The sequence below is a fragment of the Acinetobacter sp. AG3 genome, assembly GCF_022343575.1.
In the GTDB taxonomy this organism is placed as follows: Bacteria; Pseudomonadota; Gammaproteobacteria; order Pseudomonadales; family Moraxellaceae; genus Acinetobacter; species Acinetobacter guillouiae.
The window spans coordinates 1-57,671 of the sequence record NZ_JAKQZD010000002.1 but is presented as its reverse complement, the minus strand read 5'-3'; the positions used below and the strand labels follow the sequence as shown (position 1 = coordinate 57,671).

Below are 57,671 nucleotides of genomic sequence, written 5' to 3'. Positions count from 1 at the left end.
AGCAATGTTTTGGATGCGAAGAAGCAATTAAACGCATATTTTGAATTTTATAATTTGAAACGACCTCATTCGAGTCTGGACAAAATGACTCCAGATGAGTTTTACTATGACCAGCTACCACAACAAAATAAGGTAGCTTAACTAGAGCAGAGTATCACTTATAAATAAGCTTTTAGTTGTTCAAACATGTGGGACCACCTCTTTTGTGCGACCATTTTTGATGATGAGAATAAAATTGAGGGTATTAAAAGGTTGGATTTAACCCTAATTCCTCGAATCTCAAATGAAGATGAGTTTCTGTTATGGTTAGCAGGTTTCATACAACATATTACTATTGATGAGAGTAAGAAAGACCAGATTCCTCTATCCATTGTTATGAAACAAAGGGCTTTGTTGCACAAAGATTAGAGCTCCTTAATTGATTCAAATTTAGGATAAAATTTTAATAATTCATTGTTTTTATAGAACCTCTTTGCTTGTTGATCTGAAATCACTTATCGGCAGTAATTTTGTATTATAAGCCTCATTAGGATAAACAGAGTTAATCAACTCATCCAATGGAACTTGATTAATCAAGTCTCTCAAGAACTTGAAGGTAACTAATATTGTTCGTCGTGAGCTGAACGGCTCGTATTCGAAAAGTTCTAGCATCCATACCAATATGGAGTTTTCATCGTTATCGATGATATTCAGGTAGATGTATCTTACGTTTCCATTAACCCTCACCTAAAAACTTTAAACCGTTAGAATCTACAAGGTGATGTAAGCTACGAAGAATTTTTTTGGTAGCTAATCACAATATCAATATGCTTTTACCTTCTACAAATTATTGAGTAATCTGTTCATCCATGCTTACCTTGTGACTAAGCATAGCATTGAGTCTTAGGATCAAACCAAATTGAAATATTTCCTCGCTTGGTTATACGGGGACCAATTTATTTCTTTTTTGCTGATTTTATAGCCTGACTGATGATTTAACTAATCCATTAATAACATGCGGTTTACAATTGACTAAAGTTGAACCCAAATAGGTTATTTTATAGAATTTTATTTAGATGAATTAATAGATATTGAGTTGATGGCAATTGATGCTAATAACTTAGATATTTTAGATAGATATGATAACTGAGGTTGCGTAGGCCACAGTCTTGGATATTCTATTTAACTTATGTTTACCTAAAATCTAGTTTATAAATTATTTTTAAAATATATTTATTAATTTCAATATTTTGAATAAAAGTAATAGGAATTTATTAAAAATGAGTTCATGAACTCGTAGAATTTTTAAGTACATTTATATAAAAGGCTAAGTTCTCCCAGCAAAGAAATAGATGCCGTTTAGATAAAATTTTCAATCAAATAATCTTATTGTTGATATTTCTAGTCACATAGTCTATTTTCATTATATGAATTATTCTTCTTTACCCAAAAGACCACGTGGTCGACCAACCAAACACGGTTGTAACTATGCAGACACCAAAGAAGTGTTAATCCGCCGAGGTATCGAGTTACTGACCGAACGTGGAATGAATGCTATGAGCTTGGACGATCTCATGAAATCAGTTCAAGTTCCTAAAGGGTCTTTCTACCATTATTTTGCAAATAAAGAGGCTTTTATTTTAGAAGTCTTAGATGCTTATGAACTTTATTTTGTGAAGCGATTGAATAAGTTTTTAAATCAAACTGATCTTTCCTCACTAGAAAAGCTGCAAAATTTTGTAAAAGATGCGGGTGAAAAAATGCAAAAATATGATTTTAAACGAGGTTGTATTTTAGGTAACTTAGGACAAGAAGTGTCGTATTTGCCTCAAGAAATCATTGCCCGAATCGAAAGTATCTTTAAGGTATGGGAGAAATTAGTTTCTGATTGCCTACATCAGTCAAATTCACAATATAGCCTAGCTGATTGCGATGAAGCTGCTTATCAGTTTTGGATTGGGTGGGAAGGTGCAGTTCTAAGAGCACGTTTGGTCAAATCAACAAGTCCCTTACATGCATTTTATCGCTTGTTTACTTTAGCTGTAAAACAACAAAATCACGTAAAAAGTTAATTAAAAAAATAAATGCAGACGTCTGTATTTATTTTTTTAATTAATTCTAGACAAGCAGTCTAATTAAATAGAGAGGAAGTTCTATGTACAAAGGTATTGTAATTACTAAAGATGAAGCAGGTTACACATCACAAATTACTGAGATTGCATCAAAGCCTTTACAAGAAGGAGAGGTTAGAGTCGAAGTCAAATATTCAACACTCAATTATAAAGATGCTTTAGCCATTACTGGGCGTTCACCAGTGGTGCGTAGTTTTCCTTTGACCCCAGGCATCGATTTTTCGGGTGTTGTGATTGAATCAAAACATCCAGCATGGAAAGAAAGAGATGAAGTTCTACTGAATGGTTGGGGAGTGGGTGAAAAGTATTTTGGAGGGCTAGCCGAGCAAGTCACTGTTTCTGGTGATTGGCTCATACAAAAACCTTCTGCTTTTTCTTTTAAAGATACGATGGTTATTGGTACAGCAGGTTATACCGCAATGTTGTGTGTCATGGCTTTACAAAAGCATGGTATTAAACCAAGTGATGGAAAAATTTTAGTGACAGGTGCAAATGGTGGAGTAGGTAGTATTGCCATTATTATTTTGAATCATCTTGGTTATGAGATTACAGCTTCAACTGGTCGACCTCAAGAGTCAGAATATTTAACCTATCTAGGAGCGAGTGAAATTATTGATCGTATTGAATTATCTTCCCCAGGAAAGCCATTAAACAAAGAAGTTTGGGCTGGCGTAATTGATACTGTTGGAAGCCATACTTTAGCCAATGCATGTGCTAGTACAAAATATCGTGGTGCAGTTGCTGCGTGTGGTTTGGCAGGCGGAATGGATTTTCCAGCAACAGTTGCTCCATTTATTCTAAGAGGGATTACCTTATATGGAATTGATAGCGTGATGGCACCAATCGAATTAAGAAAAGAAGCATGGGAACGTTTGGCTACAGAATTAGATCAAACAAAATTAGAAACAGTAACGACTGAAATTCAGTTAACAGATGCTTTAAATATTTCAAATGAAATTTTAGATGGAAAAATTCGAGGTAGAGTTGTTGTACAGATATAGTTCAACAAAATGAGTTGTGGGACTGTTCTAAATTTTGTGTAAGTACTTAATTTTCATTTATCCTACTGAGGATAATAAAAAGAGGTACTTCACATGGATGAAGCTACAATCAAAAGTATGGCAGCTGAATTAGCTAAAGGTTTAAAAACTCCTGAAGATTTAAACCAAATGACAGCCATATTTAAAGGTATTAGTTTAGCAATGAATTGTTTTACGATTCAGTTCGATGATCGATTAAAAGATCATTTATAAAAAATGGGACTTACACAAAATAATTTACAGGCTCGTAGAAACATGAAAATACATTCTTTTGGTGAACACAATAACATTACTTTATCTAATAATTGTATTGAAGTTCGAGGTGCACGTGAGCATAACCTTAAGGATGTAGATGTTTCTATCCCAAGAAATGCACTTGTTGTTTTCTCAGGTGTATCGGGTTCAGGAAAATCATCACTTGCTTTTGGAACTATTTTTGCTGAAGCACAAAGAAGATATTTCGAATCTGTTGCACCTTATGCAAGACGCTTAATAGATCAGGCCGGAGTACCAGATGTTGATGCTATTGATGGTCTACCACCAGCAGTAGCATTGCAACAACAACGTGGTGCAAGTAATACCCGTTCTTCTGTTGGAAGTGTAACAACTTTATCAAGTCTCGTGCGAATGATTTATTCGCGTGCTGGTGCATATCCTGCCGATCAGCCAATGTTATATGCCGAGGACTTTTCACCGAACACTCCTCAAGGTGCTTGTCCTACCTGTCATGGTTTAGGTCACATTTATGAAGTTACAGAATCGACAATGGTTCCTGACCCAACACTCAGTATTCGTGAGAGAGCTATCGCATCATGGCCACCTGCTTGGCACGGGCAAAACTTACGCGATATCCTAGTAACCCTAGGGTATGATGTTGATCGACCATGGAAAGATTTACCGCAATCGGATAGAGACTGGATTTTATTTACTGAAGAAACCCCAACAGTTCCTGTCTATGCTGGTTTAAGCCCCGCTGAGACTCAATCTGCACTTAAACGTAAACTAGAACCCAGCTATATGGGCACTTTCACTGGTGCTCGTCGCTATGTCCTTCATACTTTTGCTAATACCCAAAGTACGTTGATGAAAAAACGTGTTTCACGTTTTATGGAAGGAAAAATATGCCCTTCCTGTCATGGTAAACGCCTTAAACCAGAAGCCTTATCTATTACCTTTGCTGGAGTAGATATTGGTGAGTTTATGCAACTTTCTTTGGATAAGTTAACTTGCCTGCTTGAGCCCATTGTTCTTGGCAATTTCGACGCTCATGATGCTGGAGAAAAGACTAATAATAAAGTAACCCAACTTGACAGATCTGAACGAGCAACAACAGGTAGAGCTGTGCATTCTGTATCTCCAGATGTAAGACGTACGTCAGCACTTTCAGATGAAAAGAAAATTGCTGCCCAGCGTTTAGCAAATGGTGTGGTGGGGCGTTTAAATCAATTACGCCAGTTAGGTCTTGGTTATCTAACATTAGATAGAGCCACACCGACTCTTTCAGCGGGAGAGTTACAACGTTTGCGTTTAGCAACACAATTAAGTTCTATGCTATTTGGTGTAGTTTATGTACTGGATGAACCGTCTGCTGGATTACATCCTTCAGATAGTCAGTCATTATATGATTCTCTCGATAAATTAAGAGACGCTGGAAACTCCGTATTTGTTGTAGAGCATGATTTAGAGCTCATGCGTCGTGCTCAATGGTTAGTGGATGTTGGACCAGATGCAGGAGAGCAAGGTGGTAATATTTTATATAGTGGAGTACCTCAGGGTTTAAGTGAGATTTCAGCTTCACGTACTGCAAGTTATTTATTTAATAAAATCCCAGTTACTCAAAGTTATGGACGTACACCCTCTGGTTGGCTTGAACTTAACAATATTTACCGACATAACCTGCATAATATTGATGCTCGTATACCTCTTGGTGTACTTACAGCAGTTACAGGTATTTCAGGTTCAGGTAAATCTAGTCTCGTTTCTCAAGCTTTACCCGAGTTAGTACTTTCATATTTAGGCAATGAATCTGAAACTGAAAACAATAATGAAAATAATCCTTTAAATGAAGGAATGTTGGTTACCGAGGTTACACAGGGTTCTCTGGCTGGTGATGTGGAGGCTATACAGCGTCTGGTACAGGTTGATCAAAAACCAATTGGCCGTACTCCACGTTCTAATCTGGCAACTTATACGGGTTTATTTGATCATGTTAGAAAGTTATTTGCTGGGACTCCTGAAGCTCGCCAAGCTCATTATGATGCTGGACGTTTTTCGTTTAATGTGGCTAAAGGGCGATGTGAAACTTGTGAAGGTGAAGGCTTTGTCAGTGTAGAATTATTGTTTATGCCAAGTGTATATGCCCCTTGTCCGACATGTCATGGTGCTCGATATAATGATGACACTCTGAAAATTCGCTGGAATGGACGTAATATTGCTGAAGTATTAGGAATGACCGTCAATGAAGCACGTGATTTTTTTGATGGAGAGGTCTCGATTGCTCGTTCACTACAATTATTAAAGGAAATTGGCCTTGGTTATTTACGTTTAGGGCAACCAGCGACTGAACTATCTGGTGGAGAAGCGCAACGTATTAAATTGGCGACCGAGCTGCAACGCAATCAGCGTGGAAATACACTGTATATACTTGATGAGCCAACTACAGGTTTGCATCCATCAGATGTAGATCGATTGTTAGTTCAATTGCAGCGATTAGTCGATGCGGGTAATACCGTTATTATGATTGAGCATGATATGCGTGCCGTTGCACAAGCAGATTGGGTGATTGATGTGGGACCAGGTGCTGGAAATGCTGGTGGGAATATTGTTGTGGCAGGAACACCAAAACAAATAACAGAAAATCAAGATAGCCGTACTGCTCCATATTTAGTTAATGAGTTAGTGAGTCGTGATACTAAACGTTGATATTGCGAGTGGGTAGAATAAAACCTTAAATTAAAAGCCTGTAAAATCAATCAGATATTTTTTTGTTTTAGGTGGTGTGTCAGCATGAAATCTAAAAGTTTTTTTTCAACTAAGGGCTTTGTTGCACAAAGCTATCTGTAACGGCTTTTTCAGCGATATAATTTTCAAATGAAGAAGCCTACACACAAAATCTACCGCACAACCAATTGGCCCGCATATAATCGAGCTCTCATTAATCGTGGGAATATTGCCATTTAGTTCGATTCAAAGACACAATGGTATGCAGAACTTCAAGGCTACTTTGAAATCTAAGGAACTTCATGGTGTAGTTAGGTGTATCGGATTTAACATAATTAAGATTATACGAAGTATATATGGTAAGACGGAGAAATTTGTGGAATAGACGTTGAACGACACATCAGTTGGGCTTTGTTGCACAAATCTATCGATAAAGTCTTATTCGGCAATATAATTTGCAAATGAATAAGCCTACACCCAAAATTTATCGTACAACCAATTGGTCTTCTTATAACAGTGCATTAATAAATCGAGGAAATCTCTCAATTTGGTTTGATACTAAGACTCAATGGTATGCGCAACCAGAAGGCAAGCATGGTCGAAATCAAACTTATTCTGACGCAGCCATCCAATGCTGCTTAATGATTAAATCTCTATTTCGATTGTCTTTACGCATGGTCACAGGCTTTGTTCAAAGTATCATTAAACTTTACGGATTAGATTGGACAGCACCGGATTATTCAACCATTTGTAGAAGACAAAAGCATATTGATATTCAAATTAGCTATGAAAAGAGTTGCAATAGACTGCATCTACTCGTCGATTCCACTGGCTTGAAGTTCTTAGGTGAAGGTGAATGGAAACGTAAGAAACATCAACCTGAATATCGTCGCCAATGGCGTAAACTACATATTGGGATAGATTCTAAAACCCTACAAATACGAGCAGTTCAGCTTACAACCAATAACGTGAGTGATTCGCAAGTCCTTGTTGATTTACTAGATCAAATTCCGTTGAATGAACAAATTGATTCAGTCTATACAGATGGGGCTTATGATACAAAATAATGCCGTCAGGTCATTGCAGATCGGCAAGCACATGCAGTGATTCCTCCTAGACAAAATGCGAAGCCTTGGAAAGATACAAAGACCAGTTCGCTAGAGCAAAATGAATTACTACGAACAGTTAAACGTTTCGGCAGGACACTATGGAAAAAATGGGCAGGCTATCATCGCCGAAGTTAGGTCGAAACCAAGATGCATTGCATCAAATTATTGGGCGATAAACTCAGTGCAAGGAGTTTTGATAGCCAAGTGAATGAAATCCATGCACGTGTAGCAGTCCTTAACAGATTTACGGAATTAGGTCGACCACTTACCCAAGTTACGCCTTAAATTTAGCTCAATTAGGGGCGCTTTGCATTTCCAATCTTTGTGCAACAAAGCCTAGACCAACCATAACCAACTCTATCAGTCTCGATAATTGAGATATGGCTTCTAACTAATAATATATTCATCATTTTTAATACAAGTATTTGTTTTGGCTAGGGTGTGTCCTCATTTGGCTTTGCACCAAATAAATATACAGGCTATACGAATCATAGATTTATAATTGCGTGCCAGTTTATCAAATCGAGTTGCAATAGCACGGAAATGTTTTAATCTCGCAAAAGCATTTTCAACTAAATGTCTTAATTTATATAGATATTTATCAAATTCCTTATTCGATCTCTTACTGTTTGATCTCAATGGAATAATGGGAATCATATTCTTGTTCTTGGCATATATTCTAATGTGCTCAGCATCATACCCCTTATCAGCAATGAGATAAGTTGCCTCGTCTACCGTATCAATCAGTTGTTTTGCAACTTGACTGTCGTGGACGTCACCCCCAGTGATTTTAAAATCAATCGGTAATCCATTCGCGTCGGTTGCAAGATGTATTTTTGTTGTTCGTCCACCACGTGATTGTCCAATTGCTCTTTCGAAACCATGCCGAGCTCCACTTGCATGTTGATGCACGCGTATGTAACTTCCGTCAATGAATACCCATTCTTGATCCAAGACGCCTCGTAATCTAAAAAAAATTTATCCCACAATCCCTTGCTTGCCCAACGATTAAAGCGATTGTAAGCAGTTTGCCAAGGACAAAATTCTTGGGGAATATCACGCCATGTGGCGCCTGTACGCAGTTTCCATAAGATCGCTTCCATGATATTTCTACTATTCTTTGAACAGTAACAACCGTGTAATCGCATAGTATCTTGAATTTGCTGCCAGATATCATCGGTGAGAAGAGTACGTGCCATTGAAAAAATATAGAAATCAAAAGAGCTTAAAGGAGGATTTTAAGTATTTAAAACCAATTTTTCAAATGAGGACACGCCCTAGTATCTTATAAATCAAGAATTTTATTTTTTCTAGCTTTTAAGGCGGGCATTTCATAAAGATTAGGACGTCAATCTCATGTGATTAAGTGTGATCGTCTGTTATAATTCAGCAACTTATGAGGGGTAAGTCATGTTTAAAAAATTATTATTAGGGTTAATCATTGCTGTTCCTGTTATAGCTCAAGCTGATTGGATGGAATGGAGTAAAGATGATGAATTTGTTACTTATATAGACCCAGACCGTACGGTAAAGACTTATGAAACACTGGAACAAGCGGAAGTTTGGCTAAAGATGGTTGTTCATACAGACTTATCTAAAGATGGTTTGAGTATTGGTGATCACAGATTATTAAAATATGGAGTTAAATGTAAGACGAATGAACTAGGACTTCTCGCTTACTATTCTTATAAAAAGACTAAGTTAATAGATTCTCAAATCTTCCGTTCACCTCAATACGAACCTGTAATACCTGACTCAAAAGGCGAGAATATTTTGTATGCTGTGTGCTCTGCTTTGTATGGCCAAGGTAATTCATAACACCAAAAAGCCCTTACATTGTTGAGTAAGGGCTTAATTGCTCAGTAGTGAAACCGACACTGAACGATGCTAATCCGTTCATCCGTAACTTCATAAACCAACCTATGCTTTTCATCTATCCTTCGACTCCAAAAGCCTGAAAGGTTCGCCTTAAGTGGTTCGGGCTTTCCTGTTCCTTCAAATGGTGTTCGTAGGCACTCTTTGATTAAAGCATTTATACGCTTGAGTACCTTTTTATCCTGCGTTTGCCAGTAGATATAATCATCCCAAGCGTTATCTGTAAACTCAATTGTCCGATTCATCTTCGATGAGATCCCTTTCAGTAGTACGGGATGCACGTAATTGGGCAATTGACTCATTTAAACGAGCAGCATTATTAGGAGATGAAAGAAGATATAAAGTTTCCATTAAGCTGTCATAGTGTTCTTGCCCCATAACAACGGCATGACTACCTTCTTTCCTAGTAATTACTGCTACATCTGCATCATCAATAACCTTATCTAAAACGGATTTTAGATTGTTACGTGCATCTGTATATGTAAATACTTGCATGTTTTGCACTTCCTAATTAAATATTTAGCCTTAAACAATATATATATGGTCACTTCACTGATCTAGCATTAGTTGGTTGGCACATTGGCTCATAAATTCGCTATAGATACTTTATATGGACACTTAAATTAAAAATTGGCTGTTTGAGTTCATGTTTGCAAAAACATAGTTTTGTACAATATTCTGTACAATTAAAATGTACAATATTCTGTACAAGATGTAAAGCTGGAAGAATAAGAAAATCGCAATTTTTACGCGCTATACAATAAGTGTTCTTTTAGTTTTCTAAGGCATAAATGCTATGAAAAAAATGAACGATACTTCCGTTAATCAGCAGTTTTGTGAAATGGAAATTCTATTTTTATCAGATGTAAATACAACTTTGAACGGCAAAATTAGGCCTATTTCGAAGATTAACGATTTAGATGCCAATCAATGGTTTGATATTGCAAACCTGTTGCTTAGGTACAATATTGTCTTATCGCACTATGCTAAACAGATCGGTATTGAGATGGCACAAAAACAATGCCACTAGCAGCATATATGTGCTAAGTGCTGTTGTTTTACTTAGGATACTTGTTAGTGTGGAGCATCTTTAAATCACCGCCCCATTAAATCGGTATTTTGATTTCTGTAGCTGCTTGTTTCATATTTTGCGATGACTAGGAATGTTTCCAATCCCATGAAACTGTACCTTTACCATCTACAATGACCCATGCAGCTAGGTCTACAGCATTGCCAGTTAAGTGACGGCTATGTAGAGTTAAGAGTTATTGTCTTTTTTTCTTTTAATAGTTGAGCTTGACGTTCTTTAGTCCTTAATCGGTGTCAACGGCATTCTAAAATTGACCCCTTTTACCTTACAAATGGCAAAGTAAAATTGACCCCTTTGATCTCGTATTAAGTTTCAACCTGAGGCTGAATCCCAATTCTTTTTTTATCCTTCAAACGATAACTCTCACCCGATATCTGTACCACATGACAGTGATGTAATAGCCGATCTAACATCGCAGCGGTCAACGTAACATCATCCGCAAATGACTTAGACCATTGGCTAAAGGGTAAGTTACTCGTCAATATCGTACTGCCTTTTTCATAACGCTTGGCAATCACGTTAAAGAACAGATTCGCTTCTTCACGTCCAAACGGTAAATAACCAATTTCATCGATAATCAGTAACTTTGGTCCCAGTACCGCACGTTGCATATAGGTTTTCAGTTTACCTTGCTGGTAGGCTGTACTTAGTTGCAGCATGAGATCGGCGGCGGTAATGAACTTGATCTTAATGTTGTTCATGATGGCCTTATAGCCTAATGCCATAGATAAGTGCGTTTTTCCTACTCCGCTAGCCCCGAGAAACACCACATTTTCTGCTCTAGCAATAAAGCTCAGATTGAACAGTTCAATCACCTGTGATTTAGGGGCCCCTAGGGCATAATTAAAATCATAGTCTTCCAGGGTTTTGACTTGAGGCAGGCCTGAGAGTTTCATCAGTACCTGCTGGCTGCGCTGTTGCCTGGCAGCATATTCATGCGTCAAGATCGCTTCAACAAAGTCGGCATAACTTCCATCCTGACCTAATGTTTGTTGTGCATGATGTGACCATTGTGATGCGATGGCAGGCAGATTGAGCTTTTGGCAAAGCTGCTCTATACGGTCGTATTGCAGATTCATCAGGAAACTCCCAGCAACTGGTCATATACCGATAAGGGATGCTGCAAACTCTCGTAGGGCATGACATGCTCTGCTGCTGCAACAGGTACAGTGCTGGAACCTGTATCTGATTGCGGTAATGGCGTAAATTTTTGCTGCTCCTGTTGCAGTCGAACAGCCGGTTTTTCTTGCGTGGTGGCATGAATCCGCTGATTGGCGGTTTCATGCAGCCACCGGCCAATGTGGGCATTGGCGACATCAACATCTAACAGTAAACCCGAAGTCTTCAGGCTTGCTTTCAATGGCACAATAAAGCTTGATTTGAGGTATCCATTAAAGCGTTCAACTTTGCCTTTGGTCTGTGCACGGTAGGGCTTACATACGCGGGGACGAAAGCTGTACTTCTTGGCGCAATCGAGCAGTTTGGGGTTCCATTTATGCCGCCCCTCCTGATAGGCATCCCGTTCAATCATGATCGTTTTAGCGTTATCAAACAGGATTTCCTGAGGTACTCCTGCAAAGAACTGAAATGCATTTTCTAGACCATCGATCCATGCATCGGTACGTTCATGATCATAAAATTTCACGAAAGTCGCTCTGGAATACCCTAATGTTGCGACAAAGGCTTTTAAAGTCGTGTTGTTGCGTCGAATCGTGGTGAAATCCACCTGCATTTGTTGGCCAGGTTGGGTTTCAAAACGAATGATCGGTTCTGGTTGAGCAACTGGTTTTAATGTTGCAAGATATTCCCTCAAGATTCTGATCTTTCCTGGATATCCCAACCCTAAAATTTCCTGGTAAAGCACAACAGCAGGAATCCATTCAGGATGAGCTGCATTTACACGTTGGAGTAAATAGGGTTTATATGGGTCAAGGATACTTATTCTAGGCTGTATACGCTGATACTGAGGTGTGGTGTTTTGCCGTAAATATTTACGTACGGTATTTCTGGACACCCCCAGTTCACGAGTAATGGCTTTAATAGATTTACCTTGCTGATGAAGTATTTGGATTGTCACTGCTTGCTCCAAAGTTAACATGTTGAGCAGTCCAAAATGACCGCTATATTAACCAAGGGGGTCATTTTTACACTGCCGCTAACATCGGTCGATTACTGTGAAATCTATTTGAGTTAATTCAATTGCCCTATTGACCACTTTAACAAGATCAGGATGGACACCTTCTAAACTAGACAAGCTCCTTTTAGGGGTATTTCCATAAGCAGATAGAGCTGAAGATGCAGTATTCAATATCCACGTTACTCTAGCTTCTTCAGCCCATTCTTTAAAAGCGGTGATGAGAAGATATGCTGTTCTACTCTACATTCAGGTCTAACAAATAAGCAATAATCAAAAGCCATCTCATTTCAGGTGCCTTAAAACGTACAGCAGCATCTGATACGATTTCCATTTTTAAAAGATTAAAACAAATTACTTTAACAGTAATCTTTACAACTACACGAAACTTTTCCATCCAAAAGAACCTTTCTATCTCTGCTTAAAAGGCAACTCTCAATGACCCAACTACAAAATTCTGTACGTTTGGGACTCATTACTGTTAACTCTCACTCGTGCAGCCAAAATTCAACTCTTATTGGAGTTTATAAAAATGGCAAAGCGCCGAAAGAATCGAAAGCCAAATAACAGTAATGTCAAAAATTTGAAAAAATCGATAGTAGCTCCTCCTAGCTCAGTTGAACGAGACATTGAAAAATTTAAATTTTATTCAGTTTTTGTTCATACCCTAGGGACCCTGATTATTAACTTCAAAGATCAAATTCTGAAGTTGATCAATTAAGTTGCTATAACATTCTGTTTTAGAACCATTGAACGCAATGGATGGGGTATAAGAATACTGCTCCATCTGTTGCTTATATTTTACTTCCATGTCATAAACGGCTTCTGCTGCTCCAGGTAGGTCTAGTAGGATCTCCCATTCGTATAGCATGGCTTTAACTGTGCCATATAGAGTACACATATGATTCATAGTTATCCCAAGTTTATAAAAGGTTTCTTCTTTGTCTCAACATCTAATTAAGTAGAAGATAGCTTGAGAAAGGAAAGATTTTCGTTTGCATCCTTTAATTTTCATTTTGTTATGATCTATTTAAAGACCAGTAAATAGGTCTTGTAATTGGTTTTTTAATTGTTTAGTATGAATGAAAGTTATGTAGCATTTGATTAATTGTAAATAAGAGGAGCCGATCTGTTAGCTACAAATAGGTCTAATATATTAATTATGGTGAGAAAAAACTCATGAATAACATTATCCTTAGTCGATTTGTTTCTAGTGTTTCTGAATTAAAAAAGAATCCAATGGAAGTCGTACAAAATGGTTTCGGTGAAGCTGTAGCTATCTTGAATAGGAATAACCCTGCGTTTTACTGTGTCCCTGCTGATATGTACGAAAGAATGATGGATTTAATTGAGGATCAGGAACTTTTAAAGCTAGTTGAACAAGTCGATACTGACAAAACTGTGAAGGTATCTATAGATGAGTTACGAACTAGAGTTCGAGGAAAAAGCGCTTAAAAAGTTTGATAAATTAAATCGTCAAATAGCTGAACAATTTATTAATAAGTTGGAAGCAATACTGGAAAATCCAAAGATACCGAGTAAAAAACTTAGAGGATCTAGTGATCTATACAAAATTAAGCTTAGGTCCGCAGGATATAGATTGGTGTATCATGTTATTGATGAAAGAGTAGTAATCATCGTCATTGATGTAGATAAGCGAGATACTATCTATAAAAACATGTAAGATAAATTAGCCCTCAGTCTTTGTTGTTGGGCTTCTTTAGTACATAGTTTAGATAATTTATTAACTGCTAAATTGCACTGAAGTCATTAGTAATTAATTATATTGTAATTTTCACTTCGCAGAACTTACCTCTAATTGCTGTACAATGTAGAGGTAAATACATACTCCATTTTCTTTTAAAAAAGTCTCATTCTTCAAATTAATTCAATATAAAGAATATGATGAATAGATATTTTTGGGGTTATTTAATCGAAACTAGATTAAATCTTAGTGAGGACCTTTTTAAACTCATTACAGAGGTGGTCCCACATGTTTGAACAACTAAAAGCTTATTTATAAGTGATACTCTGCTCTAGTTAAGCTACCTTATTTTGTTGTGGTAGCTGGTCATAGTAAAACTCATCTGGAGTCATTTTGTCCAGACTCGAATGAGGTCGTTTCAAATTATAAAATTCAAAATATGCGTTTAATTGCTTCTTCGCATCCAAAACATTGCTGTAGGCTTTGAGATACACCTCTTCATATTTAACGCTCCGCCATAATCGTTCAACCATCACATTATCAACCCATCGACCTTTACCATCCATACTGATTTGAATGCCATTTGATTTCAATACATCAATAAATGCATCACTGGTAAACTGACTGCCTTGGTCTGTATTAAATATTTCAGGTCGACCATATTTTTCAATAGCTTCATTTAATGTTTCTATGCAAAATGTAACCTCCATACTAATCGATACTCTATGCGCAAGTACCTTGCGGCTATGCCAATCAATCACAGCACATAAATAAACAAAGCCTTTTGCCATAGGGATATACGTTATATCCGTAGACCACACTTGATTACTGCGCTGAATAGCCAATCCTTTGAGCAGATATGGATATTTGCGGTGAGCTTGATTAGCCTGGCTTAAATTTGGTTTGCAATATAACGCATTAATGCCCATTTTCTTCATTAAAGTACGTGTATGACGTCGTCCTATATGATGTCCTTGACGATTCAACAAATCACGCATCATACGGCTACCTGCAAAAGGGTATTGCATATGTAACTCATCCATACACCGCATCAGCTTCAGATCTGATGCACTCACAGGTTTTGGGCGATAGTAATAACAACCACGGGAGACTTTCAGCAGCTGAGCTTGCTTAGATACTGAAATCTGAAGTGAGTCATCGATTAACTTTTGTGGTTGAAGCGGCCCAGTTTCTTCAACACACCTTCTAAAAAATCAATTTCTAATGCCTGCTCACCGATTTTTGCATGTAGTTTTTTTAGATCGATGGGTGGTTCTGTTGGAGCTTTTGATTGATCGAAAGCTTGCGAGGAAGCTGAAATCAGTTGATTTTTCCAGTCGATAATTTGGTTTTGATGAACATCAAATTCAGCACTCAATTCAGCAAGTGTTTTTTCTGCTTTAATCGCAGCAAGTGCTACCTTAGCTTTAAAATCATTTGAATGATTTCTTCTTGGTCTACGTGCCATAAAATACTCCATATATTGATGTTTATAACATCATTTGGGGAGCAAAATATCACTTATAAGTGTTGTTCAAATTTCCTGATCCACCTCTAAAATATAAGCTTGGCAAAACAAATATTGAGCTCTTAAACTATCGGATATTGATATGATCATCATGACCTATATATTTACTCAATATAATCATCAAATAGTGCAATCAAGTTAACCTAATATAAAAGCTTATTTTCAATAAAAAACACATCATAATACCCCCTTGCCTTTTAACCACAAAAATATTGAAGTTATTATTTAGAAGCAATTAATAGAAAAATAAACAAATCTTTTTTAAACAAGCTACTAATAAAAATATCTCCATCGAAAATAAAGTATAAAAATTCAAAAACCATTTAATAAAGTATCAATAGAGTTAAAATACATATAGCTTACTTTTAATTTTAAAGAGGAATACAAGAAATAATTTCTTGTATTCCTGTTATAAGATTGGGAGAACCAAGTTGATAATTTCACCCATTTCTTTGGATCTATTAATTTAAGTTTCGACTTTACTTATTTGAGCTTAGCCATTTGGTCGAGTCACAATCGGGAAAATTGAATCTGGACGTTTAAACATTGCAAAGAATTTTCCAATTTTCAGTGGATTACCTTTGACTTTACTGTCTTTAGAAAGCAGGACTTTTACCCCTTCTATTTGACCTGTAATCATTTTTAGATATAAGGGCTTGGTTAAGGTTAATGTAGGGCAATCCAATGCCAAATCTTTACTTTCATCATAACGCTTAAACTGCATGACTGAGTTTTCAACCCATAATGAAAAATGCTCTTTGGTATCCGACAAAACCAGATTGATACACTGGTTTTCATTTTTTAAATTTTCCACATCTAAATTTGTCGCCATAGCTTCAAGAAATCTTTCAGTTGGTGTATGAATCAATAAATCACTCGGATCAGAAGTATTTTGTAGGGGTACATTATTTTGTAGCTCTTGAGCGCCCACCAAAAAGAAATTACGCCAAGTTGAAGCCTCAGCAGCATAGCCCAATTGACGATAAGTATTCGCCAATAAGTCTTTTGCTTGTTGGTTTTGAGGGTTATTCAACACAATATGTTTTAAAATCTCGGCAGCCCATCTATAGTCAGCTTGAGCGTAGGCATCCCGCGCATTTTTCAATGCATTGTTCTCCCCACCTGCTAACTCAATATATTTTTTTGCAACAGCTTTAGGGGGTAATGGATCTAAATTGGAAGGATGGGCATCGAACCATCCCATATAATATTGGTATACTGCTTTTACATTATGTTTTAGGGTTCCATAATAGCCATGAGCATATAGTTTTTGATCAAGTGCCGCTGGAAGCTTAATTTTTTCGGCAATTTCAGCGCCATTAAAACCAGAGTTCATATATCTCACCGTCTGATCATGCGTGAACTTATAAACATCTCGCTGGGTTTTAATAAAATCTTGAATATTGTCATTGCCCCAGACAGGCCAATGATGCTGTGCAATCAATACATCGGATGCTTTGGCATGCTGCATTGCTTGGTCTAGATAGCCCACCCATTTTAAGGCATCACGGACTTTAGCACCCCGAAGGGTATAAAGATTATGCATGGTATGAGATAGAATTTCTGCGCCGTTATAAAGTTTCAATGATGGGATAGAGAACGTTAATTCTGCTGGTGCTTCTGAACCCGGCACGTTATAAAACACAAAATCCAAGCCATCAACCGTCATTTTCTGTTCTGGTTGAGTGATCAGTTGTGTAGGCTCAAGGATGCCCATTTTTCCCACAGCAACAGCCTTACCTAAACCTGTATCCACCAATCCTTCCGCATTTTTAGGTAGAAAAGTTCCATACATATAAGTCGCACGACGTATCATGGCTGAACCTGCCATCACATTTTCACTGGTCGCTTCTTCCATAAAGCCTTTTGGCGCAATAATTGGAGTTTTTCTAGCGTTAATTTCTTCGCTAGAAAGAACGCCTAATGCACCACCAAAATGATCGATATGGCTATGGGTAAAGATAATGGCTGAAATTTTTTGCTCACCTAAATGCTGTCTAGCAAATTTAAGTGCTGCTTCAGCCGTTTCTTTAGAGGTTAATGTATCCACAATAATCCAGCCAGTATCACCCTGAATGATGGTCATATTTGCCAAATCAAAACCACGAATTTGCCAAACTCGATCTGTTACTTTAAATAGCCCAACATTGTTGTTTAATTTTGCTTGTCGCCATAGAGTGGGATTAACGGTATTTGGTGCTTGATCTTGTAAAAAACTAAATGCATCAAAATCCCAGATAACATTGCCTTTCTCACTTTTAATTTGACCTGTTGGCTTGGCAATAAAGCCCTTTTGAGCCTGATTAAACTCAGTCATATCCTCTAAGTTATACTTCGCCTTATATGTATTATTTGATTCAATGACCGCTTTTTCTACTACAGTATTTGCTGCAAAAACAGAAAATGGCAGAATAAGCATCAATGAAACTGTTAAAAACTTAATTTTCATCTTCTTTCCTTTTTTTAAATAAGAAGTGGTCCCACATGTTTGAACAACTAAAAGCTTATTTATAAGTGATACTCTGCTCTAGTTAAGCTACCTTATTTTGTTGTGGTAGCTGGTCATAGTAAAACTCATCTGGAGTCATTTTGTCCAGACTCGAATGAGGTCGTTTCAAATTATAAAATTCAAAATATGCGTTTAATTGCTTCTTCGCATCCAAAACATTGCTGTAGGCTTTGAGATACACCTCTTCATATTTAACGCTCCGCCATAATCGTTCAACCATCACATTATCAACCCATCGACCTTTACCATCCATGCTGATTTGGATGTCATTTGATTTCAATACATCAATAAATGCATCACTGGTAAACTGACTGCCTTGGTCTGTATTAAATATTTCAGGTCGACCATATTTTTCAATAGCTTCATTTAATGTTTCTATGCAAAATGTAACCTCCATACTAATCGATACTCTATGCGCAAGTACCTTGCGGCTATGCCAATCAATCACAGCACATAAATAAACAAAGCCTTTTGCCATAGGGATATACGTTATATCCGTAGACCACACTTGATTACTGCGCTGAATAGCCAATCCTTTGAGCAGATATGGATATTTGCGGTGAGCTTGATTAGCCTGGCTTAAATTTGGTTTGCAATATAACGCATTAATGCCCATTTTCTTCATTAAAGTACGTGTATGACGTCGTCCTATATGATGTCCTTGACGATTCAACAAATCACGCATCATACGGCTACCTGCAAAAGGGTATTGCATATGTAACTCATCCATACACCGCATCAGCTTCAGATCTGATGCACTCACAGGTTTTGGGCGATAGTAATAACAACCACGGGAGACTTTCAGCAGCTGAGCTTGCTTAGATACTGAAATCTGAAGTGAGTCATCGATTAACTTTTGTGGTTGAAGCGGCCCAGTTTCTTCAACACACCTTCTAAAAAATCAATTTCTAATGCCTGCTCACCGATTTTTGCATGTAGTTTTTTTAGATCGATGGGTGGTTCTGTTGGAGCTTTTGATTGATCGAAAGCTTGCGAGGAAGCTGAAATCAGTTGATTTTTCCAGTCGATAATTTGGTTTTGATGAACATCAAATTCAGCACTCAATTCAGCAAGTGTTTTTTCTGCTTTAATCGCAGCAAGTGCTACCTTAGCTTTAAAATCATTTGAATGATTTCTTCTTGGTCTACGTGCCATAAAATACTCCATATATTGATGTTTATAACATCATTTGGGGAGCAAAATATCACTTATAAGTGTTGTTCAAATTTCCTGATCCACCTCTTTACAATTAATCTTTGTCTTCTATATATTCAAACAACTCATTCATCGTGCAGTTAAAGTATTTACATAATTTATCTGCAACAGGTAACTCAATGCGTACAGCACGGTCATAATACATATTTGTGAGTGTATTACGATTAATACCTGTTGCATGCACAACATCACTTAATTTTAAAATTTTTCGATCGCCCATTAGGCTAGACAACTTACAAGTAATCATATATCAATTTAGTTACAAAAAATAACCTGCTGTAAGTTATTATTCTATTGTTGAATGGAGGATACTTTGCTAAATTAACCTACAGCAGGTTAAAATGACTTTTAGAAAGTATCATTCATCTATTTTCAATTAAATTATAACTTTTTACATATGATGTTTGAACCTGCAGCTAATTATTTTGTGGAGACTTCATATCGTGATGCCAAATGAGTTATTGATCAGCCAACAAGCACGAGACTTAGGAAATCAATTAATTAAAGAAATGAATATCAACAAAGGTTATGGAATGGCTAATTTTCTAGGTGTCAATTTCTGCTATGATAACCATCAGGCAGTTCTTATTTGGACATTTCAACAGATTGAAAAGCAACCTGCTTTAAATGATTTTGGAGAAATAAAAAAATATTTTCTTTTATTCTTTCCGGATAGTGTTTATGAAATAGCCTAAGCATTATAGAATAAGAAAAGTAGATCTCTAATAGAGGTCTATTTCAAATTTCATTATTAAAAGTTAATTTTATTTAGTAAAATCATTATTTTTCAATTACTAAAGTAGAGTCAATATTTTTTTGATGTTAGTGCTCAACCTAATATTTATACACCTCTCACATAATTCAAACTAGAACTAAGTGCGTTAATTATTTAGTAGCACTTAAGTAATTACCCCACCATTGCATCATTTCAGTTCGTTGGGCTAAATATTCAGCATGATTATAGCTTGCACGTGTACGATTCTTATCAATATGCGAAAGTTGTGACTCAATCCAATTATCTTGGAACAAACCAGAGTCATTCAAAATAGTGCTGAAAGTAGAGCGTAATCCATGAGAAGATAATTGGTGTTTATCATAGCCCATCTTACGTATGGCCATATTTAATGTATTGAAATGTATTGGTTGATTGTGTTTTCGTGGACTAGCAAAAATGTATTTTTCCCCTAATGACCATTGCATTACATCTTTTAAAATTTCTAAAGCCTGATCTGAAAGTGGAACTAAAAAATCTGGAATTTCATGGCCTAATATAACTTTACGTCGGAACTGCTTAATATGTAAAGCTGGAATTCTCCAAATTTTATCTTTTAAATCAAAATGATGAGGTTCAGCTAATAACAATTCAGCCCCTCGCACGCCCGTATGCAATTTGAACATCAGTGCTTTTTTAATGATAGGATGGGTGTCTAACTTTTGAACTTTATGCATAAAATCAGATATATCTTCAGCTCTTAAATAAGGGTAATTCTTCTTGATTTTGTTATTGACGGCAATTTTATTTAAACTATGGGCTATATTGTATTCGCAATAACCCATTGCTACAGCGTAGTCATAAATTTGGTTCAAATAACTACAAGCTTTCTTGACAGGTTCTTTTACTTGGCGTGTCTCAATCTTTCTAATTATCGCGACGAGGTCATAACGTTTAACTTTTTGAAAAGGTATCTCTTGAAGTTCTGGGTAAATATCATTTTGTAGACATTTTTCTGCTAGCTCTAGAACACCACAGCGAGGTAAGTCATTGAATGCATTCTTAAGTTTGAACTGAAGCCACTCATCTCCAACCTTACGAAAGGTAATTATTTCTGAAATAGCATCTTCTTCAAAACAAAAATTATTGTCTCTAAAATCATCTCTTATCTGACGTGCTTTTTTTAAAGTTATATCTGGATATGACCCCAATTGAATACGCCGACGTTTTTTTGCTTTTGGGTCTGTATAGCGATAGCACCAGTATTTTCTTCCATTTGGTTCAACCTTTAAACTGAGCCCATCTTCATCAGATAAAAAATAGATTTTATCTTTGTAGTTAGCTTGGCGAAATTTGATTTCAGTAAGACTCATGAATTTTAATGAAACCTATCAGAGGGTTGGTTTGCTAAATTATATCAAAATTTAAGAACTTTTATATGATGCGTATGTTACGCATCATATAAAATTGTAAAATATTGTTTTATATGCTTATTATTAAAAATCCTATGGTTTTAGTAACCATCTCAAGTACCACCTCAAGTTTAAGTTCCCAACGGCTTTGTTGCACAAAGATTTAAAAGATAACACTCTGCTCATTTGAACAGAATTCAAGTGACAACTTGGGTATGAGGACGACCTAATTCTGTAAATTTGTTCAATACGGCTATGCGTGCATGAATCTCATTCACCTGACTAGAAAAACTCCTTGCTGTTAATTTATCACCTAATAGTTTGATGCAATGCATCTTGGTTTCAACTAAACTTCGACGATGATAACCAGATCATTTTTTCCAAAGCGTTCTTCCTAAACGTTTAACTGTTTTCAGTAACTCATTCCGCTCTAAAGATCTCAATTTCTGATCTTTCCATGGTTTTGCATTTTTTCTTGGCGGAATGAGCGCATGTGCATCTCGATCTAGAATGACTTGTCTGCAGTGCTTCGTGTCATAAGCACCATCGGTATAGACCGAATCAATTCGTTCATCTAAGGGAATTTGAGCAAGTAAATCACCGAGTACTTGCGAATCGCTCACATTATTTGTAGCAAGCTGTACTGCACGTATTTGCAAGGTTTCAGCATCGATGCCAATATGAAGCTTACGCCATTGGCGACGATATTCAGGTCCATGTTTCTTACGTTTCCACTCACCGTCACCTAGAAACTTTAAGCCAGTTGAGTCGACGAGTAGATGTAGCCCATCACTACTTTTTTGATAGCTAATCGCAATATCAATATGTTTTTGTCTTCGACAAAGCGTACTGTAATCTGGTGCGGTCCAATTTAATCCACAAAGTTTAATCAGACTTTGAACAAAACCTGTGACCATGCGTAAAGAGAGTCTAAATAAAGATTTGATCATTAAACAGCATTGAATAGCCGTATCGGAGTAAGTTTGATTTCGACCTTGCTTGTTTTGTGGTTGTGCATACCACTGAGTGTTTGGATCAAACCAAATGGAAATGTTGCCCCGATTAATGAGAGCGCGATTATAGGAAGACCAATTGGTTGTACGATAAGTTTTAGGAGTAGGTTTATTCATTTTGAAATTATAGGACTGAATAAACCTTATAGGCTAGGTTTGTGCAACAAAGCCACCATCTTCTTCAATTTGTACTGCGGCTTGCCAGCTAGGTAGTTGGCTTAAACCTGCTACATAACGTTGGATATGGGGATAATTTTCACCTTGTCCCATATGATAAACTAAAGCATGTAGTCCAAAGCCCATCATAAAGTCAGCACCGGTTAAACGGTCTGCCACTAGAAATTCTTTATCTTTTAAATATTCATTTAAATAGCTAAATACTTTATCAAACTCAACTTGAGTATAATTTTCTAGAAATACCAACTTCGTACCCTGCTTGGTTTCTATCGCATTAAACGTTTTTAACAAAAATGGCAGCATGGCAGAGCTTTCTGAGAAATGAATCCACTGTAGATAATCGACATAGGTAGGTTCATCCATATCTGGTGCTAAATGCGGCGCAAGTTTCTGAATTAATAATTCAACGATTGCGCCTGACTCTGCAATAATTTTGCCATCCCATTCCAATACTGGAGATTTCCCTAAAGGATGGATGGTTTTTAAAGAGTCAGGGGCCAAATGCGTGTTTGAGTCACGATAATAGCGTTTCAGCTCATAAGGCTGCTTGATTTCTTCAAGTAACCACAAAATGCGAAAAGAACGTGATTGATCTAAATGATGTAGTGTAATCATGATAATTCCTATTTTTTTAAATTTTTACAACCACTTTGCCAAAGTTTTCGCCTTTCAACATACCATTGAAAGCATTGATCGTGTTATCTAAACCTTGCACCATATGCTCTTTATATTTGATTTTTCCGTCTTTCAACCATTCAGACATTTGCTGATAGAATTTCGGATACTGACTGCCATAATCATCAAAAATAATAAAGCCTTGCATGCGAATACGCTTTTTTAAAAGGGTGGAAATAAAGTCCGGTAAACGGTCTGGCCCTTGTGCTTGCTCGGTAGCGTTATACTGGGAAACCACACCACACACCGGTACACGTGCCGTAGAGTTAAGCAATGGCCATACCGCATCAAACACTTTACCCCCGACATTCTCATAATAAATATCAATACCGTTGGGAGCTGCTTGTTGTAATTGTTCTGCAAAATTTTCATCATGATGATTGATACAAGCATCGAAGCCGAGTTCTTCTACTGCATAACGGCATTTTTCAGGCCCACCTGCGACGCCAACCACGCGACAACCTTTAAGTTTGCCAATTTGTCCAACCGTAGCACCAACAGGTCCCGTTGCAGCTGCAACGACTAATGTTTCACCGGCTTTAGGCTGACCAATGTCCAACAACCCCATATAAGCAGTAAATCCTGGCATTCCCAAAATACCCAATGCCCAAGATGGATGTTCAGGTTGCATACCTAAGCTTTGACAGGCAGACCCATTAGAAATTGCGTAGCCCTGCCAGCCATTTCCGGAAAGAACCCACTCGCCTTCTTTGAATTTTGGGTTTTTAGAGGCCACCACTTGACTGACTGTTCCACCGACCATCACTTCGCCAATTTCAACCGGTGCTGCATATGAAGGAGCATCGCTCATGCGACCACGCATATAAGGATCGAGTGACAAGTAAATGGTTTTTAACAATATCTCGCCTTGTTTAAGTTCATTGAGCTCAACTTGTTCAATACGAAAATCGCTGTGTTTTGGCTCACCCACTGGCCGTTTAGCTAAAACGATGCGTTGATTAATAACTGTTTTCACACATATAACTCCATGTTTTATTTAAAAGTATTTTTCTTCACAATCAAAAACTGTGATTAAAATTTCTTTACATCCATTGTAGATGAGTTATAATAAAAAACAATACGACTGGTCTATTTTTTACAATAGAGTAAATAATTAATATGAAGCCTACTCCTATTAAAAAGTCTGAAGCGAAGCGCTTACACATTCTTAACACCAGTTCAGACCTGATTTTGCATAAAGGTTTTACTGGCGTAGGATTACAGGAAATTTTACAGAGCTGTGAAATCCCTAAAGGCTCGTTTTATCATTATTTCCAATCTAAGGAAGCTTTCGGATGTGAATTGGTACAGCATTATGTAGACAATTACCAAGTCCGTTTAAATGATGTATGGCGTTGTGATAAATCCCCTTATCAAAAGCTGATTGAGTATTTTAATTTATGGATAGAAGATCCTGAAACACAGTGTGGTTGGGCGGATAGCTGTTTAATTGTGAAACTTGCCGCAGAAGTTGCCGATCTATCTGAAGATATGCGCTCGATTATGTCCGCTGGCGTTGATGATGTAATCCAACGTATTGCTGGTTTAATTGATTTGGGAAAACAGGATCAGTCTATCCAAGCAGATACCGAGGCCTCTACTTTGGCACAAGTACTTTACCAAATGTGGTTAGGTGCAGCATTACTGAGTAAGTTGCAAAAAGATAAAACACCATTACATCAAGCTCTGAGAGCAACTAAATTTCTATTAAAAAGTGAAGATTCATAAAAATTAAATATCAACTACATAATTAATAATTCATGATAGCAGTCCAATGATTACCTATTATTGTGTTGCTATTAGATCAATTTACAATCCATGAGTATAGCGCACAATGAATTCTCCTTCTAAAGCCCTCATGACTCGTATTTTAGTTGGTTATTTAGGCTTATATCCCACCTTATTACTGGTTCTCACTTTATTAAAGCCAATTACTCAGCATCAAAGTTTCCCGATGATGGTGTTGATTGAAGTCATAGTATTAGTGCCAGTAACGCAACTGATTTCTTTTCCACTGGCTGGTTGGCTCATTACACAGCTAAAAAATTTTAAGAATTTGTTTTAACAAGAAATTGTGCTGGCAACAGCAATCCTAAGCCCTTATTTTGCCAACCACAAAGGTTGGCAAAATAACTTACTTAGTCGATATTAATCTGCGTAAGCTGGATAATCAATATAGCCTTTTTCCGTCCCACCATACAAAGTGCTTGCATCTACTGCATTCAATGGCCAGCCATTAGCGATGCGATCGGGTAAATCTGGATTCGCAATAAATGGGCGTCCAAATGCAATTAAATCGGCCAGCCCTGCCTCTAAAATTCGAGTCCCTCTTTCTGCCGTATATCGACCTGCGTAAATAATCCGACCACTGAAAGTGTCTCTGACATCTCTACGAAAATCATGAGGAAGTTCTGGTGCATTATCCCAATCAGCTTCTGCAATCGATAAATAGGCAATCCCAACTTCTTCAAGTATCTTTATGGCCTCAATATAAGTCACATGTGGATCATCTTCAACTAAACCCATGTAGACACGATCTTCCTCTGTACTTTCAAATAAGGGGGCAAAACGCACTCCTAAACGATCTGCACCAACTACCTCAGCAACTGCCTCTACTACTTCACGTAAAAAACGCAAACGATTGTTTAGTGATCCACCATATTCATCTTCACGGTGGTTACTATGTGCAGAGATAAATTGGTTCACCAAATAACCATTTGCACAATGAATTTCAACTCCATCAAAACCAGCAGCCAAGGCATTACGCGCTGCTTGAGCATAGAGTTGCACTAATTCTTTAACTTCTGCATTGCTTAAAGCACGTGGCATTGAAGGATCAGCCAAGGCCCCCGCATTGGGCCCGGTCTCAATAAAGACTTTAACATTACTATCAGCCCTAATAGCCGAGGGCGCGACCGGTGATGCATGATCGGGTTGCAAAGATGTATGTGAAACACGCCCAACATGCCAAAGTTGTGCAAAAATAATGCCTCCTTTAGCATGCACTGCTTCCGTCACTTTACGCCATCCAGCAATCTGTTCAGGGCTGTAAATACCGGGAGTCCAAGCATAGCCTTGACCACGTGGCTCGATTTGCGTACCTTCGGTGACCATAAATCCTGCCCCGGCACGCTGTTGATAATAGGTTGCCATCAGTTCATTTGGAATATTCCCTGGCTGAGTACTGCGCGACCGCGTTAATGGTGGCAATACAATACGGTTTTGCAAAACATAAGGGCCTAAGCTTAAGTTTTGAAAAAGTTTGCTGTCTTTCATTTCACTGTATCCAAGTCGTCATGACTTAATTGATCTAAATTAAATACCCATCCTTCCTGTATATAGAAAAATAAAGGAAGGAAAGCTATTCACTCAGGCCCTTCACCATTAAATGAGGGTTATTTTGCTTATTGCGCCAGTTGCTCAGAGTCAGAAGTTTTATTCACTGCTAAGCACCACAACAGACACTAGCTACTCTTTATTTCAACAATTGAAGTAATGCTGAGGCAGTTGCAGCAGAAGAGGCTGGATTTTGTCCAGTAACCAGCAAGCCATCTACTTGAACATATACTTGCCAATCATCTACTTTAGAATAATGACCACCGTTTTCTTTAAGCATGTCTTCAACTAAAAATGGTACAATTTCAGTCAAACCTACAGCGGCCTCCTCAGTATTAGTGAAACCAGTCACTAATTTACCGCTAACTAAAGGCGCTCCATTACTCGCTTTCACATGACGAAGAACACCTGGGGCATGACACACTGCTGCAACAGGTTTGCCAGACTGAATCGCCTGTTCAATCAGAGAAATTGAAATCGGATCTTCTGCTAAATCCCACAATGGGCCATGCCCGCCTGGATAAAACACTGCATCATAATCAGCTACAGAAATTTCGCTAAGTTTATGCGTCTGTGCCAATGCTTGCATTGCAGTTGGATCTGCTTCAAAACGATGAGTGGTTTCAGTTTGAGCATCGGCTAAATTACTTTTCGGATCTAGTGGTGGCTGCCCACCTTGAGGCGACGCCAGCGTAACTTCAGCACCAGAGTCAATAAAGGTGTAATACGGTGCAGCAAGTTCTTCTAGCCAGAAACCTGTTTTCTTACCAGTATTGCCAAGTTGATCATGTGAGGTTAAAACGAATAAAATTTTCATGTTATTTCTTCGATAATTTTCATGATTGAGGAGCATTGTTACAGGGTCAGAGCATGCCAGATACGCGCATTTAGCTTAGATGCTCATCTCGAGAATTTGGCGACTGATCTCTAATGAAACATTTTTATGTTCGCCTAGCTGTGTAAGATTATGTGATTTAAGTTGCGTAATGATGATCTCAATATCTGTCTCCCCCAGTCCATAATCGCTAAGACGAGTCGGCAATCCAAGTTGCTCAAAGAAGGCTCGAGTACGAGCAATAGCAGTATCAATACGTTGTTCTTCATCACCTTCGATAATCTGCCAGACACGAGCTGCATACTGTAGTAATTTTTCTCGCTTCTCTTGACGACGCACTTGTAGATTGGACGGCAACACAATGGCCAAGGTACGAGCATGATCAATACCATATAAAGCCGTGAGCTCATGTCCAATCAAATGGGTTGACCAATCTTGTGGTACACCAGCTCCAATTAGCCCATTCAGTGCCATGCTAGCAGCCCACATCAAATTCGCACGCGTGTCATAATCTGCTGAATCTTCCAAGATTTTCGGTCCAATCTCAATCAGAGTTTGCAATAGACCTTCGGCAAAACGATCTTGTACTTGTGCATTGACAGGGTAAGTTAAGTACTGTTCCATGACATGAACAAATGCATCGACCACGCCATTTGCTAATTGGCGCGTCGGCAAGCTAAAAGTTTTATTCGGATCCAGTACGGAAAATTGCGGAAAAACATAGGGGCTGCTAAATGACAATTTGGCTTGGGTCGATTTTCTGGTGACTACCCCACCGCTATTCATTTCTGAACCAGTTGCCGGAAGGGTGAGTACACTCGCAAAAGGCAAAGCTTGAGTAATTTTAGTACCATGGGTTTCTAAAATCTCCCATGTATCCCCTGTATAATTGACTGCTGCTGCAATAAATTTAGTACCATCAATTACCGATCCACCACCGACAGCCATCAAGAAATCAATCTTTTGTTCACGAATCAGCTCTACAGCTTTCATGAGGGTTTCATAACTCGGATTCGGCTCAATTCCGCCAAATTCATGAATTTCTCTTGCACCTAATGCTTCACGCACCTCAGCTAAAGTACCATTCTTACGTGCACTTTCACCACCAAACAACATTAATACTTTTGCTTCTGTAGGCACATAGTCATTGATTTTAGCTATTGTATCGCCACCAAAAATAATGCGGGTCGGATTATAAAAGTTAAAATTCAGCATATTTTTATCCTAGGATGATCAGCTAATTGATTTGAAAAACCACCGTTATTCATCAAATAAACTTTAAAAAATTGGACAACACTGCGGCTTTTGACTGCACCATGTGCTAACTATACATAAAAATAGACCAGTCGTCTATTTTTATAAAAAAATTATTTCATCTTGTGACTTGAGTGATGGTTAAACACATTCAGGCTTGTTCTATACCACTTTTATTATTGATGTATTTTCACGAGCGATTGTTGGATGGAAAGTATAAACATGTATGACTATTGACATGGTCGTGAACGCATTGGCTAAAACAGTGAATGGCTCATACAAAATAGCAATGATTGAATATTTTAAAAGCAGATTGGCAGGGTTTAGCAGATGTACAAATGCGACAGTAAATTAGATAGATTGGTTCAATATAAAGCATGTAAATAGTTGCATTCGTATATTTACCCTGCCCTGTTTTGGATATTGACCCATTTAAATGATGGGATTAAGCCAATAAATAAAGTAGCCCAACTTGAATAAAAAGCCTCTGACAAACCTCAAAGCGTTAAAGTGCTGCCTTTCATTCAAAATTTCAGGCAGCACCCTCATACATTTAAGCGTCGGTTTAAGCTGGTAGTTTACTCGCCAAAACATCTACTTTTTCAATAGACGGTGGCTCTGAAAATAGCTCTTCGGCCTGAGCCATCAACGCAGCTGCAACCTTGCCAGATAAATGCGCTTGGCGACCCGCCTCATCAGGAAATGCATCAAAAATACCAAATGTTGTAGGTCCAAGACGTAAGCCAAACCACGCAACTGTCGCAGGTTCTTCCATTACAATAGGTAAACCGGCTTTAAGGAAAGCTTCCACTTCGTCTTCTTTACCCGGTTTAGCTTCAAGACGGACATATAAAGCTGTTTTAAGCATGACTAAAACTCCACAATTGATTAAAATTCAAACTGATTCTGTCATTGCTAATGTATGCATGTCAGAAAGTTTTGTTGTATAAAAGTTAAAAAACATCCCATAGCTGAGCCAAAATTTAGGTTTTTATTTCGACATAATGCTATGAATTTATTCAAGTTAATATCAATAACATTTGAATCAAAAAATTAAGATATGAGATGATTAAATTCAATCTTAGTTATATAAGGATCAATTGACTCTACCTTAGATTTATAACCTGACCTCTTCATCTGGAAATTATATTGCTCAAGAAGCACTCAAGAACAACATTGTACATCCTCATATCTATGAAAGTTATTTAGCTAGGAATTTGCTGTGGAACTCTATATGTTTCTCTATAAAGCTCGCAATGAAGTAATAGCTATGGTCATACCCTTCTCTTAGGTTAAGTGTAAGAGGATATTCTTGTTCCAAACAAATATCACTAAGAAGCTTAGGCCTTAACTGTTCTTCAAGAAAATCATCAGCTGTTCCCTGATCGACTAAAATAGGTAAATGAACTTCAGCGTTTTTGATTAATTCAATCGCATCATAGCTTTTCCATAAAGTTTCGGTTTCACCTAGATAGTGTGTAAAAGCCTTTTTCCCCCAAGGTACTTGGCTAGGTGCAACAATTGGTGCAAAAGCAGAAATACTTTTATACAGCTCAGGATTTTTTAACCCAATTACTAATGCACCATGACCACCCATGCTATGCCCCATAATGCTTTGGACTTGATTGGTCGGAAAATTTAGGTCAATCAGATTTCTGAGCTCTTCCACAATATAATCATACATTTTGAAATGCTGCGACCAGGGTGCTTGTGTTGCATTCACATAGAATCCTGCGCCTTGGCCTAAATCATAATCTGCATGATCTGGTACATCCTCTCCACGTGGGCTGGTATCTGTTGCAACAATAATGACTTTATGTTCAGCCGCATACTTTTGTGCTCCGGCTTTAGTAATAAAGTTCTGTTCGTTGCAAGTCAGCCCTGATAACCAATATAAAACTGGCAACCGCTCATCTTTGTCATGAGGTGGCAGATATATTGAGAATTTCATTGAACAGTTTAATGCTGTTGACTGATGGCGATACACTTCTTGCGATCCACCAAAAGAAGCATGTTTCTCAATTATTTCCATAATCAATTACCTATGTTGAGCAAGACTTCATGAGAAATCGAGTAAACAAAGAGTCTGACATTCTCCACAGAGAATAGTGATTAAGATTTAAAATGTAGGCAGGTTTGTTGAACCTATACACGATGCCTACACAGATAGATCGGTTTTACAGATAATGTGCCGTTTTAGAGGATTCCATGAATGTCATTCATGATTCACATGCATGGAAAACTATAAGGTCTGACGGAATTATTCGTAATGAATTACAGTACGAATTGACTTACCTTCATGCATTAGATCAAAGGCTTCATTGATCTGATCCAAGCCCATCGTATGTGTCACAAATGGTTCTAATTGAATTTTACCTTTCATGGCATCTTCAACCATTCCTGGAAGTTGCGTACGACCTTTTACGCCACCAAAGGCAGAACCTAGCCATTTACGACCAGTAACCAGTTGGAATGGACGGGTAGAGATTTCCTGACCTGCGCCAGCTACACCAATAATTACGGATTGTCCCCAGCCACGGTGTGCACTTTCAAGAGCTGCACGCATCACATTCACGTTACCAATACATTCAAATGAATGATCTACACCCCAGCCAGTCATTTCGACAATGACTTGCTGGATTGGTTTATCGTAATCTTTAGGGTTCAAGAAGTCCGTTGCACCAAACTCTTTTGCCAGCGCAAATTTATCTGGATTCATGTCAACCACAATAATACGCCCTGCTTTAGCTTGACGTGCGGCTTGTACGACTGCCAGACCAATACCACCTAAACCAAAGACCGCAACACTATCACCTTCTTGTACTTTAGCCGTGTTATGTACTGCACCGATACCCGTTGTTACCCCACAACCCAGTAAGCAGACATGTTCGTGATTGGCTTCAGGATTGATTTTAGCCAATGATACCTCTGCCACTACAGTGTATTCACTGAACGTTGAGCAGCCCATATAGTGGTAAATCGGTTGACCATTGTAGGAAAAACGAGTGGTACCATCTGGCATTACGCCTCTACCTTGAGTTTCGCGAACGGAAATACACAAGTTCGATTTTCCAGATTTACAGAATACGCACTCGCCACATTCAGCAGTGTAAAGTGGAATAACATGATCACCTGGTTTGACGCTAGTCACGCCTTCACCAACCTCAACTACAACACCAGCACCTTCATGCCCGAGAATAGCCGGAAAAACACCTTCAGGATCATCGCCAGACAAAGTAAATGCATCTGTATGACACACACCGGTATGGGAGATCTTAATTAATACTTCACCTTTCTTTGGTGGTGCAACATCAACTTCAACAATTTGAAGAGGTTGACCAGGACCAAACGCAACAGCAGCACGTGACTTCATGGAATAATTCCTTATACAGATCTATTTTAAATATGATTTTAGAATCTTGGCGATTTCAGCCAATTCTTCTTTTCGTTGTTGTTCTGTGGTTTCACCTGATACTAAAGTGTCCTTTAAATGAACCTCCAACATTTCATTCATCAAACCATTAATAGCACCACGCACAGAGCATATTTGTTGCAGAATTGCACCACATTCCACATTGTCTTCTAACGCTTTTTCAATCGCTTGCGTCTGACCTTTGATCTTTCTGACGCGTAGAAGAATCTTTTTTTTGTCTTCAACCTGATTAGGCATCAGACCTCCTTATTTGCTAGCATTAATACTATAGTACCCCATAGTATAAAAAAAGCAATAATTTTTATAAATCGAAAATTAAAAAGATCTTTAGCGAAAATTTTCTATCCCTGTTTTTAGTTTTTTTAAATTAACATCATAGAGCTTATGCGAAAGTCACAAAAAAAATGGGACTTTTAGCTCCCATTTTTTATTTTGTCTCATGTTCTTTGTAATGCTGTGACCTTTTAGAATTATGTTTCAAATTTTAGCCACTTTGTAGATATTTTGAACGTTTCAAGCCTTGAAAATACTACCGACAGTTTAGATTAAACTGCCTTTACAGACTGTACTAGAATATTTTTAGTGAGCGGATGATGTTTACTATTCATTATTTAGGAATTATTAAATCCTATAAATATCATTTATTGGATTAATTTATTTTGGTACTGTGCATATCATCCCCTAGTTAAGAATAAGGAACAACTATGAATAAGATGATGAATGCTCTTATCCTAGAAAATTTTGGTGATCATGAATTTACACGTGTAGAACTCCCTATACCTCAACCAGAGGCTGGGCAAGTTCTAGTCCGTATTCATGCTAGTGGTGTAAACCCTATTGATTATAAAATTCGTCTTGGTGAAGCACCATATGCTATGCCAGAGCTTCCTGCCGTGTTGGGAACGGATATGGCTGGGGTTGTCACTGCTGTTGGTGAAGGTGTCACCCACTTCAACGTCGGAGATGAAGTTTACGGTCTGATAGGTGGCGTTCGTGGTCTTCAAGGATCTTTAGCAGAATATGTTGTAGCAGATGCTGATCTGATCGCATTAAAGCCACGCAATATCTCTATGCGCGAGGCAGCAGTACTACCATTGACGTTTCTCACGGCTTGGGAAGGTTTAGTGGATAATGCGAAGGTCCAACCAGGGCAAACTGTACTGGTTCAGGGTGGTGCTGGTGGCGTTGGCTATATGGTTGTTCAGCTTGCAAAAGCACTTGATGCAAATGTTTGGGCGACTGGTCGTACAGCTGATCAATCACTGATTTCAGAACTCGGTGCAACACCTCTCGATTACACAACAGCATCTTCCGATGACATTATTGCTGCAAGCCCTGAGGGTCAAGGTTTTAACATTGTTTACGACACTGTGGGTGGTCCAGTACTCGAAGCTTCACTTTCCATGACAACTCACTATGGCCACATTACCAGCTGTGCTGCATTTGGTAATCATAATTTAGCGAGTTCATCTCTACGGTGTGCCACAGTGTCTGGCGTATTCGTCCTAATGCCGATGTTAACAGGCAATCGCCGTGCTCATCATGGTGATGTCCTTAAGATCGCGACTCGTCTCGTTGAGGAAGGTAAACTGCGTCCTATTGTTGATCCTCGTCATTTTACTCTAGACCAAGCGATTGAGGCTCATGATGCTGTTCAAGATCGCTCTGCCAATATTAAGGTCGTGATTGATGTCATTTAACGCACTTCAGGCCAAGACTTGGCGCTTCAATTGTATTGGAGATACAGATGTTCTGACATTAGAAACACTTCCTGTTGCTTTACCAGCAGCAGGAGAAGTTCTAATCCAGATGAAAACGATCGGACTCAACCGGGCTGATGTAATGTTTCGGCGTGGTACTTATATTCAAAAGGCAGTATTCCCTTCTCGTCTGGGATATGAGGGAGCAGGCATAGTTCTTGCGATAGGTGAAGGTGTACGCCAATTTTCTCCAGGAGATGCAGTATCGATTCTTCCGACTGACAATCTAGCCAAATATGGGACATATGCGGACAAGCTTCTGATTCCAGAAACTTTTTTAGTTCACAAACCCGATAGTTTAAGCTGGGAAGAAGCTTCTTCAATCTGGATGCAGTATTTAACGGCTTGGGGTGGTGTAATCCATGCTGGTGGAGTTTCGAAAGGAAAAACGATCTTGATCACAGCAGCTTCAAGTAGCGTAGGACTAGCTGCGATACAGATAGCTGAAGCAGCGGGAGCTAAGGTCATTGCAAGTACACAGACGATAGAGAAAAAGCAACGTTTACTGGATCTCGGTGTTAAAAATGTTATAGCCACTGAAGATGAACCAGATTTGTATGAGGCGCTTGTATTACGTTTAGGTGGAGAACATCTTGATGTCGCCTTCGATGCTGTAGGAGGGCCTCATATTGAACAGATTGCAAAAGCGATGTCTGTAGGAGGAACGATGGTTATGCATGGTGCACTTAGCCCTGAGATCACACCATTTCCGCTTAAAGTTGCATTACGCAAGAGCTTAACCATGCGAGGTTTTTTGTTCCTTGAGGTTCTGCATGACCCTGTTCTAAGGGAGCAAGCCAGACGATTTATTCTTAGCAGTATAGGTGCAGGATATCTTCGTCCAGTGATCGACTGTTGCTTTAACTTTGAGGACATGCATGATGCTCAGCGCTATCTTGAATCAAATCAGCAAATAGGAAAAATTGTAGTTACTCTGAATACATGATGGTCTTATCTGATTTCTACTTTCTAGAAAAAAGGTTAGTTCCATCTGATTCAGGTTTCTATATGGCCCAGCACTTCCGCTAAGTAATCAAACAATGCTCGGATTCGCAAAGGTGTCGGGCCCCGCTGTGGACGATATAAATACAAGCGCCAAACGGGAGAGGTTTCCTCATGAAGTATCTGAATGAGCTTACCACTCCTAAGCCACGGCAAAACTAGAAATCCAGGCATGTGTCCGAATCCAACTCCAGCGAGAATCGCTTGAAATTCAGCTTCTAGATCATCTGTAATAAAACGGGGCTTTGATGGCGTAAAGCTTCGACTTTCGGTGAATGTCCATGGCCAGTAACGCCCTGTTTTATGATCGACTAGTGCTGTTAAAGGGTATTTATCAAGGTCAATAATTTTTTTAGGCATTCCAACCTTATCAATTAACTCTGGCGTACCCACAGAATAAAAGTTCACTTTCGCCAATTCCCTTGCTACATATCGATTGTCCGGCAAAAATCCAAATCTGATCCCGATATCTATTCGCTCATCGATCACATCCGAGTGTGAATCTGTTAGCACACAATCCACGACAATATCTGGATAACGTGTGGCAAATTCCGCTAGTGCAGGTACTACCAATTTACGCCCTAACACAGACGACACAGTAAGACGGACGGTCCCATGCATTTCATCTCGTTTTTCCTTGGTGTCTTTTACAAGCAAAGCATCGATCGATCCCACCGCAAAACGTGCTTGCTTTGCCAAACGCTCACCATCAGCAGTAATTTTAATTTGTCGAGTACTCCTGTAGAACAGAATTTCTCCGCGCTGCTCTTCTAGCTCTTTTATTGCCCGTGTCACTACCTGTGGGGAAATACCCAGTTGAGTTGCTGCCTCTTTAAAATTTCGAGACTCTGCTGCGACACAAAAGATACGCATCATTTCCAATTTGTTCTGCATGTCCAATCCTGTGTTATGGTAATTATTCCGTAAATAGGAATTCTGAAAGATAATATTATTCATTTATTATAACTAACAAGGCTGTAATACTTAACCCATCAAATATGATTGACAGATAGGTTGAAGGTTACTTGTATGAATAATATAGAAAATAAAGTTATTGTTATCACTGGTGCAAGTAGTGGTTTAGGTGAAGCTACTGCTCGCTTACTTGCTAAAAAAGGTGCAAAGGTTGTACTTGGTGCTAGACGTACTGAAAAATTAGAGGCTATTGTTCACGACATTCGTGCTGAAGGTGGTCAAGCTGAATTTATTGGTATGGATATAACCAAACCACATGAAGTACAAGCACTTATTGAAAAGGCATTAAGCGCATTTGGTCAAATCGATGTATTGGTAAACAATGCTGGATTAATGTCTATTGCACCATTAAGTGAGCTAAAAGTTGATGAATGGGATCGTATGATCGACATTAATATTAAAGGTGTTCTTTATGGTATAGCAGCGACACTGCCTGTTTTCCAAAAACAAAACTTTGGACACTTTATTAATCTCGCATCTGTTGCAGGGTTAAAAGTATTTAGTCCAGGAGGTACTGTTTATAGCGGTACTAAGTTTGCTGTAAGAGCCATCTCTGAAGGCCTTCGTCATGAAGTTGGGGGAACAATTAGAACGACGACTATTGAGCCTGGTGCAATTGAGTCAGAACTAAAATTCGGTTCTTCTCATAAAGAAAGTTCAGAGTTTGTTACTGATTTCTACAAACAAGCTATACCAGCTGACTCAGTCGCTCGAGCAATTGCTTATGCAATTGAACAGCCTGCGGATGTAGATATTAATGAAATTGTTTTGCGCCCAACGAGCCAAGAGTTTTAATGATTGAATAACATAAAATGGGAGCACTTCGCTCCCATTTTTACTATATTTTTTTAAAGTTGAGGACAAATCTATGAAAGCCGTATCGTATGTTATCAATAACCATGATGATTTTAAAAATTCATTGGTAGATATTGAAAAAGCGAAGCCTATGCTTAAGGAGCGTGATGTACTGGTAAAAGTTCAGGCAATCTCTGTGAATCCAGTTGATACCAAAGTGAGAAAAAATTCGTCTGAAGCAAATAATCGTATTTTAGGTTGGGATGCCGTTGGTGAAATTATTGAAATTGGCTCAAAAGTTACCTCGTTTAAAGTAGGAGATTCTGTTTGGTATGCTGGCGATTTAACCCGAGATGGTAGTAATGCTGAGTTTCAAGCAGTCGATGAACGAATTATCAGTCTTAAACCAATTACAGTATCTAATGCAGAAGCAGCAGCATTGCCATTAACTGCAATAACGGCATGGGAAATGCTGTTTGATCGGTTTCAAATTTCAGAAACAGAAGTTGGCAGTATTCTAATTATTGGTGGTGCAGGCGGTGTAGGATCAATTGCTATCCAACTCCTAAAAGCAAAAACAAATCTGACCGTTATAGCAACAGCTTCACGGAAAGAAACGAAATCTTGGGTGGAATCACTTGGTGCCGACCATGTCATTGATCATAGCAAAGATTTAAACGAACAAATCGAGACACTAGGCATTGAAAAACCAAAATATGTATTCTCTACAAATCATACAGAAACCTATATCAAGCAAATAGTTTCTCTGATTGCACCACAAGGTAAGCTTGGATTGATCGATGATCCACAAACCTTTGATATTATGCCGTTTAAGACTAAATCTATTTCTATCCATTGGGAGTTGATGTTCACCCGTTCAATGTATGAAACCGATGATATTGAAAAGCAAGGTGATTTATTGCAACAGGTTGCCCAATTAGTTGACCAGCAAAAAATTAGAAGTACCCTCAACCAAAATCTAGGCAAAATTAACGCTGCAAACTTGGAGAAGGCGCATAAGTTGCTTGAATCAGGCAAGTCAAAAGGCAAAATTGTACTAGAAAACTTCTAAAACAAATTAAAGGTGAAATAATGACTATTTCAGTAATTGCGAACTTTAAGGCAAAGTCAGATCAAAAAGAGACGTTAGAAGCGCTTTTAAAAAGTGTAATAGAGCCTACGCTTCACGAAGAAGGATGCTTGAAATATGAGCTTTATATTAGCGAAAATGACTCGAGTAGATATTTCTTCTTAGAAGAATGGCGTAGCAGAGAGGATTTAGATATCCATATAGCCTCTGATTATATTCAAAGTTTATTTGGTAATATCCAATCGCTAATTGAATCAAGTGATATTGTAGAAATCAAAAAAATATAGCTGTATTCGGACGTTATGATGAAGTATTCTTCAAATTAACATAGGGACTTAGAAAGCTAACAAAAAATGGGAGCTCTAAGCCACTGCTGTCCCATAAATTGTGTGATTCATAGACATCATTTCAATATAATTGGTGTCTATGAACAGAGAAATTCAACAAAGACTCGTATGGGTTAAATTATTTGAAGAGACCAATGATGCTGGCCTAGTCTGTCGGAGATGTGGCATTTCTAGACCAACATTACGCAAGTGGTGGAAACGATATTCTGAGCAAGGTATTGATGGATTAAGTAGTCAGAGTAAACGCCCATTAAAATCTCCAAATACTAAAATCAATGCTGAGCTAGAGGCCTTAATATTGGAAATGCGCTCGGCTAGAAATCTGGGTGCTCGACGTTTGCAAACAGAATTGATGAGGCTGCACGGAGTCTCGTTGTCCTAAGCGACTATCCATAAAGTACTATCCAACCATCAAATCAAACCGATTAAAAAATTCCGTCGTAAAGTAGATTTCATTCGTTATGAACGCCCATTACCAGGCGATAGAATTCAAATGGATACCTGTAAATTGGGTCCTGGGCTATATCAGTACACATCTATCGATGACTGCACACGATATCGCGTTTTAAGGATATATAAACGCCGAACAGCAGCGAATACGCTCGACTTTTTAGACTGCGTAATTGAAGAAATGCCTTTTCCCATACAGCGAATACAGACCGATCGTGGGCGGGAATTTTTTGCTGAAAAAGTACAGAAAAAATTGATGCAGCAAGGAATCAAATTTAGGCCAAATAAACCAGGTTCACCTCATTTGAATGGCAAGGTAGAGCGTTCTCAAAAGACTGATAAATCTGAGTTCTACGCTACTGTCGATATTAATTCTGAAGATATCCAAGACAAGCTAGCCGAATGGCAGCATTACTATAACTGGATGAGACCACATTCAGCTTTGAAAGGTAAAACACCGATGGAAAGGTACTTTGAATTATGTGAAGAAACCCCTTTCTCTGATGAGGTCCAGAAGCAATACAACCCATCCAATGAACGGATTCAACACGCCAATTACAAGATGGATTTAGAGATCGCTAAATTGAAACGATCTCTATGAATCACACACTTTAGCTCATCGATTTACCAAAGCGCTAATCTTCACACTATTGTCTAAAATCCAGTAATCAAACTGTGATGCTAAAGCTTTTAAATTCCCCTTATTATGAATCAAAGTCAGCATGATGATTTTCATAAAGACGGTTTACTTATGATAAGGAAATTTCTAAACAATACCCCTTTCAACATACTTAGGCTATTTCAACCAGAGTTCATCTTTTTGCATCATTTTTAAGAACCTATCCAGAATAATTTCTATGCAAAAGTAGCCTTAAAAAGGCTAAATTAATGAACTGAAGACTCGTATTTAGGTGCTTTTCACAGTTTTTCCAGAGCCTTCTACACTTTTCTAACCAAGCAAATGATCTTTCCACAACCCAGCGTTGTGGAATGACTGCAAATTTATGCAATTCACTTCGTTTAGCTACATCAACTCGGGATCCGATTAAATTATTAACAGCCAAAGAAAAGCGTTCACCTGTATAACCGCCATCAACAAGTACAACCTCTACATTTTGTAAGCTATCTTTATGCAAAGTTATTATCTAACGCACCTTGACGATCTGTTTTATCTGCTGTCGTAACCAATGTTCCATGCGGGAGACCTTCAGTATCAACAATAATATGTCTTTTAATGCCTGAAACTTTTTTACCAGCATCATACCCTTTATCACGTGCAGTATCTGTGTTTTTTACACTTTGTGAATCAATCATGATAAAGCTCGTTTGTTCTTTCCGTCCATTGCTGATACGGGCCTCGCCAACTACATTTTTTTAAAGCTTGCTCAAGTATGCTAGGTTCAGTTTCTGAAGACTTTTTATTCCAAATCGAGAAGTAATAATGCACAGTGCTTTTAGGTGGGAAGTCTCGAGGAAGCATACTCCATTGGCATCCACTTTTTAGAATATAGAGCAATGCGCAAAATACTTCATAGACATCAACGACTTTTGGACGTGTTTGTTTTTTTCCGCTCAATAGTAGCGGTTCAATTTCTTTAAAAGCTTCTCGACTAATGTCGCTGGGATATGGTTTTCTCATGGGGGAATTTAACAAATTATTTTTTCAATTGCTAAAAAAGAATGAAATTAATACTGGATAGGCTCTAAGCTTAGTGGAACAGTGGCAATATCAAACCTTAGATGATTATGGCTATGTCTTCAGTTTTTTCTGGATGGCTGCGCCATATTTTCTGGGCATGGATGCCAGCCACATGCATCCTAAATACATAGATGCAATCCGCTATATTTTGCACAGTCAATCCAAACCTTAGACTCAAACAGGCCGAATGAATTTAGGCTCAAGCTCCTGCTCATTTCCAAGATTGTAAACATCACAGGAAACTGCCTCAGCCTGATAAATACCGAGGCTACAGCGGTTCAGCCGCTATTTAAAATAGACTTCATAATTAATGACAGAGGTGAATTTTCCAGCATTTACAGGCTTTTTCAGAAACAATACGCCCGCTTCAAAGTTTTTACTCAGCTGCGTTCCTGTACTGTAGCCAAAATCAACCGTGTCATTTAAGCTCAAAGGCGCGCTGTTTCCTGATTCAAACAGGCGGATTCCCACCACATCTTTCATGCCTGTTTCTATGGCAGTGACCGTTTGATCATCCACTTTATACGCCGAACTGAACACGCCAACAAAAGGATATTTTGCGCAGTCTTTGCCATTGGTGGTGACATTAATGGTAAATGGCGTTTTTCTTAGAACGGTATTTAAATCCTGATAAGCATAGTACTTGCCCAAATCCACACTCTGCGTGCTCAGCACAGGGACACATTCCACATAATTGATTTGAACCCCGCTGACTTTTTCCTGAAAATTGCCGTTGCCGTTGCGCCCGCCAATACCGTCAAGCTGGAAAACATCATAGTTTTTCACCGTTGCAGGAAAATTGCTGCCTGAACCGCGCGCCTTAATATATAAAGAATAGGTTAAGGTAATGGTTTGAGGATCTGCACAACGCTTTGAACTTAACCAATTATTTTTACCAATCAAATTACAATTTTGAGAAGCTCTTGAGGTAGACCAGTAGTTATCAGATTGATAGCTGAGCGCGCGCTTGCCGGTCGCGATTGTATCGGTGGTTTTTGTAATGGGATATTCTTGGCCATTAAAACGGATGCCCATAATTAAATTAGAGTTGCCAAAATCGGTCGCTAATTTTTTCGCAGCATCATCGACATATAAATAAGCATATTCATTGGAGTTGGTCGTTGCATCATCATAACAGGTGAACGTCGATGAATAAGTTTGCGACTCCCACAATAATGCATTGGTTGCACTATTAAAACTGGTGACCGTAATCGTGCCGACATTTGTGGTATTGGTGGTGTTTTTTGCTGTGTCAATATTAAAATTGCTGGTCGCTTTGCCGCCGGACAGGCAGCGCATGGCCGATGCACTTTGCACAGCACTTAGACTGATGACGATTAAAAATGCATTCAAAAGTAGTGAAAGCCATTTGCGCTTCATTTAGATTCTCCTGCTTCACATATTAATGCCAGTTCATCGTAACCAATATCACGGCTGCTGAGCTGCGGTAAACTAAAATGACACTGCTGGTTTTCAGCACTGCCCCATTTCGCGGTCAAAACCTGCCCTGACTCAACATTAGTCAGGTAAGCCTGGCTATCTAATCCTACCAAGCCATAATGGTTGAGGCCTTTCACATCGCTGATTTCCGTACCGGCTGCCAACCCATGGCCTTTATAGTTCAAATTGACCAGCACGCTGTAACCTGTCTTCACATCAAATTTTACTTTCACAATCGCATATTTAGTAGGAACAATATCATTCTTCACCAATTCATCAATAAAGATATTTTGCCCTAAATCTTCCGCCTGCAGCGCCACACGGTTTTTTGCATAAGGATTGCTGCTGCTGATAATAGCATAGCCATGCTTATCCAATTTTAAACCAGTTTGATTTTCAATACGGATATCGCTGGCGCCTTTGGCTTCAATCAAAATCGGCGAATTATACATTTGCTGCCCGAAGACTGCCCCTTGAGAATGCACAAGCAGGCCGCCGCTCACCCCTGCATACAGCTGCTGGTATTGATCTGCATAAGCATATCCGACATTGGCATTGCCTTTGATTCCCCGATATGCTGCATTCACATTAAAATGATCGCCGCTTTTTTCAGAATGCCCCGCCAGCAACTGCGCCTGCAGGTTTTTATCCTTCAAAAAGCTTGCAGACAGCGCGCTTTGCAGGGTTGCGCCCGAGCTTTCAGAATAGAGCGCGCTGTTATTGACAATAACATCATGCTGCTTAAAGGATTTCGGCGTATCAATCGGCAGGCTCAAATTCAGCCCAACAGAATAGTCAGAACCGCTGAATAGGCTCCTGCTGTTTTGATAATACAGGCCATAAGACATACGCTGAATATTGTTATTATAGCCAATCTGCCAATTGTGCTGATTGTATTCCTTTTGCCAAAACTGAGTATCGGACACATTGGCATACAGCTGCCCCCATTTGCCAAGACGCTGATTCAGTGAAATTTGATACTGAGTTTTTCTATTGAAAAACACAGGCGAATAATAGGACTGTGTTTGAATATCAGCAGAATTTGCGGGCTCATTGACTGCCGATGAGTTTTGGTACTGATACTTATACGCGCCATTCTGCCACTGCGCTTTTTCTTGTACAGCATCTGCAAAGCTGAAATACTGCTCACTGTAATGAGACCCGGTCAGGTGAATATCAGTTCCCAGTGTATTGATGGATTTTGCATAGTTCACACGCACAGCTAAGCCGTCTTCTTGACGGCCGCTGAATAAGGTATTGCGGGCATAGCTCAGGTCGGCAGAAACGGCGCCCCAATTTCCCAATGACCACGCGGTGCCACCTGCAACGGAGTGATAATCCTCTGCAGCCAGCACGCCTACATACGGCGTCAGAAAATTGTTGAAGCCCAGCGTATAGGTCAGCTGGCCAAAATACGGCAGCTCCGCGCCTGAACCGCTGCGGTATTGCCCTGCAGTGATCTGATATTTATGCTGCCCAGCGCGCACCATATTCGGTATAGATGCATACGGCTGCATATAAGTACGGACGGAGCCGTCACTTTCAATAATTTTGATTTCCAAATCGCCGCTGTCGTTCACACCAGATAAATCGGCGATTTCAAAATTGCCCGGCGCAACATTCATGCTGTACACCAAGTAATTATTTTGACGGATTTCGACCAGCGCATTACTGCGCGCTGTGCCACGGATCACAGGCGCATAGTTTTGCAAGCCGATTGGCAATTGCGCCTCATCACTGCTGAATTGCAGGCCGCGGAAATTAATGCTTTCAAAAATATCGCTGCGGGTATTGGCATCGCCCAGTTCCAGACGCGCCTTTAATGGAATAATGTCACGTTCAAGCTTATTGATGACATTGTCCCAAGATACAGACTGCCCAGTGCTTTTTAAAAAGCTGCTCTGATTGCGGTAACGCCACGCGCCCCAGTTAAAGCCGCTGTTCAATAATAGGCTGCTATTGCTCGTATCAGGACCTGACTGGCTTTTATAGGTATTCGTATTGGCGCTGTAATTTATGATCAGCGCATTAATCCCCTGATCATACAACTTCGGTGAAATATAGCCACGCGCATTCTGCCGTAAAAAAACCTGAGGAATGGATAAATTCAAAGTTTGCAGACCAACATCAAAATCCAGTTTTGCACCGGATAATACCGTCAGGTCATAACAGGCCGAAGATGGCTGTGAATCTGTTTGAGTATCTAAAAGTATATGATAATCTTCAATAAAACTGGCATCAATACAAGGAACAACATCCTGATCTTTTTGATAGAATTTTACTTTCCTTTTATCAATACGCTGATTATTCAAATAAATGCTGAAATCATAATCCCCCGGCAAAACACTGTAGCCTTTGGTAACAGCATCAAAAACTACTTGGTCGGTAACATCTTTGAGAAATGCTGTATTAAACGCAGTATCTTCTGCTTGTGTATTCAATGCGGCAAGGCTCAGACTAAGCAAAGACAGTTTTAAATAATGCAAGTTTAAATCCAACTGCAGGTCAAATCATTATTTCAAAATAACTTCGGGCATTTCAGTATTGCCGCCATAGTCATTGATATAGGTGAATTTAAGGCTTTTTATATTTTCTGGCACGTTGCGAATTACATCAATGCTTTGGAAGGGCGGCACCATATCCTGATTCATATGGCTGATCGGCTGGCCATTTTTGCCTAAAGTCAAATCACCGATCGTAATAAATAACGGGCTTTCATTTTTCAGCTTCAATGTGCCATGTTCAACAGACCACCGAAGTTTTTTCACCGCTGCCGGTAAATCCGCTTCAATTTGCTGCGGGCGGTAGAATAATTTGATTTTTGAACGCACGGCCAGCTGTAGAGTGTTTTCTTCTTCCGGCTTTGGCGGTATTTCCTGCACATTAATCCAAACTTGGCTTTCCCGGTCTGTCGGCAAGCCTGAACCCGAATAAACGAATCGTAAAACAGATTCTTTTTCCGGTTCAATTTTGATTAATGGCGGCGTCACAATAAAAGGCACTTTAGCTGAAGCTGTTTTATCTTCACCAGCTTCCAGCCAAGTTTGCACAATATAAGGTTTAGACGCGTTATTTTTCAGATTCAACGTCGCTGCTTTGCTGTCACTGTGATAAATCACGCGGCTTGCCATGGCCTGAATCGCAGCGTTGCTTGGCGATGCAAACGCAAGGCCAGATAAAACAATTGCGAATAAAGATGGATTCAGGCGCATGACTGTTCCTCAGGGTGCTAAATTATTTTTGCTGCAATGTAATGCTTACAGTTGCGTCTGCTTTACCTGCAGTCACAGTACTGCCAGTCGCTTGATAGAACGCCTGCAATGGCAAAGTTCCTGCAGCAGTTGCGCCAGTGCCAGACGCAGTTAATGCAGCGTTAGAATCAGCACCGACTACTGTATTTAAATTCACTAAATTTGATGTACTGTTTGCGTTTGCAATTGCAATGCCGACACCTGTTGCAGCTGATGCTTTCAGCAGTTTAGCGTTCGTTGCATCTGCAGTACCTGCAAAGTTAACTTGATAGTTGCCGGCAACACAGTTGGCTACATCAATCGTAAAATTTGCTGGAGTTGATTTATCGCCAGCTACTTGAAACATAGACGTTGGCCATTTGCCTAAAACAACTTCATTGCTGCTGCTGTTGTTGATTTTAATATCACATGCGGCATTCACAATTTCGCCAGTAAAGTTAATTTGACCCGCAGCAAATGCTGAAGTTGTGAAAGCCAATGCTGAAACTGCTGCGAATGCCAAAGAAATTTGTGTTTTCATTTACTTAACCTAAAGATAATCAATAATTTTTTCCCGCTTATTGCGGGACTTGCTAAAATACGATCACAAACACAAAGAAAATACAAAATGTGACATATCTTACATTTTTTTAATCATAGCAGAAAAAAAATATTTGAAAACTCCTTTGATACATTTTTCTGTAAACAAGACAGGGAAATATCAACGAAACAGCTCAAAATCGCTTTACTAAATTTTTGATATATTAGACCTCTTGCTTTGGTCAAAATTTAATCCGTGATAAACGTTGATTTTTAAATAAATATCAAAATCTAAAATAGTCAAAAATGATATTTTCGCAAGAGGTCTAATAGATGAGTTATTAAAAAGAAGTCATTTATAATTAATTTCAAGATTTAAGGATTTTTTTTCAGGAAGTTGCTTTAAATTTACCGCAAAAAAAGTGGAACGTGTTTCGGCCTGCTGCAGCAGATAGGATTGAATTTGTACAATTGAACGATCTTCAGTCTTCATGCGCTCAATGGCGTTTGCAAATTGATTTTCTAAAACTTCACATTTTTTTTCATTATCAGAATAATTTAAATCACATGTGTTTTCATAAATTTCTCCGCTGAAATTCAGATTAATCGCTTCTTGAGCAAAAACAGCTGAAGCCGCACACACAAATATCAAAATTATTGCGATATTTTTTAACATGACACCGTCCCAGCTTATTATCTTTTATAATTTTTATAGCACAGCTGCTCAATCCGTTATTCTTCTTAATTATCAAAAAAATAAAGGATTGATAACTTGATCACATACTGCACGCTTTTAATTTTCAATTGCTCATCCTGTGTGCAGGGGCACCCATATTTTACTTTTCAGTGGTATCCGCCCTTTAAAAAAACAGCCTCTATGCATTTACTATTTATTATAAAAAAACTTAAATTAATCATGAAGTATAATTAAAAAATTATCAGGATAGCCAAATTTACCCCCTCGGTATTGGCTATCAAGGCTAAAAGCCTATTTGCCGAAAAATTAGGGTCTGTTGACATTTACTGTTCATAATTAACCCTATAAAGGTAGCCATAAAAATATACAGGCTAAAGCAACAGAACTTTGATAATTTCTTTTGAGCTTGTCATATCGAGTAGCTATTCCTCTAAATTGCTTTAATCTACACAACATATTTTCAACTAAATGCCTGATTTTATATAAATACCAGTCCATATGGTCATTGTTCGATTGGCTATTTGCTTTCTTTGGTATATTCGCTTTAGTTCCTGTTTTCCTGATCTGTTCACGCAGTGGTTCTGAATCATAGCCTTTATCTGCGCATACCACTTTTGTCTCTTTTAAATCTAATGTTGATATTAAATAAGGTGCAACTTTAACATCATGTGTGGTTCCATCGGTAATCATGAAATCAATAGGATTGCCATGTGCATCAACAATCAAATGTATTTTTGAGGAGTTTCCTCCTACACTTTTAGAAATAGATTGATTCGCTATGCCGGCAGAATGTTGATGAGCACGTACATGAGAGCCATCAATAAAAATCCACTCCATATCGGGGCATGAGGCTAGCAATTTGAATAATCTAAGTAACTTACCGCTGCTTGACCTACGATTAAAACGTTTAAAATAGAGTTTGAATGACCAAAACAAGAAGGAATATCTCGCCACGGACATCCTGTTCTAATTCTATAGAGAATAGCTTCAATAAAATTGCGTAAATTTGAGTTGTGGTGAATGGATAAATTACGCAGAATAACTTTCAACTTTTGCCAGTGTTGATCTGTCAGCATGGTACGAGGCATAGCGAATAGTAAAATTGGGTTTGGCGATTTTATTTTACTACTTCGCTATTTTTTTAAGCTAAAAGTGTCAACACACCCTACTAATAGAGCGCCTCACGGCGCCTTATCTTTTAGAAAAACGTATCTGCCGATACATTAAACCGCTCAGACAATGCCTTAATATGACGAATATTCAGTTGGCGTTTTCCACTTAAAATCTCAGAAATCACAGATTGGGTTGCAACCTCTGATAAGTCAGACTGACCTAAACCATGTTGCTCCATCAAAAAAGCCAAAGCAGCACGGCCATCCCCTTTAGGCATAGGAAGATGCTCATTTTCATAATCAGAAACCAAATCACCAAGCTGATGAATAAGCCCCATTAAAGGATGAGACTCGTCATCACCAACGGTATCTAAAAGTTCATCTAAAGCTTCAACAAGTGTATGAAAGTCGTCTTCATTTTCTGGCTTGCTGAGCAATGGTGCAACGTAGTGCCAGTGGTCTACGGCCTGTTTAATCATCGCGTTCATACTAACCTTCCTTCCAATGACCTTTGTCATATTCTTTATGGGACAAGACATGACGAATATACACACGTTTTGCGTGATACATCACGACGGCAATAAGTCGGATTTTGTTCCCGCCAATATCGAATACATGGAACTTTCTAACTTTATCGACCGCTGGAAAGAGCTGTTTCATCTCAGCAAAATCTTTCGGATCGTTTGCCTTTATGATTCGATACCAACCATCTAATGCCGTTTCAGCCTGTGGCCACTTGTGCATTGCTTCTATAATTCGAGCGTGGGTGATCACATGCATAATATTTTATCGCATTTTGCTATAAATTAAGTATAAACCAATTATCGCATTTTGCAATATTGAAGGGCTAGGATGAATAAAGCGCCAAACGGCGCTTTATTCATTATCAGAATACACTTAATCTGATGACCTTAAAAATTCCTGTTCATTGATCTGACTTTTCCCCGTTACATGCAGTTCATAGAATTTACGACTCACATGGACCATGCAACCCAAGTCAATGACTTGATTTAAAGCATGCTTTCCATCTCAAAGGTTTCAGACAATTTAGAGCCTATCCAGTATTAATTTCATTCTTTTTTAGCAATTGAAAAAATAATTTGTTAAATTTCCCCCATGAGAAAACCATATCCCAGCGACATTAGTCGAGAAGCCTTTAAAGAAATTAAACCGTTACTATTGAGCGGAAGAAAACAAACACGTCCAAGAGTCGTTGATGTCTATGAAGTATTTTGCGCATTGCTCTATATTCTAAAAAGTGGATGCCAATGGAGTATGCTTCCTCGAGACTTCCCACCTAAAAGCACTGTGCATTATTACTTCTCGATTTGGAATAAAAAGTCTTCAGAAACTGAACCTAGCATACTTGAGCAAGCTTTAAAAAAATGTAGTTGGCGAGGCCCGTATCAGCAATGGACGGAAAGAACAAACGAGCTTTATCATGATTGATTCACAAAGTGTAAAAAACACAGATACTGCACGTGATAAAGGGTATGATGCTGGTAAAAAAGTTTCAGGCATTAAAAGACATATTATTGTTGATACTGAAGGTCTCCCGCATGGAACATTGGTTACGACAGCAGATAAAACAGATCGTCAAGGTGCGTTAGATAATAACTTTGCATAAAGATAGCTTACAAAATGTAGAGGTTGTACTTGTTGATGGCGGTTATACAGGTGAACGCTTTTCTTTGGCTGTTAATAATTTAATCGGATCCCGAGTTGATGTAGCTAAACGAAGTGAATTGCATAAATTTGCAGTCATTCCACAACGCTGGGTTGTGGAAAGATCATTTGCTTGGTTAGAAAAGTGTAGAAGGCTCTGGAAAAACTGTGAAAAGCACCTAAATACGAGTCTTCAGTTCATTAATTTAGCCTTTTTAAGGCTACTTTTGCATAGAAATTATTCTGGATAGGTTCTTAAAAGTTTTGATTATTTTTTGATCCAAAATTAAATTTATTTAAGTCAGATGCTTACATATTTATGTAACAAAGCCATTCACGATAGAGGGTTGATCGTGAGCGCCCTAACTCCCGAGCAAGCGTAGCGATTGAACTTTTACTTTTCAAAGTAGTATAAATTTCGTATCTTTAATCTTGAGAAAGTTTAGTGTATTTCTTCATTGTGTGCCTTCCAATTGCGAGTTGAAAAAGTCTAATGATTCTACGAATACACCTAACTTTTTCAACTAACTACAAATGTGTCGCACTTATGATTTGAATTTGCGTTTATTGAATGGTGTGTAATGTCTAGAGAATCTAATAATCCTGATACTTTATTTATTCTTGATTTTTTAGGTAAACAAACTGATTTAAAAGTTGTTTTGGATACAGTTTCAAAGTGGTTGGAAGGTTTAATTCCTGGATCAATGGTAACTATTATGTTTTTCTCAGAGAATGAAAAACATTTAAATTTAATCAGTGGAGGACAATATTTTACTTCAGCATATCGTAATGCATTAACAAATTTAAAGATTGGGCCATATGTTGGTGCATGTGGAGCAGCAGCTTATTATCGTAAAATCGTTATTTGTGAAGATATTTTTATTCATCCTAACTGGAAAAGATATCAAAAATTTCTTATTGAAGAAAATATTTCTGCTTGTTGGTCTGTTCCTATAATTAGTGCTGAAGGTACTTTATATGGAACTTTTGCAACTTATTATCGAAAACCGAAGAGCCCAACAGATGATGAGATTAAAATGCTTAATCATGCGGCATACCTGACTGCTTTAGGGATCGATCTATATTATGAGCGTCAGCATAAAAATGCTATGAATGATAAATATCATTCTTTTTTTGATCATCATCCTGATACGGTATATGAATTGGATTTACATGGAAATATTAACCAATTAAATATAACATCAAAAAAGATTAATGGATTTGAGATAGAGCAGATTGTAGGACTACACTATTTAAATTTTATTCATCTTCAATATCAAAAAATAACAGAAGAAGCTTTTAACAAAGCTACTGAAGGTTATATTCAACGTCTAGAAATACAGATTTATGACGTTAGAGAGGAAAAATATTGGGCAGATCTCACCTTTTTACCATTATTTCAAAATAGAAAAATTGTAGGTGTATTTGCAATTGTAAAAAATATTACAGACCGATATAAAACAGAAGAGCATTTACACTTATTAAAACGGGGATTAGATGCAAGTCCTAATGGTATTGTAATTACTGATGCTACTTCAAATCATGAAATTGTATACATTAATCCTGCTTTTCTAAAATTAACCGGATATTCCGAAAAAGAAATTTCAGGTCGTAATTGTCGCTTTCTACAAGGAGAAGATACAGATATTAATGCAGTTCAGGAAATTCACCAAGCGCTTAAAGATAAGCGAGAAGTTCAAATTACCTTAAAAAACTATAGGAAAGATGGCACCTGGTTCTGGAATCAACTTACTCTTAGCCCAGTATGGAATCAAAATAATGAATGTACTCATTTTATTGGAACGCAGCAAGATGTAACTCAGAAACGTATAGATGAAGAATATATAAATTATCAGCGTACTCATGACAGTCTAACTGAATTAGTTAACCGTCAAGTTTTTGAAGAGTTATTGGACCTTGCCTTTTACAAAAAGGGTGGAATGAACAATACATTAGCGGTTTTATATATTGATTTGGATGACTTCCGTAATATAAATAAAGATCTCGGATATGCTGAAGGGGATCAATTAATTAAGCTGGTCAGTCAGCGTCTACGGACTATTTTACAAGAAGATGATGTTTTATCACGTTTTGCCGCTGATGGCTTTGCTCTATTATTAAACAAAGAATATACTCAGGAAAAAGTAACCCAAACAGTAGAAGGCGTCTTAAAAATTTTAGCTTTACCTTTTAATATAAAAGGGCATCATATTCGTCTGAGCGCAAGTATTGGTATTGCGACTGATACAGAGGAAGTCGAAAATTTTAGAGAGTTATTGCATCATGCAATTCATGCAATGCATGAAGCCAAAAATGAAGGACGTAACATTTGGCACTGGTATACAAGTGGCAGAAATACGGTTCACAAAGTGAATGACATCCAGTTACGCCATGAACTCATTATGGCCTTGGAAGATGAGCAATTTAAATTATTTTATCAACCTATCGTTGATAGTTTAACTAATAAAATTGTAGGCGTTGAAGCACTTATTCGATGGTTCCATCCTGAGCGTGGTTTAATTTCTCCATTGTCTTTCATACCTTTAGCCGAACGTACTGGACAAATTTCAGCGATAGGAAATTGGGTATTAAATCAGGCATGCAAAGATATTACTGAGATTAATAAGAATAGACCAGATCAACTTAGCGTGGCTGTAAATATATCTCCTATACAATTTAAACGTACTAATTTTTTGGCTGAGTTAAGGAATACCCTACTAACAAATAACTTTGATGCTAAGTTATTGAAGATAGAAGTAACAGAAGGGATGTTACTGATGGGTATTGAAAGATCGGTTGAAATTTTAAAAGCTATACGAGCACTTGGAATCAAAGTAGCAATCGATGATTTTGGTACGGGCTATTCCAGCCTGAGTTACCTCCGTCAACTGCCTATTGATCAAATTAAGTTAGATCGTAGTTTTATTCAGCATTTGCCAGAACATAAAAGTGATGCGGCAATTGTTATAGCAATTACTCAAATGGCAAAAACATTAAACTTAAAAGTCGTGGCTGAAGGTGTAGAAACAGAAGAACAAGCTAAGTTTTTAACAGAGAGCAAATGTAATTACTTGCAAGGCTATTATTTTGCTAAGCCCGTTTCTATAGAAGATTTAAAAGTTATTTTAGACAGGCTTTATTTCATAAATACCTGAAAGGATGAGTTCCCCTCTAAATGGCCTACCTTAAATAAAAACGTCTCTGACAAACCCGGTATGGTTCACACGATGAGAATTAAAGTTTCTATCGGTCCTATTTAATGGCATTTTGCCACTTTTTAGGTTTAATCCTAATCAAAATAGTGAGTAATTATGATCCCTTCTTATGAAAACTTTAAAGATTTTAAAGATGCTGGTGAAAAAATTTTAGAGTATTTACATAATCACTTAGGCTTTGCTTTATGGATGATTACTCGTACTGAAAGTAATGATTGGATAGTTTTGCAAGCTAAAGATCATGGATATGGAGTACAGGCAGGACAGGTCTTCAATTGGGCTGACTCATACTGCTCTAAGATGGTATTAGATAAAGGGCCACGCATAGCACCTGATTCGAAAAAGATTCCACTGTATGTAGAAGCAGGTATCAACAAACTGGTCGATATAAACGCCTATATTGGGCAACCTTTATTCAATGAGGATGGTTCTATTTTCGGCACATTATGTGCTATTGATCCATCAGTACAGCCTCAAAGCATAGAACAACATAGTGATCTATTAGAACTATTAAGTTTATTACTTAGTCGAATTTTACAAAATGAACTTAAAATTAATGAACAAAAAAGAGTTAGTGAAAAGCTTGAAATGGATTCATTAACCGATCATTTAACGGGTGTTTTTAAGAGGTGGTCCCACATGTTTGAACAACTAAAAGCTTATTTATAAGTGATACTCTGCTCTAGTTAAGCTACCTTATTTTGTTGTGGTAGCTGGTCATAGTAAAACTCATCTGGAGTCATTTTGTCCAGACTCGAATGAGGTCGTTTCAAATTATAAAATTCAAAATATGCGTTTAATTGCTTCTTCGCATCCAAAACATTGCTGTAGGCTTTGAGATACACCTCTTCATATTTAACGCTCCGCCATAATCGTTCAACCATCACATTATCAACCCATCGACCTTTACCATCCATGCTGATTTGGATGTCATTTGATTTCAATACATCAATAAATGCATCACTGGTAAACTGACTGCCTTGGTCTGTATTAAATATTTCAGGTCGACCATATTTTTCAATAGCTTCATTTAATGTTTCTATGCAAAATGTAACCTCCATACTAATCGATACTCTATGCGCAAGTACCTTGCGGCTATGCCAATCAATCACAGCACATAAATAAACAAAGCCTTTTGCCATAGGGATATACGTTATATCCGTAGACCACACTTGATTACTGCGCTGAATAGCCAATCCTTTGAGCAGATATGGATATTTGCGGTGAGCTTGATTAGCCTGGCTTAAATTTGGTTTGCAATATAACGCATTAATGCCCATTTTCTTCATTAAAGTACGTGTATGACGTCGTCCTATATGATGTCCTTGACGATTCAACAAATCACGCATCATACGGCTACCTGCAAAAGGGTATTGCATATGTAACTCATCCATACACCGCATCAGCTTCAGATCTGATGCACTCACAGGTTTTGGGCGATAGTAATAACAACCACGGGAGACTTTCAGCAGCTGAGCTTGCTTAGATACTGAAATCTGAAGTGAGTCATCGATTAACTTTTGTGGTTGAAGCGGCCCAGTTTCTTCAACACACCTTCTAAAAAATCAATTTCTAATGCCTGCTCACCGATTTTTGCATGTAGTTTTTTTAGATCGATGGGTGGTTCTGTTGGAGCTTTTGATTGATCGAAAGCTTGCGAGGAAGCTGAAATCAGTTGATTTTTCCAGTCGATAATTTGGTTTTGATGAACATCAAATTCAGCACTCAATTCAGCAAGTGTTTTTTCTGCTTTAATCGCAGCAAGTGCTACCTTAGCTTTAAAATCATTTGAATGATTTCTTCTTGGTCTACGTGCCATAAAATACTCCATATATTGATGTTTATAACATCATTTGGGGAGCAAAATATCACTTATAAGTGTTGTTCAAATTTCCTGATCCACCTCTTTAATCGTCGTGCTTGGGATACATTTTTGGATTTAGAGGAAGATCGATGTAAAACCTACGGACATCCAACCACAGTGATTATTATAGATTTAAATGACTTAAAAGCTATAAACGATAAATTTGGTCATTCGGCTGGAGACCAAATGATCCAAAAAACGGCCGAAATCTTAAAGAAAAATGTACGCTCCAATGATTTAGTCGCGCGTTTAGGAGGAGATGAGTTTGGCATTCTAAATATTGAAACGACTTTAGAAAATACTCAGAAATTGGTGAATCGGCTTTTAAAGTCCTTACAAAATGCTGGAATTAATGCTGCTGTTGGTGTTGCGGCACGTGAACCAAGTAAAAATTTACGAGTGGCAGTAATTGAAGCAGATGAAAAAATGTATCAGCATAAACGTCAAATTAAAGTCATCATTTGATTGATCCATATGAACAGGATGTTTGAGGATCTAAAACAATAATCGTAAGTCTGATCCTAGCCAAAATAATGGACAGCACGTCCCTCTAAAGATAACCTAACTTTAATCTTTGGAGATTCAAGAAATGGCTAAACGTTTTAGTCCTGAATTTAAACAGCAAGCGATTGATTATGCACTTTAAAACTCACACGAGCCTATAGCTGCAATCGCCCGGAAATTAGGTGTGGGTTATTCAACTTTAGATAAATGGATTCGTGAAGTAAGCGTCCGCTGAATCCCATACCAATTTTTAATTCGATTTAGGTTTCCAGCAGTGCGGCAGCAATTCTTCAATTTGGGTCACTTTGTATGTCGGCAGCTTTTGCAGCACATCACTTAAATAACGACAACTCGGTATTTCCATGAAAACCTTATCAAATTGATACAAGAAAGCAAAGGTTGGGACATTAGCAGGAACACAACAATTTTTGCCCGATCTCGTTGCTCTACTCGAAGAAAACAAGAAATTCAAACAACAACTCAAAATTGCTGAAATGGAAAAAGAATTTCTAAAAAAAGCGGCAACTGATGTGTCCTGTTTTTTCAGCACGCCTCAATAATACAGTGTCGCGGAATGCTAATCTGCCCAATTATATAAACAATATTCTTCAGTGGCTTGAGCCAGCCTTCTTATCCCCTCATCAATTTTATCTGCACTGATTGACCCAAACCCTAAACGAAGGAAATGTTTGTGTTTGTGATCATCTAAAAAGAAAGACTGCCCCGATTCAATGAATACGCCTAAATTTGCGGCATAATGAGACAAAACCGTAGCATCAATATCTGCTGCGGTATCAATCCAACATGCTGAACCACCATTCAAAGCATAAGGTTTCCATGTTGGAAGATATTGTTTTAATGCCTTGTTGAGTATTTCACCCCGTTGTCGGTGTAACTGGTACTGACGGCGAAGCATGCTATGGTAATAGCCTTGATCGATAAACAAAGCAAAGACACGTTGATTGAATACATTTGGATGTCGTAACATCAGACGGCGTAAATGTCGAAGTTCTTGTATTAATTCAGGTGCGGCAACGATATATCCCAGACGTAACCCAGGTGCCAATGGCTTAGATAGACTTCCAAGATAAATGACTCGTCCATGTCGATCTAAACTTTTTAGCGCGGGGATCGTCGTATTTTGCACTAACACTTGAGCATCATATTCATCTTCAATAATAATGCTGTCGTTTTGTTCTGCTAACTGCAATAAATTTTGTCGGCGTTGTGGAGACATGGTTACTCCTGTTGGACATTGTCGCCCTGGTGTAACAAATAAATAATCACACTCATTTGCCCGAGTTAAAGTCACCCCATCATGATCAACGGCTAAAGGCACAATATGCTGTGTCTGTAGCAAAAATATATTACGTGCATCTGGATAACCAGGTTCTTCGACACCAATCACATGATTCTGCCGCATTAATAACGTCGCCAACATATATAATCCATGCTGACTCCCTACGGTTAACAAGATTTCGTTCTCTTGAGCCATGATGCCTCGCGTGGGCAAAATATGCTGACGGATTGCATTTATGAGATAAGCGTCGTCCCCCTGTTGAGTAATATCTTGTGACCATATTGAGGCATCTTTTGCAGATAAGGCACGTAATGCACATTCCCTCCAAGCTGAAACAGGAAAGCTTTCCGCATCTGGCTGACCATAAATAAAAGGATAGGAATAATTCATCCAATCACTTGGTTTAGTTAAATGCCTTTGTGCTGAAGGTCGTATACAAAAGCGAGCACCCCAGGTCGTCGCTTTTGATGTAGTCCGAATGGTTTTACTCTCACTACTATCAATCTGGAAATTTAAACAGACAAAATGTCCATTCCGCTGTTTAGATTCCAAAATTCGCTCAGCAACCAATTGTTGATACGCAATGGTGACCGTATTTCTACCAACACCCAGTTGTTCAGCTAAATCTCGACTAGAAGGTACCGCCATACCTGGTTTTAAATAACCTTGTACTAAAGCCGAAAACATCATACGGCAGATTCTGCCTTGTAAATTCAAACCACTCTGTGCCGTATTAGAAAATAATGCTTGCCAAACTGTAGCTGAAATTGCTGAACTCACTAATTAATCCTTATATCTGTGCATTGCTGCGATCCATTTTGATGCTTGGCTACTCAAACTGGTGCAAAGCTCATGGTTTCAGTCCATCTTTAAGCTAAAACTGGACTTACTTGATATAAAGCAAAAGGCATTCCACTACTATCAATTTAAACTATTTATTTAAAAACAACAGCTTAATAATATTAATTACTGGCTCCATCAAAACTCTAAATCTGGTACTACGCCATATTTCAGTATTTCCGTACATTCATTTCATCAGTTTATAAAACCTAATTTTGGAGCAATACAAATGCAGCAAGCACAATTAATCCAACTTCTTACCGATTTTTCAACAGCTTGGAATCAACATGATATTGAACAACTCATGGCATGCATGCATCCAGAATGTCGTTTTGAAACTGTGGCGGGAGATGATGTTTTTGGAACCAGAATTGAGGGCTTAGATGCAGTTCGTCAAGCATTTAGTAATACCTTTCAAAGTTTTCCAGATGCTCAGTGGCGTAACGGTAAACACTGGATCAGTGATAACGCTGAATTTGGTATTTCAGAAACAACCTTTACTGCGACAACTACTGATGGTGGCTGGATTGAAGCCAATATGGTTGATGTCTTTACATTTAAAGATGGAAAAATTCTCGTCAAAAATGCATTCCGTAAAAATAGACCTGTTCAAGCAATCGCGTAAGGAGTCATTCAATGAATCAATCTGTTCAACATGCAAGTTCATTTCGCGAACACTTAGAACTGCATAAATCTATACCGCCACATAGTTTTAAAAGTTACAACGCACAGTTTGACCCATTAACCTCTCCTGTCCTACAGGGAAATGAAAATTATGCGCCAACTTATTGGGTCGGCACAGCAGGTACGCCACCCGAAGATGATGGGCCATTAATGGGTGACACCGTAGCGGACATTGTCATTATTGGTGGAGGCTTCACTGGGCTATCGACAGCATTAACACTGGCTGAACAATTTGGTGCCGCACCTCTTGTGCTTGAAGCAAACCGTACAGCGTGGGGCTGTACTAGCCGTAACGGTGGGCAAGGTCAAAATGCCTCAGGTCGTCTGTACCGATCCCAATGGATTGAAAAATGGGGATT

53 protein-coding genes and 12 pseudogenes (1 of these 65 running past the window's edge) are annotated in these 57,671 nt (G+C 38.3%); 29 read left to right on the top strand and 36 right to left on the bottom strand.

Annotated elements, in window-relative coordinates; genetic code table 11:
* Positions 1-141, top strand: a protein-coding gene (locus L3V46_RS22215; RefSeq protein WP_225367773.1) for an IS3 family transposase (it extends 992 nt beyond the left edge of the window). Within the gene, positions 1-141 belong to an annotated coding region that runs on past the window's edge; the region does not span the whole gene.
* Positions 142-204: 63 nt separating this feature from the next.
* Positions 205-408 (top strand): annotated as a pseudogene (locus tag L3V46_RS22210) (hypothetical protein); the annotation flags it as partial.
* Between the two features lie 89 nt (positions 409-497).
* Here the strand turns inward: L3V46_RS22210 and L3V46_RS22205 are convergent.
* Positions 498-954: pseudogene (locus L3V46_RS22205) on the bottom strand (transposase); the annotation flags it as partial.
* 452 nt (positions 955-1,406) lie between these two features.
* Here L3V46_RS22205 and L3V46_RS22200 point away from each other — a divergent pair.
* The 5 genes and pseudogenes from L3V46_RS22200 to L3V46_RS22180 all read left to right on the top strand — a co-directional run bounded on the left by L3V46_RS22200 (position 1,407) and on the right by L3V46_RS22180 (position 7,485).
* Positions 1,407-2,051, top strand: a complete 645-nt coding sequence (locus tag L3V46_RS22200) for a TetR/AcrR family transcriptional regulator (RefSeq protein WP_034616986.1) — start codon at positions 1,407-1,409, stop codon at positions 2,049-2,051.
* An 83-nt stretch (positions 2,052-2,134) separates the two neighbouring features.
* A complete protein-coding gene (locus tag L3V46_RS22195) occupies positions 2,135-3,112 on the top strand; it encodes an MDR family oxidoreductase (protein ID WP_004647831.1) in 978 nt (325 codons plus the stop codon).
* A gap of 93 nt (positions 3,113-3,205) precedes the next feature.
* On the top strand, positions 3,206-3,364 hold the full coding sequence (locus L3V46_RS22190; protein WP_155768697.1) for a hypothetical protein: 159 nt from the start codon (positions 3,206-3,208) through the stop codon (positions 3,362-3,364).
* A 42-nt stretch (positions 3,365-3,406) separates the two neighbouring features.
* The gene (locus L3V46_RS22185; RefSeq protein WP_034616983.1) at positions 3,407-6,073 is read left to right on the top strand and encodes an excinuclease ABC subunit UvrA; all 2,667 of its coding nucleotides are present in this window, start codon (positions 3,407-3,409) and stop codon (positions 6,071-6,073) included.
* A gap of 479 nt (positions 6,074-6,552) precedes the next feature.
* Positions 6,553-7,485: pseudogene (locus L3V46_RS22180) on the top strand (IS5 family transposase).
* 162 nt (positions 7,486-7,647) lie between these two features.
* Here L3V46_RS22180 and L3V46_RS22175 read toward each other — a convergent pair.
* A pseudogene (locus L3V46_RS22175) lies at positions 7,648-8,399 on the bottom strand (IS5 family transposase).
* 211 nt (positions 8,400-8,610) lie between these two features.
* Here L3V46_RS22175 and L3V46_RS22170 point away from each other — a divergent pair.
* Positions 8,611-9,018, top strand: coding sequence for a surface-adhesin E family protein (locus L3V46_RS22170; protein WP_034617165.1), 408 nt, complete (start codon positions 8,611-8,613; stop codon positions 9,016-9,018).
* Between the two features lie 41 nt (positions 9,019-9,059).
* Here the strand turns inward: L3V46_RS22170 and L3V46_RS22165 are convergent, their stop codons facing one another.
* Positions 9,060-9,320, bottom strand: coding sequence for a Txe/YoeB family addiction module toxin (locus L3V46_RS22165; protein WP_034617162.1), 261 nt, complete (start codon positions 9,318-9,320; stop codon positions 9,060-9,062).
* Positions 9,304-9,570 carry a type II toxin-antitoxin system prevent-host-death family antitoxin gene (locus tag L3V46_RS22160; RefSeq protein ID WP_034617158.1) on the bottom strand — a complete coding sequence of 89 codons (267 nt, stop codon included), beginning with the start codon at positions 9,568-9,570 and terminating at the stop codon, positions 9,304-9,306. Before L3V46_RS22160 ends, L3V46_RS22165 begins: the two co-directional genes overlap by 17 nt.
* A gap of 301 nt (positions 9,571-9,871) precedes the next feature.
* Here L3V46_RS22160 and L3V46_RS22155 point away from each other — a divergent pair, with 301 nt between their 5' ends.
* Positions 9,872-10,105, top strand: coding sequence for a hypothetical protein (locus L3V46_RS22155; protein WP_227567096.1), 234 nt, complete (start codon positions 9,872-9,874; stop codon positions 10,103-10,105).
* A gap of 365 nt (positions 10,106-10,470) precedes the next feature.
* Here L3V46_RS22155 and istB read toward each other — a convergent pair whose 3' ends face one another.
* The 4 genes from istB to L3V46_RS22135 all read right to left on the bottom strand — a co-directional run bounded on the left by istB (position 10,471) and on the right by L3V46_RS22135 (position 13,209).
* Positions 10,471-11,244 (bottom strand): IS21-like element ISAba8 family helper ATPase IstB, encoded by a 774-nt coding sequence (gene istB, locus L3V46_RS22150; protein ID WP_001053379.1) that lies wholly within the window; start codon positions 11,242-11,244, stop codon positions 10,471-10,473.
* The gene (gene istA, locus L3V46_RS22145) at positions 11,244-12,263 is read right to left on the bottom strand and encodes an IS21-like element ISAba8 family transposase (protein ID WP_034617155.1); all 1,020 of its coding nucleotides are present in this window, start codon (positions 12,261-12,263) and stop codon (positions 11,244-11,246) included. Before istA ends, istB begins: the two co-directional genes overlap by 1 nt.
* A 274-nt stretch (positions 12,264-12,537) precedes the next feature.
* Positions 12,538-12,696, bottom strand: a complete 159-nt coding sequence (locus L3V46_RS22140) for a hypothetical protein (protein WP_155768699.1) — start codon at positions 12,694-12,696, stop codon at positions 12,538-12,540.
* Between the two features lie 270 nt (positions 12,697-12,966).
* Positions 12,967-13,209, bottom strand: coding sequence for a hypothetical protein (locus tag L3V46_RS22135; protein ID WP_224469590.1), 243 nt, complete (start codon positions 13,207-13,209; stop codon positions 12,967-12,969).
* A gap of 269 nt (positions 13,210-13,478) precedes the next feature.
* On the opposite strand from L3V46_RS22135, the gene L3V46_RS22130 reads away from it, so the two are divergent.
* Together L3V46_RS22130 and L3V46_RS22125 are read left to right on the top strand one after the other, a co-directional pair.
* A complete protein-coding gene (locus tag L3V46_RS22130; RefSeq protein WP_034617152.1) occupies positions 13,479-13,754 on the top strand; it encodes a type II toxin-antitoxin system Phd/YefM family antitoxin in 276 nt (91 codons plus the stop codon).
* A complete protein-coding gene (locus L3V46_RS22125) occupies positions 13,717-13,983 on the top strand; it encodes a type II toxin-antitoxin system RelE/ParE family toxin (RefSeq protein ID WP_034617149.1) in 267 nt (88 codons plus the stop codon). Before L3V46_RS22130 ends, L3V46_RS22125 begins: the two co-directional genes overlap by 38 nt.
* Before the next feature lie 356 nt (positions 13,984-14,339).
* Here L3V46_RS22125 and L3V46_RS22120 read toward each other — a convergent pair.
* The 4 genes from L3V46_RS22120 to L3V46_RS22105 form a co-directional block, all read right to left on the bottom strand.
* A protein-coding gene (locus tag L3V46_RS22120) for an IS3 family transposase (RefSeq protein WP_223235881.1) occupies positions 14,340-15,472 on the bottom strand; the annotation gives its coding sequence in 2 pieces (ribosomal slippage) (positions 14,340-15,220 and positions 15,220-15,472; 1,134 coding nt in all).
* Between the two features lie 553 nt (positions 15,473-16,025).
* Entirely contained in the window at positions 16,026-17,981 is a 1,956-nt protein-coding gene (locus L3V46_RS22115) for an alkyl sulfatase dimerization domain-containing protein (RefSeq protein ID WP_000693745.1), read from the bottom strand.
* Positions 17,982-18,063: 82 nt separating this feature from the next.
* A protein-coding gene (locus L3V46_RS22110) for an IS3 family transposase (RefSeq protein ID WP_225367773.1) occupies positions 18,064-19,196 on the bottom strand; the annotation gives its coding sequence in 2 pieces (ribosomal slippage) (positions 18,064-18,944 and positions 18,944-19,196; 1,134 coding nt in all).
* 94 nt (positions 19,197-19,290) lie between these two features.
* Complete coding sequence (locus L3V46_RS22105) at positions 19,291-19,503, bottom strand: helix-turn-helix transcriptional regulator (RefSeq protein ID WP_034617146.1); 213 nt, start codon at positions 19,501-19,503, stop codon at positions 19,291-19,293.
* Positions 19,504-19,699: 196 nt separating this feature from the next.
* Between L3V46_RS22105 and L3V46_RS22100 the strand changes: the two genes are divergently transcribed.
* A complete protein-coding gene (locus tag L3V46_RS22100) occupies positions 19,700-19,951 on the top strand; it encodes a hypothetical protein (protein WP_034617143.1) in 252 nt (83 codons plus the stop codon).
* Positions 19,952-20,141: 190 nt separating this feature from the next.
* Here the strand turns inward: L3V46_RS22100 and L3V46_RS22095 are convergent, their stop codons facing one another.
* From L3V46_RS22095 to L3V46_RS22080, 4 genes and pseudogenes are all read right to left on the bottom strand, one after another.
* On the bottom strand, positions 20,142-21,341 hold the full coding sequence (locus L3V46_RS22095; RefSeq protein WP_176800604.1) for a tyrosine-type recombinase/integrase: 1,200 nt from the start codon (positions 21,339-21,341) through the stop codon (positions 20,142-20,144).
* Between the two features lie 236 nt (positions 21,342-21,577).
* Positions 21,578-22,510, bottom strand: a pseudogene (locus L3V46_RS22090) (IS5-like element ISAha2 family transposase).
* Between the two features lie 33 nt (positions 22,511-22,543).
* Positions 22,544-23,185, bottom strand: coding sequence for a glutathione S-transferase (locus tag L3V46_RS22085; RefSeq protein ID WP_034617134.1), 642 nt, complete (start codon positions 23,183-23,185; stop codon positions 22,544-22,546).
* Positions 23,186-23,201: 16 nt separating this feature from the next.
* Positions 23,202-24,221 (bottom strand): NADP-dependent oxidoreductase, encoded by a 1,020-nt coding sequence (locus L3V46_RS22080; RefSeq protein WP_034617131.1) that lies wholly within the window; start codon positions 24,219-24,221, stop codon positions 23,202-23,204.
* Between the two features lie 143 nt (positions 24,222-24,364).
* Here L3V46_RS22080 and L3V46_RS22075 point away from each other — a divergent pair, with 143 nt between their 5' ends.
* Positions 24,365-24,973: a TetR/AcrR family transcriptional regulator gene (locus L3V46_RS22075; RefSeq protein ID WP_004733176.1), complete on the top strand. Its 609-nt coding sequence runs from the start codon at positions 24,365-24,367 to the stop codon at positions 24,971-24,973.
* Positions 24,974-25,079: 106 nt separating this feature from the next.
* Positions 25,080-25,310: a hypothetical protein gene (locus L3V46_RS22070; protein ID WP_001087973.1), complete on the top strand. Its 231-nt coding sequence runs from the start codon at positions 25,080-25,082 to the stop codon at positions 25,308-25,310.
* A gap of 83 nt (positions 25,311-25,393) precedes the next feature.
* Here L3V46_RS22070 and L3V46_RS22065 read toward each other — a convergent pair whose 3' ends face one another.
* The 3 genes from L3V46_RS22065 to L3V46_RS22055 all read right to left on the bottom strand — a co-directional run bounded on the left by L3V46_RS22065 (position 25,394) and on the right by L3V46_RS22055 (position 28,631).
* Positions 25,394-26,521, bottom strand: a complete 1,128-nt coding sequence (locus L3V46_RS22065) for an alkene reductase (RefSeq protein ID WP_034617128.1) — start codon at positions 26,519-26,521, stop codon at positions 25,394-25,396.
* A gap of 199 nt (positions 26,522-26,720) precedes the next feature.
* A complete protein-coding gene (locus L3V46_RS22060) occupies positions 26,721-27,398 on the bottom strand; it encodes a type 1 glutamine amidotransferase domain-containing protein (protein WP_034617125.1) in 678 nt (225 codons plus the stop codon).
* Between the two features lie 75 nt (positions 27,399-27,473).
* Positions 27,474-28,631: an iron-containing alcohol dehydrogenase gene (locus L3V46_RS22055; RefSeq protein WP_005400052.1), complete on the bottom strand. Its 1,158-nt coding sequence runs from the start codon at positions 28,629-28,631 to the stop codon at positions 27,474-27,476.
* A 184-nt stretch (positions 28,632-28,815) separates the two neighbouring features.
* Here L3V46_RS22055 and L3V46_RS22050 point away from each other — a divergent pair.
* Positions 28,816-29,150 (top strand): annotated as a pseudogene (locus L3V46_RS22050) (IS3 family transposase); the annotation flags it as partial.
* An 85-nt stretch (positions 29,151-29,235) separates the two neighbouring features.
* Here L3V46_RS22050 and L3V46_RS22045 read toward each other — a convergent pair.
* The 4 genes from L3V46_RS22045 to L3V46_RS22030 all read right to left on the bottom strand — a co-directional run bounded on the left by L3V46_RS22045 (position 29,236) and on the right by L3V46_RS22030 (position 32,340).
* Positions 29,236-29,538, bottom strand: coding sequence for an antibiotic biosynthesis monooxygenase (locus L3V46_RS22045; protein ID WP_000920558.1), 303 nt, complete (start codon positions 29,536-29,538; stop codon positions 29,236-29,238).
* 333 nt (positions 29,539-29,871) lie between these two features.
* A complete protein-coding gene (fghA, locus tag L3V46_RS22040) occupies positions 29,872-30,702 on the bottom strand; it encodes an S-formylglutathione hydrolase (RefSeq protein WP_005400053.1) in 831 nt (276 codons plus the stop codon).
* 228 nt (positions 30,703-30,930) lie between these two features.
* Positions 30,931-32,043: an S-(hydroxymethyl)glutathione dehydrogenase/class III alcohol dehydrogenase gene (locus tag L3V46_RS22035; protein WP_000842149.1), complete on the bottom strand. Its 1,113-nt coding sequence runs from the start codon at positions 32,041-32,043 to the stop codon at positions 30,931-30,933.
* Positions 32,044-32,064: 21 nt separating this feature from the next.
* Positions 32,065-32,340 carry a metal/formaldehyde-sensitive transcriptional repressor gene (locus L3V46_RS22030; protein ID WP_001133624.1) on the bottom strand — a complete coding sequence of 92 codons (276 nt, stop codon included), beginning with the start codon at positions 32,338-32,340 and terminating at the stop codon, positions 32,065-32,067.
* 467 nt (positions 32,341-32,807) lie between these two features.
* Between L3V46_RS22030 and L3V46_RS22025 the strand changes: the two genes are divergently transcribed.
* Together L3V46_RS22025 and L3V46_RS22020 are read left to right on the top strand one after the other, a co-directional pair.
* Entirely contained in the window at positions 32,808-33,803 is a 996-nt protein-coding gene (locus tag L3V46_RS22025; protein ID WP_034617118.1) for a zinc-dependent alcohol dehydrogenase family protein, read from the top strand.
* The gene (locus L3V46_RS22020; RefSeq protein ID WP_239046809.1) at positions 33,793-34,809 is read left to right on the top strand and encodes a zinc-dependent alcohol dehydrogenase family protein; all 1,017 of its coding nucleotides are present in this window, start codon (positions 33,793-33,795) and stop codon (positions 34,807-34,809) included. The genes L3V46_RS22025 and L3V46_RS22020 overlap by 11 nt, the downstream gene beginning before the upstream one ends.
* A 50-nt stretch (positions 34,810-34,859) precedes the next feature.
* Here the strand turns inward: L3V46_RS22020 and L3V46_RS22015 are convergent, their stop codons facing one another.
* Positions 34,860-35,759 (bottom strand): LysR family transcriptional regulator, encoded by a 900-nt coding sequence (locus tag L3V46_RS22015; protein WP_034617113.1) that lies wholly within the window; start codon positions 35,757-35,759, stop codon positions 34,860-34,862.
* Positions 35,760-35,894: 135 nt separating this feature from the next.
* Between L3V46_RS22015 and L3V46_RS22010 the strand changes: the two genes are divergently transcribed.
* From L3V46_RS22010 to L3V46_RS21995, 4 genes and pseudogenes are all read left to right on the top strand, one after another.
* Positions 35,895-36,635, top strand: coding sequence for an SDR family oxidoreductase (locus L3V46_RS22010; protein WP_034617111.1), 741 nt, complete (start codon positions 35,895-35,897; stop codon positions 36,633-36,635).
* Positions 36,636-36,708: 73 nt separating this feature from the next.
* On the top strand, positions 36,709-37,707 hold the full coding sequence (locus L3V46_RS22005; RefSeq protein WP_034617108.1) for a zinc-binding alcohol dehydrogenase family protein: 999 nt from the start codon (positions 36,709-36,711) through the stop codon (positions 37,705-37,707).
* Between the two features lie 20 nt (positions 37,708-37,727).
* Complete coding sequence (locus tag L3V46_RS22000; RefSeq protein WP_004281848.1) at positions 37,728-38,012, top strand: putative quinol monooxygenase; 285 nt, start codon at positions 37,728-37,730, stop codon at positions 38,010-38,012.
* A 139-nt stretch (positions 38,013-38,151) separates the two neighbouring features.
* A pseudogene (locus L3V46_RS21995) lies at positions 38,152-39,123 on the top strand (IS481 family transposase).
* Between the two features lie 238 nt (positions 39,124-39,361).
* Here the strand turns inward: L3V46_RS21995 and L3V46_RS21990 are convergent.
* From L3V46_RS21990 to L3V46_RS21950, 9 genes and pseudogenes are all read right to left on the bottom strand, one after another.
* Positions 39,362-40,161, bottom strand: a pseudogene (locus tag L3V46_RS21990) (IS5 family transposase).
* 345 nt (positions 40,162-40,506) lie between these two features.
* Complete coding sequence (locus L3V46_RS21985; protein WP_034618248.1) at positions 40,507-41,601, bottom strand: fimbrial protein; 1,095 nt, start codon at positions 41,599-41,601, stop codon at positions 40,507-40,509.
* The gene (locus L3V46_RS21980) at positions 41,598-44,147 is read right to left on the bottom strand and encodes a fimbria/pilus outer membrane usher protein (protein WP_227504293.1); all 2,550 of its coding nucleotides are present in this window, start codon (positions 44,145-44,147) and stop codon (positions 41,598-41,600) included. Before L3V46_RS21980 ends, L3V46_RS21985 begins: the two co-directional genes overlap by 4 nt.
* Positions 44,148-44,174: 27 nt before the next feature.
* The gene (locus L3V46_RS21975; RefSeq protein WP_034618252.1) at positions 44,175-44,873 is read right to left on the bottom strand and encodes a molecular chaperone; all 699 of its coding nucleotides are present in this window, start codon (positions 44,871-44,873) and stop codon (positions 44,175-44,177) included.
* A 22-nt stretch (positions 44,874-44,895) separates the two neighbouring features.
* Positions 44,896-45,432 (bottom strand): fimbrial protein, encoded by a 537-nt coding sequence (locus tag L3V46_RS21970; protein WP_034618254.1) that lies wholly within the window; start codon positions 45,430-45,432, stop codon positions 44,896-44,898.
* Positions 45,433-45,783: 351 nt separating this feature from the next.
* Positions 45,784-46,107, bottom strand: coding sequence for a type 1 fimbrial protein (locus L3V46_RS21965; protein WP_034618256.1), 324 nt, complete (start codon positions 46,105-46,107; stop codon positions 45,784-45,786).
* 363 nt (positions 46,108-46,470) lie between these two features.
* A protein-coding gene (locus tag L3V46_RS21960; protein ID WP_155768706.1) for an IS5 family transposase occupies positions 46,471-47,216 on the bottom strand; the annotation gives its coding sequence in 2 pieces (ribosomal slippage) (positions 46,471-47,042 and positions 47,042-47,216; 747 coding nt in all).
* Between the two features lie 110 nt (positions 47,217-47,326).
* The gene (locus L3V46_RS21955; RefSeq protein ID WP_004986525.1) at positions 47,327-47,728 is read right to left on the bottom strand and encodes a helix-turn-helix domain-containing protein; all 402 of its coding nucleotides are present in this window, start codon (positions 47,726-47,728) and stop codon (positions 47,327-47,329) included.
* Position 47,729: 1 nt separating this feature from the next.
* Entirely contained in the window at positions 47,730-48,020 is a 291-nt protein-coding gene (locus tag L3V46_RS21950; protein WP_004986524.1) for a type II toxin-antitoxin system HigB family toxin, read from the bottom strand.
* Positions 48,021-48,356: 336 nt separating this feature from the next.
* On the opposite strand from L3V46_RS21950, the pseudogene L3V46_RS21945 reads away from it, so the two are divergent.
* Positions 48,357-49,156: pseudogene (locus tag L3V46_RS21945) on the top strand (IS5 family transposase).
* Positions 49,157-49,238: 82 nt separating this feature from the next.
* Here L3V46_RS21945 and L3V46_RS21940 read toward each other — a convergent pair.
* Positions 49,239-49,322: pseudogene (locus L3V46_RS21940) on the bottom strand (hypothetical protein); the annotation flags it as partial.
* A gap of 164 nt (positions 49,323-49,486) precedes the next feature.
* On the opposite strand from L3V46_RS21940, the gene L3V46_RS21935 reads away from it, so the two are divergent.
* The gene (locus L3V46_RS21935) at positions 49,487-52,060 is read left to right on the top strand and encodes an EAL domain-containing protein (protein WP_034616921.1); all 2,574 of its coding nucleotides are present in this window, start codon (positions 49,487-49,489) and stop codon (positions 52,058-52,060) included.
* Positions 52,061-52,216: 156 nt separating this feature from the next.
* On the top strand, positions 52,217-52,789 hold the full coding sequence (locus L3V46_RS21930; protein ID WP_239046808.1) for a GAF domain-containing protein: 573 nt from the start codon (positions 52,217-52,219) through the stop codon (positions 52,787-52,789).
* 17 nt (positions 52,790-52,806) lie between these two features.
* Here L3V46_RS21930 and L3V46_RS21925 read toward each other — a convergent pair.
* Positions 52,807-53,939 (bottom strand): IS3 family transposase gene (locus L3V46_RS21925; protein ID WP_225367773.1). Its coding sequence is split into 2 segments (ribosomal slippage): positions 52,807-53,687 and positions 53,687-53,939, totalling 1,134 coding nucleotides; the frame shifts between segments, so codons are not numbered across the junction.
* Between L3V46_RS21925 and L3V46_RS21920 the strand changes: the two genes are divergently transcribed.
* The 3 genes and pseudogenes from L3V46_RS21920 to L3V46_RS21910 all read left to right on the top strand — a co-directional run.
* A complete protein-coding gene (locus tag L3V46_RS21920) occupies positions 53,913-54,449 on the top strand; it encodes a GGDEF domain-containing protein (RefSeq protein ID WP_343212688.1) in 537 nt (178 codons plus the stop codon). The two genes, L3V46_RS21925 and L3V46_RS21920, sit on opposite strands and share 27 nt — an antisense overlap.
* Positions 54,450-54,573: 124 nt before the next feature.
* Positions 54,574-54,714 (top strand): annotated as a pseudogene (locus L3V46_RS21915) (transposase); the annotation flags it as partial.
* A 118-nt stretch (positions 54,715-54,832) separates the two neighbouring features.
* A pseudogene (locus tag L3V46_RS21910) lies at positions 54,833-55,027 on the top strand (IS3 family transposase); the annotation flags it as partial.
* Positions 55,028-55,065: 38 nt separating this feature from the next.
* On the opposite strand, the gene L3V46_RS21905 reads toward L3V46_RS21910, so the two are convergent.
* Complete coding sequence (locus tag L3V46_RS21905; RefSeq protein WP_034616924.1) at positions 55,066-56,568, bottom strand: PLP-dependent aminotransferase family protein; 1,503 nt, start codon at positions 56,566-56,568, stop codon at positions 55,066-55,068.
* Positions 56,569-56,857: 289 nt separating this feature from the next.
* Here L3V46_RS21905 and L3V46_RS21900 point away from each other — a divergent pair, with 289 nt between their 5' ends.
* Together L3V46_RS21900 and L3V46_RS21895 are read left to right on the top strand one after the other, a co-directional pair.
* Positions 56,858-57,253 (top strand): nuclear transport factor 2 family protein, encoded by a 396-nt coding sequence (locus L3V46_RS21900; protein ID WP_004638707.1) that lies wholly within the window; start codon positions 56,858-56,860, stop codon positions 57,251-57,253.
* Between the two features lie 11 nt (positions 57,254-57,264).
* A partial coding sequence (locus tag L3V46_RS21895) for an FAD-dependent oxidoreductase (RefSeq protein ID WP_239046806.1) occupies positions 57,265-57,671 on the top strand: 407 nt, incomplete at its 3' end.

Excerpts from the sequence above, each read along its gene's own strand:
- L3V46_RS22200 (WP_034616986.1), top strand. The coding sequence starts at position 1,407 with ATGAATTATTCTTCTTTACCCAAAAGACCACGTGGTCGACCAACCAAA.
- L3V46_RS22195 (WP_004647831.1), top strand. The coding sequence starts at position 2,135 with ATGTACAAAGGTATTGTAATTACTAAAGATGAAGCAGGTTACACATCA.
- L3V46_RS22190 (WP_155768697.1), top strand. The coding sequence starts at position 3,206 with ATGGATGAAGCTACAATCAAAAGTATGGCAGCTGAATTAGCTAAAGGT.
- L3V46_RS22185 (WP_034616983.1), top strand. The coding sequence starts at position 3,407 with ATGAAAATACATTCTTTTGGTGAACACAATAACATTACTTTATCTAAT.
- L3V46_RS22170 (WP_034617165.1), top strand. The coding sequence starts at position 8,611 with ATGTTTAAAAAATTATTATTAGGGTTAATCATTGCTGTTCCTGTTATA.
- L3V46_RS22165 (WP_034617162.1), bottom strand. The coding sequence starts at position 9,320 with ATGAATCGGACAATTGAGTTTACAGATAACGCTTGGGATGATTATATC.
- L3V46_RS22160 (WP_034617158.1), bottom strand. The coding sequence starts at position 9,570 with ATGCAAGTATTTACATATACAGATGCACGTAACAATCTAAAATCCGTT.
- L3V46_RS22155 (WP_227567096.1), top strand. The coding sequence starts at position 9,872 with ATGAAAAAAATGAACGATACTTCCGTTAATCAGCAGTTTTGTGAAATG.
- istB (WP_001053379.1), bottom strand. The coding sequence starts at position 11,244 with ATGAATCTGCAATACGACCGTATAGAGCAGCTTTGCCAAAAGCTCAAT.
- istA (WP_034617155.1), bottom strand. The coding sequence starts at position 12,263 with ATGTTAACTTTGGAGCAAGCAGTGACAATCCAAATACTTCATCAGCAA.
- L3V46_RS22140 (WP_155768699.1), bottom strand. The coding sequence starts at position 12,696 with ATGGAAAAGTTTCGTGTAGTTGTAAAGATTACTGTTAAAGTAATTTGT.
- L3V46_RS22135 (WP_224469590.1), bottom strand. The coding sequence starts at position 13,209 with ATGAATCATATGTGTACTCTATATGGCACAGTTAAAGCCATGCTATAC.
- L3V46_RS22130 (WP_034617152.1), top strand. The coding sequence starts at position 13,479 with ATGAATAACATTATCCTTAGTCGATTTGTTTCTAGTGTTTCTGAATTA.
- L3V46_RS22125 (WP_034617149.1), top strand. The coding sequence starts at position 13,717 with ATGAGTTACGAACTAGAGTTCGAGGAAAAAGCGCTTAAAAAGTTTGAT.
- L3V46_RS22115 (WP_000693745.1), bottom strand. The coding sequence starts at position 17,981 with ATGAAAATTAAGTTTTTAACAGTTTCATTGATGCTTATTCTGCCATTT.
- L3V46_RS22105 (WP_034617146.1), bottom strand. The coding sequence starts at position 19,503 with ATGATTACTTGTAAGTTGTCTAGCCTAATGGGCGATCGAAAAATTTTA.
- L3V46_RS22095 (WP_176800604.1), bottom strand. The coding sequence starts at position 21,341 with ATGAGTCTTACTGAAATCAAATTTCGCCAAGCTAACTACAAAGATAAA.
- L3V46_RS22085 (WP_034617134.1), bottom strand. The coding sequence starts at position 23,185 with ATGATTACACTACATCATTTAGATCAATCACGTTCTTTTCGCATTTTG.
- L3V46_RS22075 (WP_004733176.1), top strand. The coding sequence starts at position 24,365 with ATGAAGCCTACTCCTATTAAAAAGTCTGAAGCGAAGCGCTTACACATT.
- L3V46_RS22070 (WP_001087973.1), top strand. The coding sequence starts at position 25,080 with ATGAATTCTCCTTCTAAAGCCCTCATGACTCGTATTTTAGTTGGTTAT.
- L3V46_RS22065 (WP_034617128.1), bottom strand. The coding sequence starts at position 26,521 with ATGAAAGACAGCAAACTTTTTCAAAACTTAAGCTTAGGCCCTTATGTT.
- L3V46_RS22060 (WP_034617125.1), bottom strand. The coding sequence starts at position 27,398 with ATGAAAATTTTATTCGTTTTAACCTCACATGATCAACTTGGCAATACT.
- L3V46_RS22055 (WP_005400052.1), bottom strand. The coding sequence starts at position 28,631 with ATGCTGAATTTTAACTTTTATAATCCGACCCGCATTATTTTTGGTGGC.
- L3V46_RS22045 (WP_000920558.1), bottom strand. The coding sequence starts at position 29,538 with ATGCTTAAAACAGCTTTATATGTCCGTCTTGAAGCTAAACCGGGTAAA.
- fghA (WP_005400053.1), bottom strand. The coding sequence starts at position 30,702 with ATGGAAATAATTGAGAAACATGCTTCTTTTGGTGGATCGCAAGAAGTG.
- L3V46_RS22035 (WP_000842149.1), bottom strand. The coding sequence starts at position 32,043 with ATGAAGTCACGTGCTGCTGTTGCGTTTGGTCCTGGTCAACCTCTTCAA.
- L3V46_RS22030 (WP_001133624.1), bottom strand. The coding sequence starts at position 32,340 with ATGCCTAATCAGGTTGAAGACAAAAAAAAGATTCTTCTACGCGTCAGA.
- L3V46_RS22025 (WP_034617118.1), top strand. The coding sequence starts at position 32,808 with ATGAATAAGATGATGAATGCTCTTATCCTAGAAAATTTTGGTGATCAT.
- L3V46_RS22020 (WP_239046809.1), top strand. The coding sequence starts at position 33,793 with ATGTCATTTAACGCACTTCAGGCCAAGACTTGGCGCTTCAATTGTATT.
- L3V46_RS22015 (WP_034617113.1), bottom strand. The coding sequence starts at position 35,759 with ATGCAGAACAAATTGGAAATGATGCGTATCTTTTGTGTCGCAGCAGAG.
- L3V46_RS22010 (WP_034617111.1), top strand. The coding sequence starts at position 35,895 with ATGAATAATATAGAAAATAAAGTTATTGTTATCACTGGTGCAAGTAGT.
- L3V46_RS22005 (WP_034617108.1), top strand. The coding sequence starts at position 36,709 with ATGAAAGCCGTATCGTATGTTATCAATAACCATGATGATTTTAAAAAT.
- L3V46_RS22000 (WP_004281848.1), top strand. The coding sequence starts at position 37,728 with ATGACTATTTCAGTAATTGCGAACTTTAAGGCAAAGTCAGATCAAAAA.
- L3V46_RS21985 (WP_034618248.1), bottom strand. The coding sequence starts at position 41,601 with ATGAAGCGCAAATGGCTTTCACTACTTTTGAATGCATTTTTAATCGTC.
- L3V46_RS21975 (WP_034618252.1), bottom strand. The coding sequence starts at position 44,873 with ATGCGCCTGAATCCATCTTTATTCGCAATTGTTTTATCTGGCCTTGCG.
- L3V46_RS21970 (WP_034618254.1), bottom strand. The coding sequence starts at position 45,432 with ATGAAAACACAAATTTCTTTGGCATTCGCAGCAGTTTCAGCATTGGCT.
- L3V46_RS21965 (WP_034618256.1), bottom strand. The coding sequence starts at position 46,107 with ATGTTAAAAAATATCGCAATAATTTTGATATTTGTGTGTGCGGCTTCA.
- L3V46_RS21955 (WP_004986525.1), bottom strand. The coding sequence starts at position 47,728 with ATGAACGCGATGATTAAACAGGCCGTAGACCACTGGCACTACGTTGCA.
- L3V46_RS21950 (WP_004986524.1), bottom strand. The coding sequence starts at position 48,020 with ATGCATGTGATCACCCACGCTCGAATTATAGAAGCAATGCACAAGTGG.
- L3V46_RS21935 (WP_034616921.1), top strand. The coding sequence starts at position 49,487 with ATGTCTAGAGAATCTAATAATCCTGATACTTTATTTATTCTTGATTTT.
- L3V46_RS21930 (WP_239046808.1), top strand. The coding sequence starts at position 52,217 with ATGATCCCTTCTTATGAAAACTTTAAAGATTTTAAAGATGCTGGTGAA.
- L3V46_RS21920 (WP_343212688.1), top strand. The coding sequence starts at position 53,913 with ATGATTTCTTCTTGGTCTACGTGCCATAAAATACTCCATATATTGATG.
- L3V46_RS21900 (WP_004638707.1), top strand. The coding sequence starts at position 56,858 with ATGCAGCAAGCACAATTAATCCAACTTCTTACCGATTTTTCAACAGCT.